Raw genomic sequence first — 57,671 nt, 5'->3', positions numbered from 1 at the left:
GCGCAACCGCGGCCTCGCCACCGCCCGGACCATGAGCTTCTTCCGCCTCGTCGAGGCACGCGCGCACGCGCGCGCCCATGACGCGCAGGCGGCCGGGGCCGCGCTGCGGGCCTCCGAGGGCTGGCTGGAGCGCGCCCGCGACGGCGACCACGACCCGTCGTGGCTCGGCTTCTACTCCTACGACCGGTTCGCCGCCGATGCCGCCGAGTGCTACCGCGACCTGAAGGCCCCCCGCCAGGTCCGGCGCTTCACCGAGCAGGCCCTGTCGCGGCCCACCGAGGAGTTCGTCCGCTCCCACGGCCTGCGGCTCGTCGTCTCCGCCGTCGCCGAGCTGGAGTCCGGGAACCTGGACGCCGCCTGCGAGCAGGGCGTCCGGGCCGTGGAGGTCGCCGGGCGCATCTCCTCCGCCCGCACCACGGAGTACGTGAAGGACCTCCTGCACCGGCTCGAACCCTACGGCGACGAGCCGCGGGTGGTGGAGCTGCGGGAGCGGGCGCGCCCGCTGCTGGTCGCCCCGGCGTGAGCGGGGCCGCGCGGCCCCGCGTCCCGAGTGCTCAGGACCACGTTTACCGGCGTTGTCAGTGGCGCAGGGCACTATCGGGGTGGGAGGTGAGGAGCGATGGGTCGGGGTGCCGTGACGTACGACTGTGACGTGCTCGTCGTCGGGGGCGGGATCGTCGGGCTCTCGGTCGCGCACGCCCTGACCCGTGCCGCGCCCGGGACCCGCGTGACCGTCCTGGAGAAGGAGGCCGGCCCCGCCCGCCACCAGACCGGGCGGAACAGCGGCGTGATCCACAGCGGGATCTACTACCGCCCCGGCTCGCTGAAGGCACGATTCGCCGTGCGCGGCGCCGCCGAGATGGTCAAGTTCTGCGCCGAGTACGACATCCCGCACGAGGTCACGGGCAAGCTCGTCGTCGCCACCGACCGGTCCGAGCTGCCCCGCCTGCACGCCCTCGTCCAGCGCGGCCGGGAGAACGGCATCCCGGTGCGCGAGCTCGGCCGCGCCCAGATAGCGGAGTACGAGCCGGAGGTGCGCGGCCTCGCCGCGATCCACGTCGGCACCACCGGCATCTGCGACTACGGCGCGGTCGCCGAGCAGCTCGCCCGCGCCTCCGGCGCCGAGCTGCGGTACGGCGCGGAGGTGGTCCGCGTCGACCGGCGCCCCGGCCTCGGCGCCGCCGTGCGCACCGCCCGCGGCGACGTGGTGCGCGGCAAGGTCCTCGTGAACTGCGCCGGGCTGCACTGCGACCGCGTGGCCCGCCTGGCCGGTGACGACCCCGGCATGCGGATCGTGCCCTTCCGGGGGGAGTACTTCACCCTCACGCGGCCCGAGCTGGTGCGCGGCCTGGTGTACCCGGTGCCGGACCCGGCCTTTCCCTTCCTCGGCGTCCACCTCACCCGCGGCGTCGACGGCGGCGTCCACGTGGGGCCGAACGCGGTGCCCGCGCTCGCCCGCGAGGGGTACGACTGGGGGGTCGTACGGCCCCGGGAGCTCGCCGGGACGCTCGCCTGGCCGGGCTCCTGGCAGATCGCCCGGCGGCACTGGCGGTACGGGGCCGGGGAGCTGCGGCGCTCGGTGTCCAAGGCGGCGTTCACGGACGCGGTGCGCAGACTCCTTCCTGCCGTCACGGCGGCGGACCTGGTGCCCTCCCCGGCGGGGGTGCGGGCCCAAGCCGTGCTGCGGGACGGGACGCTCGTCGACGACTTCCTGATACGGGAGGGCGACCGGACGGTGCACGTCCTGAACGCGCCCTCCCCCGCGGCGACCGCCTCCCTCCCGATCGGCCGCGAGGTGGCCCGCCGGGTCCTGGCCGCGCTGCGCTGAGCCTGGCGCGGTCGCCGAGCGCGTGCATCGGCCTTCGGCCTCGTCCTCGACCGCCGGACGGGCTGGATTCCCCGCAGCCCCCTGGACCGGTACGAAGCGGGTACGGGGAGCCCCGGCCGGGTGCGGCCGCACTAAAATCGGTGGCACTGTGTCTGAGAACTCCCGCCCGAAGGGCGCCCCCCGCTTTCCCGAAGGTCCCGCCCCCGACCCGTCCGGCGGCCGGTTCGAGCGGCGCATCCGCAGCTTCACGCCGCGCCGCAGCCGCGTCACCACCGCTCAGGGCGACGCCCTGCGGCGGCTGTGGCCGAAGTGGGGCTTCGACATCGACGGACAGCGGGTGCTGGACCTGGCGGAGCTCTTCGGCACCGAGGCGCCCGTCGTCCTGGAGATCGGCTTCGGGATGGGCGAGGCCACCGCCCAGATGGCGGCGGCGGACCCCGGCACCTGCATCCTCGCCGTGGACGTGCACACCCCCGGCCAGGGCAACCTGCTGAACCTCGCGGACCGCGCCGGCCTCACCAACGTCCGGGTCGCCAACGGCGACGCCGTGATCCTGCTGCGCGAGATGCTCGCCCCACAGAGCCTGGACGGCGCCCGGGTGTACTTCCCCGACCCCTGGCCCAAGGCCCGCCACCACAAGCGGCGCCTGATCCAGCCGGACTTCCTGACGCTGCTCGCGCCCCGCCTCAAGCCCGGCGCGGTGCTGCACTGCGCCACGGACTGGGAGCCGTACGCGGAGCACATGCTGGAGGTGCTCACCGCGCACCCCGACTTCGAGAACACCCAGGAGGACGGCGGATACGCGCCGCGCCCCGACTTCCGCCCGCTCACCCGCTTCGAGGGCCAGGGGCTCAGGAAGGGCCACGTCGTCCACGACCTGCTGTTCCGCCGCACCGCCACGCCGAGCGGGGTTCAGGACACCGCCCCGACCCAGGCCTGAGGCACCGTCGCGGGCCGCTCCAACCCTCGTTAGGGTCGAACCGTGGCCACCAGTCCCGCACGCCCGAGCCACCCGACGCCGCCCGGCGGGCCCGCCGGGCCGGCCGTGGCACCCGGGCCCCGGCACCCGCGCTGGTGGCAGCGCGGTGCCATCCGGGCCACCGGCCTGGTCACGCTGCTCGCGCTGTCCGGCCTGGTGATCCTCGCGCTGGTCCGCGAGCAGACCGGCACCGAGGGCTTCCTGGTCGGCCTCGGCCTCGCCACGCTCCCCGTACCGCTGCTGATCGCGGCGTTCCGCTGGCTGGACCGGGTGGCCCCGGGCCCCTGGCGGAACCTGCTGTTCTCCTTCTCCTGGGGGGCGTGCGCGGCCGCGCTCATCGCGATCCTCGCGAACAGCTTCGCCACCCGCTGGATCGCCACGGCCACCGCCGACCCGTCCAGCGCCGACACCCTCGGCGCGACCGTCATAGCGCCCGTCGTCGAGGAGTCCGCGAAGGCCGCGGCGGTGCTGCTCGTCTTCCTGTTCCGCAGAGCCGACTTCACCGGGGTCGTCGACGGGTTCGTGATAGCGGGCGTCACCGCGACCGGCTTCGCGTTCACCGAGAACATCCTCTACCTCGGCAACGCCTTCGGCACCGACCAGCTCAGCGGCGAGAGCGGCCTCGCCTCCGTGACCGCGGCGACCTTCTTCGTCCGGGTTGTCATGTCACCGTTCGCGCATCCGCTGTTCACCGCGCTCACCGGCATCGGCTTCGGCATCGCCGCCGTCACCGCCGAGCACCGCACCGTACGCCGCACCGTGCTGCCGTGCGCCGGGCTGCTGCTCGCCATGGGGCTGCACGCCTTCTGGAACGGCTCGGCGGGCTTCGGCGAGTACGGCTTCTTCGTCGTGTACGCCGCCTTCATGCTGCCGGTGTTCGGGCTGCTGACCTGGCTCGCCGTCTGGCTGCGCCGGCGCGAGCTGCGGATCGTGCGCCAGGAGCTGCCCGTGTACGTGGCCGCGGGCTGGTTCGCGCCGGGCGACCCGTACGCGCTCGGCTCCCTGCGCGCCCGCACCCTCGCGCGCGACTACGCGGCGTACCACCTGGGCCGCCCGGCCGGGCGCACCGTCGTGGAGTACGAGACGCACGCGACGGCCCTCGCCCTCCTGCGGCACCGGGCCCGGCACGGCCGGGTCGGCGCCGACTTCGTCACCCGGGAGCGCGAGCTGCTCGCGGCGCTGCGGGAGCGGCGCCCCGTGGCGGGGCCCGCGCTCGGCTACGCGGCCCGGGCGGCGGCAGCGCCCCCCGTGCCGCCGGGCGCCCCCTCCGGGGCCGTGCACGCGTACGCCCCGGTCTGGCCCCCGTACAACCCCTACCGCACCTGAGGTCAGGCCGAGGCCGCCGTCAGGGCCGCGACCTCGGCGGCGGTCAGCTCCAGGTCGGCCACCGCGAGCAGCGCGGGGAGCTGCTCGACCGTGCGCGCCGAGGCGATCGGCGCCGCCACCGTCGGCTGCGCGGCGAGCCAGGCGAGGGCGACGGTGGCGACCTGCGCGTCGTGGGCCCTGGCCACCTCGTCGAGGGCGGCGAGGACGCGCCGGCCGCGCTCCGTGGCCAGGTACTCGCCGGCCTTCTGCGCCCGGGCGCTGTCGACCTCCGCGCCCGGGCGGTACTTGCCGGTCAGGAAGCCGGAGGCCAGCGCGTAGTAGGGGACGGCGGCGAGCCCGGAGCGCGAGGCGACCTCCTGGAGCGGGCCCTCGTACGTGTCGCGGGAGACGAGGTTGTAGTGCGGCTGGAGCGCCACGTACCGCACGAGGCCCTCGCGGTCGGAGAAGTCGAGGGACTCCTGGAGCCGCTCGGCGGTGATGTTCGAGGCGGCGATCGCCCGCACCTTGCCGGAGCGCACCAGCTCGTCGAGGGCGGTGATGAACTCCTCGACGGGCACGGACGGGTCGTCGTAGTGCGTGTAGTAGAGGTCGATGTAGTCGGTGCCGAGGCGGCGCAGCGACTCCTCGGCGGCGGCCTTGACGGTGCGCGCGGACAGGCCCTTGTACTCGGGGTGCGCGCCGACCTTCGTGGCGATGACGACCTCGGAGCGGTTGCCGCGCGCGGCGAGCCACTGCCCGAGGACGGTCTCGGACTCGCCGCCCTGGTTGCCCGGCACCCAGGACGAGTAGGTGTCGGCGGTGTCGATGAAGTTGCCGCCCGCGGCGGTGTAGGCGTCGAGGACGGCGAAGGACTGCTCGCGGTCGGCGGTCCAGCCGAAGACGTTGCCGCCGAGGGCGAGCGGGAAGACTTCGAGGTCGGACGGGCCCAGAGGGCGAAGAGTGGTCATACGAGGCGTCAACGCCCGTACGGATTTCGGAATTCCGGCGGCGGGCCGAGCCCCCCGGGGGGCCCCGGGAAAAGGCCGACGGCCCTGGCGTCGGGGGGTCGTCGCCAGGGCCGCCGGGGTCGTGGAGCCGCGCGGCACGGCCGTGGGGCGGAAGCCGGGCACCGCGGTGCTCCGCCGTGCCGCGGTTGCGCCGGGGGGTGTTACGGGTTCAGGCCCTTGCCCTGGAGCCACGCCAGGGGGTCGATCGTCGCGCCCGCGGCCGTCTTGACCTCCAGGTGGAGGTGCGGGCCCGTGACGTTGCCGGTGGCGCCGACCCGGCCGATGACCTCGCCCGTGGTGACCTTCTGGCCCGCGCTGACGCTGAGCGAGGACTGGTGGCAGTACCAGATCTCGGTGCCGTCCTCGAGCTCCAGGATCGTGCGGTAGCCGTACGCGCCTGCCCAGCCCGCCTCCTTGACGGTGCCGGTGTGCACGGCCTTGAGCGGGGTGCCGGTGGGGGCGGCGAAGTCCAGGCCGGTGTGGTGGCCGGAGGACCACATGGCGCCGGCGACGCCGTAGTGGGAGGTCAGGGTGTACGAGGAGGTGGGCAGGGCGTAGCGCTTGGCGAGCTTCGCCAGGCGCTCGGCCTCGCGCTTCTCGCGGGCCTCCGCCTCCTTCTTCCGCTTCTCCTCGGCGGCCTTCGCCTTGGCCGCGGCCTCGGCCTTCTCCCGCTTAACCTCGGCGGTCTCGGCGGCCTGCGTGACGGCGGCGGCCTGGGCCCGCGCGCGCTGGGCGTCGTCGGCCTGGTGCCGCTGGTTCTCGGCCTGCTGGAGGATGCGGGCGCGCAGGGCCTCCCCCGCGTCCGTGGTGCCCTGCTCGGCGTCGGCGTGGGTGACGCCGGCGGAGCTGAGCGGGGCGGCGGCCGCGGCGGTGGCGGGCACGGCGTCGGCCTCGTCGTCGCCGAGCAGGGAGCCGACGCCGGGCAGCGACTCGGCCTCCGGCAGCGCGTCGGCGACCGCCGACATGTCGGGCAGGGCGATGGAGACGGGGGGCTTGCCGCCCTGCGCGGTGGCGATGCCGCCCGCGCCGACGGCGGCGATGACGCCGACGCCGAGGACGGTGGAGCTGCGGGCGAGGCCGCCGCCGCCCTTCTTGTGGATGCGGTGCCGGCCGCGGACGGGGCGGACGCTCTCCGCGGTGGGGTTCCACTCCTCCCAGGAGCCCTCGGGCCGCTGGGCGGCGTACGGGGAGGGGTCGAAGGACTCGTACGGGGACGAGGCGGGGGAGGAATCGAACGACTCGTACGGGGAAGAGTCTGGAGAGGGCTCGAAGAAGTCGAAGGGACCGGAGTGGCCGGAGTGACCTGCGGGACCCGCGGGGTCGTCACCCCCGGCGGCTCGGTCGGCGGTGTCGCCGTGCGGTATGAGCGCTTCTGGGGCAGGCCGGTTGGACGCCACGGGGGCGCACTCCTTTCCTTCCTTCTCGCCTACCGGGTTAGCTGACGGGTTCGGAGCAGGAAGGTCTCCTACGGCCGTACCTCACGCGCGGGACGTACCCCGTGACCACGTCACGGCGTTACGACGTCTCGCACGCGAAGGGCGTCCGATTCACCCCAAGATGGTGGTTCCCCGGCTCCCTTGCGGGATTAGGCGCGTGCGCGCGGAGCCATCGGGTGTGACGGCTGGGACGACCGCGCTGCGTTATCGAACGTTAATAGACAGCGGCTCCGTATTCCAAGCCGTTCCGACTGATCGTTAACGCTTACGCCACGAACACAACGGGACATCTAGGCGCCGACCCGGGCGAGTTGACCGGACGTCATGACGCTGCGCAGCCGGACGGATCTTCACATGTCGACGATGGTGCGCCAGTTGGGCTGCGCTGGGGGGCCGTTCAGTCACGAGCCGTGACGGGTCGGCGTACGGCGAGGAGCGCCATGTCGTCGGTGGCCCCGTCGGCGGTGTGGTCGAGGACCTCGGCGACGAGGGTGGACACGAGCGCGTCGGGGGCGTCCGCACCGGAGAAGATCCGGCCGCCGAGCCGCAGCGCGGGATCGTAGAAGGCGCCGTGCTCGTCCCGGGCCTCGCTGACCCCGTCGGTGTAGAGCAGCAGCGTGGAGCCGGGCGGGAAGTCGGTCTCGTCCGCGCGGTCGGGCCAGCTCCCCAGCTCGCCCATGCCGAGCGGAAGCGCGGGTTCCGTGGGCGAGAGCACGCACAGCCGCCCGTCGGCGCGCAGCAGCAGCGGTTCGGGGTGGCCCCGGTTCACGAGCCGTACGGTCCCCCGGCCGGGCGGGATCTCCGCGAGGACCGCGGTGGTGAACCCCTCGAACGCGTCGAGCCCGTCGCGCCGGGTGCCCTCGCGCGCGAGCGCCCGCTCCAGGCGCTGCGCCACGGCCTCCAGGGTGGCCTCCTGCTCGGCCGCCTCCCGGAAGGCGCCGATGACGACGGCGACGGCGGCCACCGCGCCCATGCCCTTGCCCCGTACGTCCCCGACGACGAGCCGGACGCCGTGCGGGGTGTCCTGCACCGCGTACAGGTCGCCGCCGATGAAGGCGTCGGCCTGCGCGGCCTCGTAGCGCGCGGCGACGTCGAGGCCCCCCACGCGCGGCCCCGGCTGCGGCAGGACGGCGCGCTGGGCGGCCTCGGCGATGGAGCGGGCGGAGGCGAGGCGGGCGTCGCCGCGCCGGACGACGCGGTTGATGACGACGGCGAGGGCGCCGACGGTCAGCATGGTGACGAACTCCGTGACCACCTCGACGTACGCGTCCGAGTGGTTCACCGTGCGCAGCGCCAGGACGGTGGCGCAGGCCACGGCGGCGGTCGCCGCGGTGGTGCGGAGCGAGAAGAACGGCGCGGCGATCAGCGGGGCCGCCGCGAAGATCGGGGACGCGGTGAACGCGGGTGGCGTGAGCACGTCGAAGAGGATCCCGGCGACGATGAGGAACGGGGGCAGGGCCCGGGTCAGGGCCCGCTCCCCGGGGAGCCGCCTGCGGCCCTTACCGCCCATGGCGCCCCTCCGGCCCGGCACCGGCGCACCGGCCCCCACCACCCGAAGCAACCACCGTTCCACTCCCACCGCTGACCCGCCGCATCGGCCCAAGGCTTCCCGTCCGGCGGCCCGGGAGCGACTCGGCGTGCGCCAAGTGGGTGAACCGGGGGCGGGGTACGGGGCGCGCGGCGCGGCGGGCGCGAGAGGCGCGCGGAGCGGGCGCCGGGCGTACGGGCCCTCGGGGCGGGCGCGGTGAGGCCCTTGGGGCGGGCGCGGTGTACGGGCTCTCGGGGCGGGCGCGGTGGCGGCGGACCGAAGGCCCTGGACCTCCCTCGGGTACGCACGAGCCCCGGTGTACGCCGAAGGCCCGGGATCCGTGGGATCCCGGGCCTTCGGTTTCAGTAGCGGGGACAGGATTTGAACCTGCGACCTCTGGGTTATGAGCCCAGCGAGCTACCGAGCTGCTCCACCCCGCGTCGGTGAACCCAACAGTACGCCATCAGGGGCCGCGAACGCGAACTGATGGCCGGAGGGCCGTCCCGGAACCCGCCGTGAGCACCCCGTCAGGGCCCCGCCGCCCCGCGCCCGGGCCCGATGTCGCCACGAAGGCCCTGGTCAGGCGTGTTCCCAGCCCCTGGCAACGGTGTGACCGGCGTCACCGGGATCTTTCGCTCCCCATGTCATCCGGATACGGGTCGGGGGGCGTATGCACGGTGAGACCGAAGAGATCCAGGAGCAAGCTGTTGACCGTCGAGGAGTTCGAGGAGTTCTATGCGCAGGCGGCCGGGCGGCTGACCGGCCAGCTCTACGTGATGCTCGGCGATCTGCACGAGGCGCAGGACGTCGTCCAGGAGGCCTTCGTCAAGGGCTGGAGCCGCCGGGGGCGGCTGGACCGCGAGGGCAGTCCCGAGGCGTGGATCCGCACCGTCGCGTGGCGGCTCGCGGTGAGCCGCTGGCGCGGCCTGCGCCGCTCGGCCTCGGCCTGGCAGCGCAGCGGCGCCCCGCCGCACGCCGAGGGGCCGGGCCCCGACTCCGTCACGCTGGTCGAGGCGCTGCGCGCACTGCCGCCGCAGCAGCGCCGGACGCTCGCCCTGCACTACATGTGCGACCTCACCGTCGAGCAGATCGCCGGGGAGACCGGGCTGGCCGCCGGCACGGTCAAGACCCACCTGTCCCGTGGCCGGGCCGCGCTCGCCCTCCGCCTCACGGACCTGCGGACCGAGGAGGTCCACGGTGCGTGAACTCTCCACCGCCCTCGGCGCCGCGCGGCTCGCGGCGGCGCGAACTGGTGTGTCCGTACGCCGTCCGTCGGGCGGGGGCGTGTGCCGCCCGGCGGCTCGGCCGGCCGGGGAGGTCGCTCCGCGCGCCGGAGTCTCCCCGCGCGCCGGGGACGCCGCACAGGAGCGTGGGCGGGCCCGGGGAGCGGGGCTGCCTGGTTCTCCACGCGAATCACTCCGATCACTCCGACCACTCCGACCACTCCGACCACTCCGACCACTCCGACCACTCAGATCATCCACACACCGGACGTCACCGGGATCACTTCCGCACTCAGCACCCCCGACAGCCCCACCCGCCGCGGACACCCCGGTGTCCGCGCTCCGCACCGCGGCCCAGCCCGCACCCCCCGTACGCCACCCCCTGCCGGACCCGCGCACCGAGGAGGCCCCCGGTGTCTGACCCCCAGCACGCATCCCAGCTCGATCCCCAGCGCGACCCGTTGCGCGCGCTGTTCCAGGAGGCCGCGGCCACGGGCCGGGCGCGTGCCGACGTGCCACCGGTGGCGGTGGTGGTCCGGCGCGGCCGCCGGGCGCACCGGGTCTTCGTGACCGCGGTCGCCGTCACCGCCACCCTCGTCGTCGCCGGCGTGGGCGCGACGGCGCTGATGCGGGAATCCGGGCCCGCGACGCCGCCCGCGTCCGTCCCCTCGAAGCCGACGCCGTCGCCCTCCCCGTCGCCGCCCCTGTCCCCCTCGCCGTCGGCGCCCACGACCTCGCCGCCGCCGTCGGCCCTCGCCACGACGGCGTCCACGCCGCCCGCCACGTCCCCGGCCGGACCGCCCACGCCACCCCCGCGCACCAGCCCGCCGCTGCGCGCACCACGCACCACGTCTCCGCCGACCTCGGCGGACGCGCCACCGTCGCGGACCGAGGAGGCGTCCCGGGCGCCGGTCAGGAGCACGGCACCGGTCACGTACGCGCCGGAGGACTGAGCCCGGCCCCCACTCCCCCCAGCCCCTCGCGGCACCCGCCCACCGCCGCGAGGCGGCCCCGCACACCCGAAACCGCCCCCGGAGGCCTCGCCATGCCCGTTTCGTCCCCGCCCCGGCCCCGGGAGGCGACGCGCCCCGCCGCCGGGAACGCGCGCTCCCCCGGCCCGGCCACGTACCGGAACCGCGTACGCGCCACCGCCTACCGCCTGTCGCGCCGGGTGTCCCGCGAGGACGTCGACGTCCTCGCCCTCTACGCCCTGACCCGCGTGGGCCTGTGGACGACGGCGTACTGCGCCGCCTGGCTGTTCCCCGCCGACTCCCGCACGCGGTACGCCGCCTCACCCCTGTCCGCCTGGCAGCAGTGGGACTGGTGGCACTACCTCCGCATAGCGCAGGACGGCTACTTCCCCGGGGGCGCGGGTCCGGGGACGGCGGACTGGGACAACCGGGAGGCGTTCTTCCCCGGCTTCCCGTTCGCGCTGCGGGCCGTCCACGCCGTCGTACCCGACTGGACGGCGGCCGGGCTGCTGATCTCCCTCGTCTCGGGCGCGGTGGCGGTCCTCGCGCTCACCCGCGTCGCACGCCGGTACGTGCCCCACCCGGACGCGGGGCGCCGCACGGTCCTGTTCTTCCTGCTCTCCCCCTGCGCCGTGTTCCTCGCGGCCGGCTACACCGAGGCGCTGTTCCTCGCCCTGGCCCTGCCCGCGTGGCTGGCCGCGCAGCGCCGGGCCTGGCCGCTCGCCGCGACCCTGGCGGCCCTGGCGACCACCGTGCGCGTCAGCGGCCTCTTCCTGGCCGCCGCGATCGCCGTGCTCTTCCTGACGACCGTCCGCGCGCACCGCGACGGGCGCGCACTGCCCTGGCTGCTGCTGCCCGCGCTGCCGCCCCTCGCGTACAGCGCGTACCTCTGGTCACACACCGGCGACTGGATGGCGTGGAAGCACGCGGAGGAGCGCGGCTGGTACCGCGACTTCCACCCGCCCTGGGAGGCTTGGCGCAACACCTGGGAGGCGGCCTTCCACCACACCGTCCCCACCGGTTACGCCGTCGAGTTCCAGGCCGAGCTCCTCACGATGGCCGTGGGCCTGCTGCTCACCGGCTTCCTGCTGTACCGGCGCCGCTGGCCCGAGGCGACGTACACCGCCCTCACGCTCGCCGCGCTCGGCACCTCGTACTGGTACATGTCCCTGCCCCGCGCCACCCTCCTGTGGTGGCCGCTGTGGGTGGGCCTCGCCGCCTGGAGCCTGCGCGCCCCGCGCGTGCGCACCGCGTACGTGTGCCTGGTGGCGCCCCTCATGACCATCTGCGCCCTCACGTTCCTGTCGGGCCGGTGGGCGGGCTGACGCGGCCTGAGGAACAAGCGCGACGAGAACGCGACGAGAACCGGGGCGCGGAGCTGTGGGTCCCCCGCAGGACCACCGGTGTGGGGCGGCTACGGGGTCCGGCGGTCGAGTGCGTACCGATCGGCGAGCCGGGCCATGGCCAGGCAGTACAGCGGGGTGAAGACCAGCTCCAGGACGAGGGCCTGCCAAGGGGCGTCGGCCGCGGTGCCGTCATCGGCGAGCTCGCCGAAGGCCGCGGCCAGGCCCATGGCCACAGCGTTGTTGGCGGTGTGCAGGGCGATCACGGCCTCCAGTCCGCCGGTCCGGATGACCAGCCAGCCCCACCACATCGCGGAGTAGAACAGCAGGGCGAACCCGGAGGGCTCCCCGATGCCGTGGGCCAGGGCGAAGAGCAACGACGCGAGTGCGATACCGGGCCACGGCGATCTGGTGATCCGCCCCGTGAGCTGGACGAGCCAACCGCGGAACACGTACTCCTCGGCGGCGGCCTGGAACGGAATCAACGCCCACAGCACCACGAGGCTGAGCACCAGCATTGGCCAGCCGGGAAAGCCCTCCCCGGAGGGCGGGGAACCGTCCGCGTCCCAGGTCCACGCCAGCAGCAGCCCCACCTGCGCGGCCATCACGGGAAACGCCACCACGGCGCAGCGGACGAGCCAGCGCAACCGCAGGCCGCCGGTGACGGAGGAGACGGTGCCCGCCGGGCGGCGCCCGCATCGGCGCACGCCCACCAGGACAGCGGGGACGGCGGCTCCCAGCGCGGCCAGTTGCAGGGCCATGTCGGCGAGTGGGGACGAGAAGACCCGGTCACTGTCGGGTGCGGTCGGACCGGCATGCAGTGCCTCCGCGAGGACGAAGCCGGCCACGTAGACGCCGAGGACGGCCACCACGACCAAGCCCGTGACGAGCAGCAGCTCCCCCCACCCGTCACGTGCGGTGACCCGGCCGTTCCGGCCCTGCTCGTGGTACGGCGAACCGGACGGGGCCGAGGCAGGACCGGGCGTCGGCGTCGGCGGCCAGTTCTGCCACGGCGGACTGTGGGGATGAGGAGGCCGCTCGTGCGGCGCGGAGTCTTCGTAGGGCATCTGGTCTCAGCGGGTCTGGGCGTAGCGGGCGCATCGATCTAAGGCGAGACCGTTCCCGCAGGTCAAACGCGCATCACCAGACGTACGCCGACGAGCCCGAGACAGAACAGCGCCCGACCCCACCGAAGTGGACCCGGGCGCTGCGCGGCAGATGAGAGGGAGCCTCCCGCTCTCCGTAGACCGTGTGGGACTCGAACCCACAACCAATGGATTAAAAGTCCACTGCTCTGCCAATTGAGCTAACGGTCCTCGTCGGCACGGCGCCGACGCACCCATGAGCATAGCCGCAGAGCTTCCGGTATCCGATGGGGTATCGGATACCGCCCGGCCGCGTCGCCCGGCGGGGGGCTCGTGCCCCCGCCGGGGGAGGTGAGGAAGGCCCCCATGGCCGTTGAGCCATGGGGGCCTTCCTCGTCACTGCGAGCGCGCGGTCGGACGGTGCCGGCCGGGCGGACGTCAGCCGTTGCGCTTCCAGCGCGGCTTGTCGTCGCGGCGGCCGAAGGAGCCGCCGGAGCGGTGGTCGTCACGACGGTTGTACGACGGACGGTCGTGGCCACCGGAGCGGTAGCCGCCGCCGGAGGGGCGGTCGTCGCGGCGGTCACGGTTGAACGGGCGGTCGCTGCCGCGGTGGCCGGACGGACGGTCGTCCCGGCGGAAGCCGCCGCGGTCGTCGCGGCGCTCGAAGGGACGGCCACCGCGGTCGTCACGACGGTCACGGTCACGGCCGAAGCCGCCACGGTCGTCACGACGGTTGTCACGGCTGTCGCGGTTGTCACGGCTGTCGCGGTTGAAGCCACCGCGGTCGTCGCGGCGCTCGAAGGAACGGCCACCGCGGTCGTCACGACGGTCACGGTCACGGGTGAAACCGCCCCGGTCGTCGCGACGGTCACGGCTGAAGCCGCCACGGTCGTCACGACGGTTCTCGCGGCTGTCGCGGTTGTCGCGGTTGAAGCCACCGCGGTCGTCGCGGCGCTCGAACGAACGGCCACCGCGGTCGTCACGACGGTCACGGTCACGGGTGAAACCGCCCCGGTCGTCACGGCGGTCACGGCTGAAGCCGCCACGGTCGTCACGACGGTTCTCGCGGCTGTCACGGCTGTCGCGGCTGAAGCCACCGCGGTCACCGCGGTCACCCCGGTCGAAGCGCTCGGTGCGCTCGGCGCGCGGCTGCTCCGCCTGCTCCGGGACGGAGACGGCGGCCTCGGCCTCGGTCTCGTCCGTGTCGGCGGCGGCCTCCACGGCGGCGGAGGCGGCGAGCGCCTCGGCCGGGTCCTCGCCCCGCTCGCGCGCGGCCCGGGCGGTGAGGCGGTCGGCCTCCTCGCGCAGCTCCGCGGCGCGGCGCTGGGCCCGCTCCAGCTCCTTGGTGAGCTGGCGCACCTCGCGCTCGGCCTGGCCCGCGGCGTTGCCCGCGGACTCGGCCTGCACCTCGGTCATGGACCGGGCGCCGGTGATCTCGGCGACCTCCGGGTCGAAGGCGCCGCCGCCGTTGATGATGTGGCGCGAGGCGTCGACGCCCGCGTCCTCCATGAGGCGGAAGATCTGGCGGCGCTGGTGCGGCAGGGACAGGGAGACGACCGTGCCCGTCCGCCCGGCACGCGCCGTACGGCCCGCGCGGTGCAGGTAGTCCTTGTGGTCGCCCGCCGGGTCCACGTTCAGGACGAGGTCGATGCCGTCGACGTGGATGCCGCGCGCGGCGACGTCCGTGGCGACGAGGACGTTCACGTACCCGTCCTTGAAGTCCGCGAGGGTGCGGGTGCGCGCGCCCTGCGTCATACCGCCGTGCAGCGCGTCGGCCTTCACGCCGGCGTCGCGGAGCTGCTCGGCGACGCGGTCGGCGCCGAGCTGGGTGCGGACGAAGATGATCGTGCGGCCCTTGCGGGAGGCGATCGCGGAGGTGACCGGCGCCTTGTCGCGGGGCTTCACGATCAGGATGTGGTGCGTCATGGTCGTGACGGCGCCCTGGGCGGCGTCGACCTCGTGCGAGACCGGGTCGTTCAGGTACCGGTCGACGAGGGTCTTGATCTCGTTCTCCATGGTCGCGGAGAACAGCATGCGCTGGCCGCCCGCCGGGACCTGGTCGAGCAGCTCGGTGACCTCGGGCAGGAAGCCCAGGTCGGACATCTGGTCGGCCTCGTCGAGCACGGCGATCTGCACGTTCTCGAGGGAGCAGGCGCCGCGGTTGATCAGGTCGCGCAGCCGGCCCGGGGTGGCGACCAGGATGTCGACGCCCTTCTCCAGGGCGTAGATCTGGTTGCCCATGGACGTACCGCCGCAGACGACCTTCATCTTCAGGCCGACGACGTCGCCGTACGGCTGGAGGGCGTCGGCGACCTGCATGGCGAGCTCGCGGGTCGGCGTCAGGATGATGGCGCGCGGCCGCTTCTTCTCCGTGTGGCCGCCCGCGAGGGTGGCCAGGGTCGGCAGGCCGAAGGAGAGGGTCTTGCCGGAGCCGGTGCGGCCACGGCCGAGGATGTCCTTGCCGAGCAGGGCGTCCGGGATGGTCGCGGCCTGGATCGGGAAGGGCGTGGTGACGCCGTTGCGGGCGAGCTTGCGGACGACGGCCTCGGGGAGACCGAGGTCGGCGAAGGTCACGCCGGGCTCGTCGGCCTCGTCGGCCGCGTCGGCCTCATCGGCCTCGGGGGTGTCGGACGCCTCGGCGGCGTCGGTGTCGGTGTCGGCCACGGCGGGCTCGGCGGCGTCAGCGGCCTCGGTCACCGAGGGGGCCTCGGCGGGCGCCTCAGCGGGCACCTCGGCGAGGGTCGCGAGCTCGGCCTCGTCCTGGACCTGGACCTGGACAGCGTCGACGTCAAAACTGGAAATGGACATGCGAAATGCGAAACCTTCCGGAGTCTCGGCACGCGCCCACAACTCCGTGATTTCGCAATGGACCGCCTCAATGCGGTCAGCCACGGCAAGGGAGAGTACGCGCCACACGGCGCTCTCTTTTACGGCGCCGGGCAAATGGGATCAAACGATCTACCACCATACGCACCTCCCACCCCCATTGGCAAACCCCCACCAGCAGAGCCCTCCCCGGCAGGGCCGCCGCACGCCCGCCCGCCGCCGGTGCTCCGCCCCCGGAAAACCCGCCGTACGCTGCGAGAACAGTCCCGGAGAGCGGCCCGTCCGGCGCTTGACGACGAATCCGCGAGCCGGATCGCTCCCGGTCCCCGCGCCCCGCCGATCGCCTCCAGCTCCGCCGATCGCCTCAGCCGCCCCGCTCGATCGCCCCCGACCTCTTCGGCCTACGTCGGCCTACGCCGGCCCCGCCGCCGGCGACGGCTCCCCCTGCTCCTTCACCGGCCCCTCCACCTCCCCGTGCGCCGACGACGACGGCTCGGGCGTCGTGGGGTCCGGCGTCGGGGAGGGCGGTTCGGGCGTCGGGTCCGGCGTGGGGGTGGTGCGCGTCGGCCGGGGCCCCGGCTTCGTGCGGCTGGGCGTGGGGCGTCCGTTCCTCGTCGGCTCGACCGACGCCGCGGCCGTGCCCGACCCGGCGCGCGAGGGCTTGGTCCCGGGCTTGTCGTCGCGGGGGTCGGCGGCCTTGCGGTCCTCGCCGCGCCTGCCCCGCTCCTTCCCGCCCCGGCCCTTGTCGCCCTTGTCGTCGTCGCCGCGGCGGCCACCGCCCCGCCCCTCTTCGCGCTCGGCGCCGGGCAGCACCGTCCCGCCGTCGGGCGCGGCGGCGCCCCCGCGCTCCCGGCCGGACTTCCCCGGGGCGGGCGCGCCGCTCCCGTCGTCGCCGATGCTCATACAGCCCGCGGTCGCCGCGACGGCCATCGCGGCCGCCGCCCACCGGACGGAAACGTACAACTGGCGCACGGCCGAGCACCTCCGAGGCGCAGGGAAGAGGGACGCCCTGCCCAACTCCCGCGCACGGCAAGAGGACACGCGCCCCGGCGCCCCGGACACCCCCCGCACCCGCGCCGGACAAGGCCCGCGCCCGCCGCACCGCGGCCGTACCACCGAGCCCCACCGCGCGGACGTACCGCTGAGCCGCACCACGCGGCCGCACCGCTCAGCCGTACCCGAGCGCGTGCAGCCGCTCGTCGTCGATCCCGAAGTGGTGCGCCACCTCGTGCACGACGGTGATCTCCGTCTCGGCCACGACGTCCTCGCGCGACTCGCACATCCGCAGCGTCGGCCCCCGGTAGATCGTGATCCGGTCGGGCAGCACCCCGGCGTACCACTCGCCGCGGTCGGTCAGCGGCGTGCCCTCGTAGAGTCCGAGCAGCTCGGGGTCGTCACGGGGCGGCTCGTCCTCGACGAACACCGCCACGTTGTCCATGAGCCGTGTCAGCTCGGGCGGGATCCGGTCGAGCGCCTCGGCCACCAGTTCCTCGAACTCCTCGCGCGTCATCTCCAGCACGGGCCCATTGTCGACCGTCGATCACCGCCAGGCATAGCCACGTCCCGACATGGGCATACGCGCCCAATGGGGCGCGACGTCATGGTCGTTCTGCGGCACCTGCGCAGCCTGCGCGGTGCCCCCGCCGCTCTCCGCGACCGCCTCCGCACGCACCGGAGCGGCCCCGGCGACACCCACGAAAGCCCAGCTCAGGGCAGCTCCTCGGGCGCGGAGCAGCACCCTCGCCCACGCGCCCCCCGAAGCCTCCAGAGCCTCCGCCGCCTCCGCGCACCCCACGGCCCCACGGGCTCCCGCAAGCGCTCCCCGCGCCCCCTGCCCGGCCTCGCGCCCACCCCGCACCCCGTCGCCCGGGCCCTCGGTCTGATCGCCGTCGTGCTGCTCGGCGCCTGGCTCGGGCTGCTGGTCGTCGGCAGCGTCCATACGTCCGTGGGGCCCATGGAGACCCGGATGGCGCTGCGGCCCTCCCTCACCGGCGGCACGAAGATCGACGTGTCGCCGCTCGGCGCCCTGGAGCTGCGCTCGCACGTCGCGCCCATCCGGCTGGACGTCGACGTGGACCGCCTCGACCCGGTGCGCTCGGAAGCCCTGGTCAACCACCCCGAGCGGATCTCCGGGCTCCAGGAGGAGGTCGCGAGCGACGTCGTGAACGGCACGCTGAACCTGGCCGTCCGCTCCTGCGCGGCGGTCGTCGCCGGGGCCACCGCCCTCGGCCTCGCCGTCTACCGCCGCCCGCGCCGCGCGCTCGCCGCGGGCGGCCTCGCGCTCGCCCTGCTGGCCGCCTCCGGCACGGCCGCGTACGCCACCTGGAACCCCAAGTCGGTCCTGGAGCCCAAGTTCTCCGGCCTGCTCTCCAGCGCGCCCTCCGTCGTCGGCAACGCCCGCAGCATCGTCAGCGAATTCGACGTCTACCAGCGCGAACTGGCCCGCCTGGTCACCAACGTCACCAAGCTGTACGACGTCACGTCCACGCTGCCCGCGTACGAGCCGGACCCGTCCACGATCCGCCTCCTGCACGTCTCCGACATCCACCTGAACCCGGCGAGCTGGAAGATCGTCAGCTCGCTGGTCGAGCAGTACGAGATCGACGTCATCGTCGACTCCGGCGACACCATGGACCACGGCACCGCCGCCGAGAACGCCTTCCTGGACCCCATCGAGGACCTCGGCGCGCCCTACGTCTGGGTCCGCGGCAACCACGACTCCCGCACCACGCAGCGCTACCTCGCGAAGCTCAAGAACACCCACGTCCTGGACGACGGCAAGCCCGTCGACGTCGCGGGCGTGCGCTTCGCGGGCATCGGCGACCCCCAGTTCACCCCCGACCGGTCCACGAAGGCGGAGGGCAACCCGGCGGAGGAGGTGGCGGGCATCACGCTCGCCTCGTCGCTGCGCGCCCAGGCCGCGGCGGGCACCCCCGTCGACATCGCCGTGGCCCACAACCCGGTGGCCGCGCGGCAGACCGACGGCACCGTGCCGCTCGTCCTCGCCGGGCACCTGCACCACCAGGAGATGGACGTCCTGGACAAGGGCACCCGGCTGCGCATCGAGGGCTCCACCGGCGGCAGCGGGCTGCGCGCGGTCGAGGGCGAGCACCCCGACCCGGTCGAGGCCTCCGTGCTGTACCTGGACCGCGCCACTCAGCGGCTCCAGGCCTGGGACGAGATCAAGCTCGGCGGGCTCGGCCTGACGAAAGCCGAGGTCAGCCGCCATCTGCCCAAGGAGAACCAGCCCGGGGCGACCCCGCCCACACCGTCGCCGGACCCCCGCTCGTAAACCGTTTTGGCGATAGCTCCCCGTATCCCATATGCTTCTCACGTCCCCGACGCGCTGAGAAGCGCCCAGGCGGGTCGATAGCCCTCATCGTCTAGCGGCCTAGGACGCCGCCCTTTCAAGGCGGTAGCACGGGTTCGAATCCCGTTGGGGGCACGCAACACCGTGTGCGAGACTGGTGCTCGCGCAACAGCTTGGTCCTGTGGAGCAGTTTGGAGTGCTCGCCACCCTGTCAAGGTGGAGGCCGCGGGTTCAAATCCCGTCAGGACCGCTGCAACCGCAAGGTTGCGTGGCTGGGTAGCTCAGTTGGTACGAGCGTCCGCCTGAAAAGCGGAAGGTCGCCGGTTCGACCCCGGCCCCAGCCACAACGGAAGCCCCCGTCCCCGGACGGGGGCTTCGTCGTTCCCCCACCACACGCCCGCACGCTCGGGCAGCTCAGTTGGTACGAGCGTCCGCCTGACCCCCTCCACAAGCGGCTCCGCCGCGGCCGGAAGGTCGCCGGTTCGACCCCGGCCCCAGCCACAACGGAAGCCCCCGTCCCCAGACGGGGGCTTCGTCATGTCCGCAGGGCTTGGTCGTGTCGTGGAGAGCTTGCCTTCAGGTCCCGCTTTCAGAGGGGGTGTTTCACGTGAAACACCCTCGGCGTAAGCCGAGTTGCGTCGCCTGCCGGGCACAGGGCGCACCGCTGCAAAGCCTGGGCGGGCAGGCCGGGAGACGGATGGCGGTGTGCCTCCGGCTCCCGGCCCGAGGTCACTCGGCGGGCGGTGTCGCGCCGGGCTCCGCGCGGCGTCGGTGCAGGGCTGCCGCCCCCGCTGCCAGGGCGGCCAGGACGACGGCGCCCACCAGCACCGCCCAGTCCGGCACCGCCTCCCCCAGACGGCCGGCCCGTTCCTGTACCGCGTACGAGTCGTCCACGTCGAGGAGGCCGGGGAGCGCGGCGGCCCCGTCGTAGGCGAGGAACAGGGCGCCGAGCAGGACGAAGAAGAGGCCCGACAGGAGCGACGTCGTGTGCAGCTCCAGGCGGCCGACGCGGAGCGTCCGCCCCCGCAGCCACCGCCGCCGCCCCAGGTCGAACCGCTCCCACAGGGCGGCGAGCACGAACAGCGGTACCGCCATGCCCAGCGCGTACACGGCGAGCAGCGCGCCCCCGTACACCGGGCTGCCGCTCACCGCGGCGACGGTGAGGACGCTGCCGAGGATCGGGCCCGCGCAGAACCCGGCGAGCCCGTACACCGCTCCGAGCGCGTACACCGACACCGCCGTGGTGGGCCGGATGCGCCCCGAGAGCTCGGCCAGGCGGCGCGAGGCGAAGCCGAACCCCACGATCTGCGCGACCCCGAGCACGATGATCAGCCAGCCCGCGCAGAACACCAGCTCCTCCCGGTGCCCGAAGAAGAACCGCCCGACCGTGGACCCGGCCGCGCCCAGCGGCACCAGCGTCGTGGCGAGCCCGGCGTAGAAGATCCCGGTCCGGGCCAGCAGCCGCGACGTGGAGTCGATCGAGTACGCGAAGAACGCCGGGAGCAGCAGCGCGCTGCACGGGCTGACCAGGGCGAGCAGTCCGGCGAGGAAGGCGGCGAAGTATCCGACGTCGGCCGTCACTCGCCGGCCCCTTCCTTGCCGCCCTGCCCCTCTCGGCCACCCGCACCACTGCGGCTGCCGCCCTCACCGCTCCGGCCGCCGTCCTTGCCGCTCGGGCCGCCGTTCTCACCGTTCCGGCCGCCGTCCTTGCCGCTCCGGCCGCCCCCGGCCCGGTCCCCCGCCGCCGCCTCGATCGCCTGCTCGAAGACGGACTCGGGCTGTGCGCCCGCGATGGGGCGCCCGTTGATCAGGAACGACGGCGTGGACGTGGCGCCGAGCTTGTAGCCCTCCTCCTGGTCCTTCCTCACCGCCGCCTTCGCCGCGTCGCTGCCGGCGTCGCGCGTGAAGCGCGCCACGTCCTTGACCCCGGCCGTGCGCGCCAGCTCCTCCAGCCGGTCCTCGCCGAAGCCCTTCTCCTTGGCGCCCTCGGCGTACGCGGCCTCGTGGAACTGCCAGAACCGGCCCTGCCGGCCCGCCGCCCAGGCGCCCCGCGCCGCCCGCTCCGAGTCCTCGCCGAAGATCGGGAAATTCCGCCACTCGATGCGCAGCGTGCCGTCCTCCACGTACTTCCGCACCAGGTCGGGCTCGGTGTCCCGGGCGAACTTCCCGCAGTAGCCGCACTTGAAGTCGGCGAACTCGATCATGACGACGGGGGCGTCCGCGCGGCCCTGGGCGAGCGGGTCCTTCGCGTCCCGGCGGGCGAGCGCCTCCAGCTCCGGGTAGACGCCCTCGCGCTCCCCGGCGGCGGAGCCCTTCTCGCCGGAGGCGACCGAGGCCGACGGCTCGTCCGGCTTGGTGGCGGAGTACGAGGCGAGACCGAGCGCCCCGGCGGCGACGGCCACGGCCGCCACGACGGCGATGTGCTTCTTCTTGCGGGCGGTGGACATGGTGATGCGCTTCTCCTGTTGCGTGCGTGATGGCGGGACCCCTGGGGACAGGGGTCTCCTACACGCGCAGGACGGAGAGGCCGACCGGTGAGGGCGGCGCGACCGGCGGCGGCGCCCGCAGCACCCGCGCGGCGGCGAGCAGGGCCTGCTCCGCGCCCCAGGCGCCCCAGTCACCCGAGACGGCGCGGACGTCGTAGGGCGCGGGCAGCAGCTCGTACGAGGGACCCGGTCGCGGCGCCAGGGGCCGCTGGCCGAGGTCCTGCACGTCCCGCTGCCCGCAGCCGGGCGGTGCCTGCCGCCCGGCGGAGTCACGAGCGAGCGCCTGCGGGAAGGGCCCGGCGGACACCCCGGACGCGTCCACACCGGCGGAGTCGGCGGGCACGGCGGCAGCATCAGCGGCAACGGGCTCAGCGGCGGCGGGCCCGGAGGCAGGAGCAGCGGCGGGCACGGCCCGTACCGGCGCGGCGGGCCGCTCGGCCGCCGCCGCGGGCCCGCAGAACGTCCCGAGCACCACGAGCAGCAGCGCCACCAAGGGGCACCACGGCGAACGCGCACGGGACGACATGCCCGGAATGGTACGTGCCGGGCCCGGCGCCCCGGGCGGCCCGGCACACGCCCCGCGAAATCGGTTGGCCACCTGTCCGCGCCGGGTGAGATCCTTGACGGCGTATGTCTACGCAGCCCGCCCTCACCCTCGACGCCCTCGCCTCCCGCCTGTCGGAGCTGTCGCTGCGCGACGAGCACCGCATCGGCCGGCGGCTCGAAGGTGCGCGCCGGATCCGCAAGCCCGAGGCCCGGGCCGCCGTCCTCGACGAGATCGCGACGGACATCGACCGGGCCGCCGCCAGGACGGCGGGCCGCGCCACGGGCGTCCCCGCGATCACGTACCCGGAGCAGCTCCCGGTCAGCCAGAAGAAGGACGCGATCCTGGAGGCGATCCGCGACCACCAGGTGGTGATCGTCGCGGGTGAGACGGGCTCCGGCAAGACCACCCAGATCCCGAAGATCTGCCTGGAGCTCGGCCGCGGCGTCCGCGGCCTCATCGGCCACACGCAGCCGCGCCGCATCGCCGCCCGCACGGTCGCCGAGCGCGTCGCCGACGAGCTGGACACGCCGCTCGGCGAGGCCGTCGGCTGGAAGGTCCGCTTCACGGACCAGGTCGGCGACGGCACGTACGTGAAGCTGATGACGGACGGCATCCTGCTGGCCGAGATCCAGACGGACCGCGAGCTGCGCGCGTACGACACGATCATCATCGACGAGGCCCACGAGCGCAGCCTCAACATCGACTTCCTGCTCGGGTACCTGGCGCAGCTCCTGCCGAAGCGCCCGGACCTGAAGGTCGTGATCACCTCCGCGACCATCGACCCCGAGCGGTTCTCCCGGCACTTCGGGGATGCCCCGATCGTCGAGGTCAGCGGCCGTACGTACCCCGTGGAGGTGCGCTACCGCCCGCTCCTGGAGGAGGACGGCGACGACCCGGACCGCGACCAGATCACCGCGATCACGGACGCCGTCGAGGAGCTGATGGCCGAGGGCAAGGGCGACATCCTGGTCTTCCTGTCCGGCGAGCGCGAGATCCGGGACACGGCGGACGCGCTGGAGAAGAAGAAATACCGGTTCACCGAGGTGCTGCCGCTGTACGCGCGGCTCTCGCACGCCGAGCAGCACCGCGTCTTCCAGCCGCACACGGGCAGACGGATCGTCCTCGCGACCAACGTCGCCGAGACCTCCCTGACCGTCCCGGGCATCAAGTACGTCATCGACCCGGGCACGGCCCGCATCTCCCGCTACAGCCACCGTACGAAGGTGCAGCGGCTGCCCATCGAGCCGATCAGCCAGGCAAGCGCCAACCAGCGCAAGGGCCGCTGCGGCCGCACCAGCGACGGCATCTGCATCCGGCTGTACTCCGAGGACGACTTCGCCGCCCGCCCGGAGTTCACGGACGCGGAGATCCTGCGCACGAACCTGGCCTCCGTCATCCTGCAGATGACCGCCGCCGGCCTCGGCGACATCGAGAAGTTCCCCTTCATCGACCCGCCGGACCACCGCAACATCCGCGACGGCGTGCAGCTCCTCCAGGAGCTCGGCGCCCTCGACCCCGCGCAGAAGGACCCGCGCAAGCGCCTCACGGAGGCGGGCCGCAAGCTCGCCCAGCTCCCCGTGGACCCGCGCCTGGCCCGGATGGTCCTGGAGGCCGACAAGAACGGCTGTGTCCGCGAGGTCATGGTCATCGCCGCCGCCCTGTCCATCCAGGACCCGCGCGAGCGCCCCGCCGACAAGCAGACGCAGGCCGACCAGCAGCACGCCCGCTTCAAGGACGAGACGTCCGACTTCCTCGCGTACCTGAACCTGTGGCGGTACGTGCGCGAGCAGCAGAAGGAGCTGGGCTCGTCCGCGTTCCGCCGCATGTGCAAGCGGGAGTTCCTGAACTTCCTGCGCATCCGCGAGTGGCAGGACATCTACAGCCAGCTCCGGACCGTCGCCAAGCAGATGGGCATCCATCCGAACGACAGCGACGCCCCCGAGAAGCAGGTGCACGTCTCGCTGCTCGCCGGTCTGCTCAGCCACATCGGCATGAAGGACGTGAAGGACGCCGGCGGAGAGGGCGGCAGGGGCACGGCGAAGAACGAGTACCTGGGCGCGCGGAACGCCAAGTTCGCGATCTTCCCGGGCTCCGCGCTGTTCAAGAAGCCGCCGCGCTTCGTGATGTCCGCCGAGCTGGTCGAAACGTCACGCCTGTGGGCCCGCGTCAACGCGCGCATCGAGCCGGAGTGGGTCGAGCCGCTCGCCCAGCACCTGCTCAAGCGCACCTACAGCGAGCCGCACTGGGAGAAGGACCAGGCGGCCGTCATGGCGTACGAGAAGGTGACGCTGTACGGCGTCCCGCTCGTCACCGACCGCAAGGTGAACTACGGGCGCATCGACCCCGAGGTCTCCCGCGAGCTCTTCATCCGCAACGCGCTCGTCGAGGGCGACTGGCGCACGCACCACAAGTTCTTCGCCGCCAACCGCAAGCTGCTCACCGAGGTCGAGGAGCTGGAGCACCGCGCGCGGCGCCGTGACATCCTCGTCGACGACGAGACGCTCTTCGACTTCTACGACCAGCGCGTGCCCGAGGACGTCGTGTCCGGCGCGCACTTCGACTCCTGGTGGAAGAAGAAGCGCCATGAGGAGCCTGAGCTGCTCGACTTCGAGCGCTCCATGCTCATCAACGAGCGGGCCGGGGACGTCTCGAAGGACGACTACCCGGACACCTGGCGGCAGGGCCCGCTGAAGTTCCGGGTGACGTACCAGTTCGAGCCCGGTGCGGACGCGGACGGCGTGACGGTCCACATCCCCCTCCAGGTGCTCAACCAGGTCTCGCCGGAGGGTTTCGACTGGCAGATCCCGGGCCTGCGCGAAGAGGTCGTCACGGAGCTCATCCGCTCCCTGCCGAAGCCGATCCGCCGCAACTACGTCCCGGCGCCCAACTACGCCAAGGAGTTCCTGAAGCGGGCCGTGCCCCTCCAGGAGCCGCTGCACGTCACGCTGGCGCGCGAGCTGCAGAAGATGGTCGGCGTGCCGGTGGGCGCCGACGACTTCGACCTGTCCCGCGTACCCGACCACCTGAAGATCACCTTCCGGATCGTCGACGAGCGGCGCCGCAAGCTCGCCGAGGACAAGGACCTGGAGGCCCTCAAGCTCCGCCTCAAGCCGAAGGCGCGCAAGGCCCTCTCGCAGGCCGCCGCCGCCACGGCCGAGCGCACGGGCGGCGCGGCCATCGAGCGCACCGGCCTCACGGACTGGACCATCGGCACCCTCACCCGCGTCTTCGAGACCCGCAGGGCGGGCCAGCCCGTCAAGGCCTACCCGGCCCTCGTGGACGACGGCGACACAGTCTCCGTACGCCTCTTCGACACCGAGGCGGAGCAGGCCCAGGCCATGTGGAAGGGCACCCGCCGCCTGATCCTGCGCAACATCCCGGTCAATCCCGCCAAGTTCGCCCAGGACAAGCTGACCAACCAGCAGAAGCTCGCCCTGTCCGCGAACCCGCACGGCTCCATGCCCGCGCTGTTCGCCGACTGCGCGACGGCCGCCGCGGACAAGCTGATCGCGGACTTCGGCGGGCCCGTGTGGGACGAGGAGTCGTACCGCAAGCTCTACGACAAGGTGCGCGCCGAGATCGTCGACACGACGGTCCGCACGGTCGCCCAGGTCCAGCAGGTGCTGGCCGCCTGGCAGGCCTGTGAGCGGCGCCTGAAGTCCACGCGGAGCCCGGCGCTGCTCGCGAACCTCCAGGACGTGCGCGAGCAGCTCGACGCCCTCATCAGGCCGGGCTTCGTCACGGAGACGGGCATCCGCAGGCTGCCGGACCTGATGCGCTACATGGTCGCCGCCGACCGCCGCCTCCAGCAGATGCCGGCGAACGCCCAGCGGGACACCACGCGCATGGAGAAGGTCCGCGAGATGCGCGACGAGTACGCGTGGCTCCTGGAGCAACTGCCGCAGGGCCGCCCCGTACCGCAGGAGGTCCTGGACATCCGCTGGATGATCGAGGAGCTGCGGGTCAGCTACTTCGCCCACGCGCTCGGCACGGCCCACCCCGTGTCGGACAAGCGCATCGTGAAGGCCATCGACGCGGCGGTCCCGTAGCCGGGGCGGTCGTGACCGGACGGCCACGCAGGGTGAGTTCGACCACTGGCCTGCGCTGCTGTACAGTCTCTTCTCGCAGCACAACGCGCGAGTAAGTGCCGCGAAACCTGGTCCTGTGGAGCAGTTTGGAGTGCTCGCCACCCTGTCAAGGTGGAGGCCGCGGGTTCAAATCCCGTCAGGACCGCAGTGCGAAGCGGGCCGCATCCGTAAGGGTGCGGCCCGCTTCCGTTTGCCCGCGGTCCGTTCGAGTCGGCGACCGTACGAGTGCCGAGCGCGCCGGCGCCACCGTGCGGGCCGCTTCCGTACGAGCCGCTTCGGTACGAGCCGCTTTCGCGGGCCGTTCCCCGGGGGCCACCGGCCCACGTGCCGCCCCCGCCGAGGGATCGCCCTCACAAGGGGGCCGCCGCACGCCCCCGCGGAGCGACCGCGGCGGCGGCGCACCGCCCCGCCCGCCACGGCCCGTTCCCGTGCTCCCTCCTTGACGCCGTCACATTCCCCCGGTACCTCAACAGCAGGGCCGGAGAGACCGCGGAAGACCTCGCCCCCGGCCTCAGGAGGTGACGCATGACGCCAGTCCCCGCATCCGCCCGGCACGAGACCCGCGCCCTGCTGCGCGCGCATCTCGCCGCGGCGTCGCGCTACCGCCACGTGACGCGGCACTGCCCCATCTGCCATCGCCTGCTCCGGCTCGCCATGGAGCCCTCCGACGACGCCCACGAGGCCGTACAGGGGCCCGAACGGCGCGCCGGGCAATGCGAGGACGAAAGTCCTCCCAAGGCATGACCAAAGCCGACGCGGAGGGCGCCCCGGCGGTGCGAAGCTGAGGGCGCGGGGACGGGAGACGCCCGGACGCCCGGAGGACCCTGGGAACCCGGAAACGACAGCGTCGGCCGCCTCCGTCAATGCTCAACGCCCCATTAGCGCAAGGGTGGTGAGGGCAACAAGGCACGGGCCGTGTGACGGTAGTCACCGAATGAGTTTCGAAAACCCTGGAACTTACACCCGCCCTACACCACGTCAATCTAATATGTGCAATTGCACCACACTCCGGACCTGTCCGTTGAGCAGTGTTGAGCGGCCCTGTGAGCCGCCTTGTTGAACCCTGGGAGGGCGTGTAGGGCGGACGCCCCGGCGCGCGAGCGGGCCGGCGGCCGCGCGCGCCGGAGCGCGGCGGGGGCGCGCGAACCTACGGCGAGCCCACGGCGGACCGACGGGCAGCCCGACGCGGACCGCACAAAAAAAGATCGCGCTGGACCCGGCGGAGTCCAGCGCGATCGACGACGCACCCAAGTGGCTCAGGCGGGGGACCCGTTGGGGCGGGGCCCGTGTCGTATGGAGCTATGTGTGGAGCTGAGTGCCGGGCGGTACGGCCGGGTTGGGGGACCCGGCAGCAGTGGCGCTCTTCGCCCGAAGTGTGCTTTTTCCTGCGATAACGCCCTGCGTCAGGCCTCGCTGCGCTGCTGCGGGATACCCGCGAGAAGCGCGCGGACCTCGGCCTCGCGGTAGCGGCGGTGCCCGCCGAGCGTGCGAATCGACGTGAGCTTGCCAGCCTTGGCCCAGCGCGTGACCGTCTTGGGGTCGACGCGGAACATCGTGGCGACCTCAGCCGGGGTCAGCAGCGGCTCGGCATCAGGGGTGCGAGCGGTCATGAGCGGCCTCCTCGGGAGAACCGAACCTTCTCGGTTCATTCCTCTAAATTCTGCACCTTGACCCGCGTTGCCCGAAATGGCGGACGCGAGTCGAGTCGGTTATAGGACGAACGGCTTGTCCTCGGCACTACAACTACACCATCCGTCCAGCCGCGTCGGCCAAACCGATGGAATTGCCCTCCCAGGTGTCCATCAGCGACGGAAGCCGATGGACCATGCCATAGCGGACAGTCACGCCACAGTGACGATCAGTCACAGAGCGATCAGGAGTCAACAGACCCCCCATAGCGTGCAATGCTGAGCAATCCGCCCATAGTTGGACGGAAGGAGCCCTGTCCGGACTCCTTGTCCTATTTTGGCATGAGGAATGCGGATCGGCGCAAGAGCCAGTTAAGTGCGGTCCGTCACGCTTGCGGGCAAAGGCCCGGATCGGGACCTACGTCCCGGCGCCGGGACAGCGAAAGCCCAGGATGCACTACGCCGGGCCGAAGATCCCCGGCCCAGGGTCACAGGTGAGCCACAGAACGCGACGTCAGTTCGAGAACTGCCGCTCCCGGACCGCGCGCCACCGCTCGACGAGGCGCGCGTACGCCTCCCCGGCGCTCGCCCCGTCGCCGTCGCGCAGGGCCTCGATGCCCTCGGCCACGTCCGCCGCCGAGTGGTCCTCGTCGAGCATCTCCTCGGGCAGCGTGTGCACCAGGCCGCCGTAGTCGAGCTCCACGAGCGAGCGCGGGTGGAACTCCTCCAGCCACCGGCCCACGTCCACCAGGCCGTCGATGAGCGGCCCCTCGTCCATCGCGTCGCGCAGCGCCTTCAGGCCCCGGGCCACGCGGCGCCGCGCCTGCACCATCGGCGTGCGGTACCGCAGCACCGGCGCCCCCGCCCCGGACGCCCCGCCCTCGCCGGCGCCGTCGCAGTCCCCGTCGGCCTTCTCCCCGTACCCCTTGTCGTACCCCTTGTCGTCTCCCCTGTCGTAGAAGCGCTCCTCGTCCGCGACGAGGACGAACCAGTTCAGCGGCACGTGCCAGGTGGCCGTCCGGATCCAGGGGCGCGCGTCGGGGTTGCGGGCCAGCCACGCCTCGTAGTCCGCGGCGGCCTGGCGGCGCACCACCGGCGGGATGACCGCGTCCAGGACCGGCGCGGGCAGCGACCCCGTCAGCTCGCCCAGGGCCTGCCAGCCGCGCAGCCGGGTGCGCCAGGGGCACACGCACACCACGCCGTCGGCCTCGACCACGAACGCGTCCCGGCTCTCGTGCACCGGCACCGGGATCGGCGGCGTGGGCACCAAATCAGCCAGCGAGGCGCGCAGTTCGTCCTGGTAGGAGGGGCGCTCGGGGCGGCGCGCGTAGCGCGCCCAGTGGGTGCGCTCGGGCTCGGGGAAGGCGGCGAGGGGCTCGTACACACGCAGGTACGACGCGTACGGGACGACCACCGAGGACACCTTGGGCACGGCTCCTCCCCTCCCCCGCCCACCGGCCGGAAAACACGGCGCTTCACGCCATGGCCGAACACCGCCGTACCGCGCCGCACAGCCGGTGCGACTGATCCCGCGGACGGAGGGACAGGGTGAAGCCGAACACCGTGCGGTGCCCAGGTCCTGCCAGGCTCTAGTCTCATGCCACGGCTCAGGCTCTACTCTCGTGCCACAACCGGGACCCGCCACCCGCACGGGCATCCCGACCAACCGCCGCTACGTAACCGGGAGTCACCACCGTGACCGATGTAACCGACGGCGTCCTGCACACCCTCTTCCAGTCGGAGCAGGGGGGTCATGAGCAGGTCGTGCTCTGCCAGGACCGCGCCAGCGGACTCAAGGCCGTCATCGCCATCCACTCCACCGCCCTGGGCCCCGCCCTCGGCGGTACGCGCTTCTACCCGTACGCCACCGAAGAGGCGGCCGTCGCCGACGCGTTGAACCTCGCGCGCGGCATGTCGTACAAGAACGCCATGGCCGGGCTCGACCACGGCGGGGGCAAGGCCGTCATCATCGGCGACCCGGAGAAGATCAAGAGCGAGGAGCTGCTGCTCGCCTACGGCCGCTTCGTGGCCTCGCTCGGCGGCCGCTACGTGACGGCCTGCGACGTCGGCACGTACGTGGCGGACATGGACGTGGTGGCCCGCGAGAACCGCTGGACCACCGGCCGCTCCCCCGAGAACGGCGGCGCGGGCGACTCCTCCGTGCTCACCGCCTTCGGCGTCTTCCAGGGCATGCGCGCCTCCGCCCAGCACCTGTGGGGCGCGCCCACGCTGCGCGGCCGCACGGTGGGCGTCGCGGGCGTCGGCAAGGTGGGCCACATCCTCGTCGAGCACCTCCTGGAGGACGGCGCCCAGGTCGTGATCACGGACGTGCGTGAGGACTCCGTGCGCCGCATCACCGACAAGCACCCGGAGATCACCGCGGTCGCCGACACCGAGACCCTGATCCGCCTGCCGGAGCTCGACGTGTACGCGCCCTGCGCCCTCGGCGGCGCGCTGAACGACGGCACGGTGCCCGTGGTCACCGCCAAGGTGGTGTGCGGCGCGGCCAACAACCAGCTCGCCCACCCCGGCGTCGAGAAGGACCTCGCCGACCGCGGCATCCTCTACGCCCCCGACTACGTGGTGAACGCGGGCGGCGTGATCCAGGTCGCCGACGAGCTGCACGGCTTCGACTTCGACCGCTGCAAGGCCAAGGCCGCGAAGATCTACGACACCACGCTGGCCATCTTCGCTCGCGCCAAGACGGACGGCATACCGCCCGCCGCGGCCGCCGACCGGATCGCCGAGCAGCGCATCGCGGAGGCCCGCGGCGCACTCTGACGCCACTCCGCGAAGAATGGCCGAAAGATACCCCTGGATTCCCGGCCGCCGTCGACCCGCGGCGGGGAATCCGGGGGGAACACGGCTGACACGGCCGGCCCGTCGCGATCACGGCGGCGGAAAACGCGGCGTGACGAGACGAGACTCACGCCTGTCGGCGGGTCGTCCGCCAAGAAGAGGTTAAAATCGCTGCTGACCAGCGAGGAAAGGGCGCCTTGCCAGTCGTGCGCCTAGGCGCGTCCTGCGGGCGACGTACCGTATGGCCGCAGGAACAGGTACCGTGGAAGCCCTACGGACCGGTCTCTCCACGGAGAGCCGGTTCCGGACCATGAACGCGTGTCAAGACTCTGGGGCCGTGAGCCCCGATACCGAGGGGGTCGAGCCATGGGGCGCGGCCGGGCCAAGGCCAAGCAGACGAAGGTCGCCCGCCAGCTGAAGTACAACAGCGGTGGGACCGACCTCGCACGCCTGGCCAACGAGCTGGGCGCTTCGACTTCGCAGCAGCCGCCGAACGGCGAGCCGTTCGAGGACGAGGACGAAGAAGACCCGTACGCGCGGTACGCGGAGCTGTACAACAGCGACGACGACGATGACGAGGGCGCGGACGAGTCCGGCCCGTCGCGGCAGCGCCGCGGCGCCTGAATCTCGTAGTCCGGCACGTCTCGCCGGTACGTCCGGGCGTCTCACCGACAGCGGCACATCGCACTTCACCCGGTCCGGGGCAGCATGCCGGACCGGGTTTCGTGCTGTCCGGAGGTACGGAGCAGAGCGGTGCGGCGGGGCGCCGGACACAGCGCAGCGCAACGGAGCGGGCCGGTCCGGGGTGTCCGGAGCGGCCCGCCCGTCGGTTGGTCGTCGGCGGTTCGGTTCTGCCGGTGACTACTTCGCGTAGTCGCCGGTCAGCTCGGCCCCCGTGGCGCGGTCGCCGCGGGCGGTGATCTCGCCGGCCACCCAGGCGTCGAGGCCGCGGTCGGCCAAGGTCGTCAGGGCCACGTCCACCGAGTCCGCGGGGACGACGGCGATCATGCCCACGCCCATGTTGAGGGTCTTCTCCAGCTCCAGGCGCTCGACCTCGCCCGCGGTGCCGACCAGGTCGAAGACGGCGCCCGGCGTCCAGGTGGAGCGGTCGACGGTGGCGTGCAGGCCGTCGGGGATGACGCGGGCCAGGTTCGCCGCGAGGCCGCCGCCGGTGACGTGGCTGAAGGCGTGCACCTCGGTGGTGCGGAGGAGCGCGAGGCAGTCCAGGGAGTAGATCCGGGTGGGCTCCAGGAGCTCCTCGCCGAGGGTGCGGCCGAACTCCTCCACCCGCTGGTCGAGGGTCATCCCGGCGCGGTCGAAGAGCACGTGCCGGACCAGGGAGTACCCGTTGGAGTGAAGCCCGGAGGAGGCCATCGCGATGACCGCGTCGCCCTCGCGGACGCGGTCCGCGCCGAGCACCCGGTCGGCCTCCACGACGCCGGTGCCCGCGCCCGCGACGTCGAAGTCGTCGGGGCCGAGCAGCCCGGGGTGCTCGGCGGTCTCGCCGCCGACCAGGGAGCAGCCGGCGAGGACGCAGCCCTCGGCGATGCCCTTGACGATCGCGGCGACGCGCTCGGGGTGGACCTTGCCGACGCAGATGTAGTCGGTCATGAACAGCGGCTCGGCGCCGCACACGACGATGTCGTCCATGACCATCGCGACCAGGTCGTGGCCGATGGTGTCGTACACGCCGAGCCGGCGGGCGAGGTCGACCTTGGTGCCGACGCCGTCCGTGGCGGAGGCCAGCAGCGGCCGGTCGAAGCGCTTGAGGGCGGAGGCGTCGAAGAGCCCGGCGAAGCCGCCGAGGCCGCCGAGGCCCGCCACCTCCGGGCGCCGGGTCTTCCCGACCCACTCCTTCATCAGCTCGACCGCGCGGTCGCCCGCTTCGATGTCGACGCCCGCCGCCGCGTAGGAGGCACCAGTACCAGCAGTTGTCTCAGACATGCCCGGGATCTTTCGGATTGGACGACGGGGCTCAGGGGCGACGGATCGCGTCGGCGGCGGCCGTGGACGCCGGGCCCGCGGCCAGCTCCGTCTCCAGGAGCTGCTTGCCGAGGAGCTCGGGGTCGGGCAGGTCCATCGGGTACTCGCCGTCGAAGCAGGCGCGGCAGAGGTTCGGCTTGTCGATGGTGGTGGCCTCGATCATGCCGTCGATGGAGATGTACGCCAGGGAGTCGGCGCCGAGCGAGGTGCCGATCTCGTCGATCGTCATGCCGTTGGCGATGAGCTCGGCACGGGTCGCGAAGTCGATGCCGAAGAAGCACGGCCACTTGACGGGCGGCGAGGAGATGCGCACGTGCACCTCGGCGGCACCGGCCTCGCGGAGCATCTTGACCAGGGCGCGCTGGGTGTTGCCGCGGACGATCGAGTCGTCCACGACCACCAGGCGCTTGCCCCTGATGACTTCCTTGAGGGGGTTGAGCTTGAGGCGGATGCCGAGCTGGCGGATGGTCTGGGAGGGCTGGATGAAGGTCCGCCCGACGTAGGCGTTCTTGACCAGGCCCGCGCCGAAGGGGATGCCGGAGGCCTCCGCGTAGCCGATCGCGGCGGGCGTGCCGGACTCGGGGGTGGCTATCACCAGGTCGGCGTCGGCCGGGGCCTCCTTGGCCAGTTTCCGCCCCATCTCGACGCGCGAGAGGTAGACGTTGCGGCCCGCGATGTCGGTGTCGGGGCGGGCCAGGTAGACGTACTCGAAGACACAGCCCTTGGGCTTCGCCTCCGCGAACCGGGAGGTGCGCAGGCCGTTCTCGTCGATGGCGACGAACTCGCCGGGCTCGATCTCGCGGACGTAGCTGGCGCCGCAGATGTCGAGGGCGGCGGACTCCGAGGCGACGACCCAGCCGCGCTCCAGGCGGCCGAGGACGAGGGGGCGGATGCCCTGCGGGTCGCGGGCCGCGTACAGCGTGTGCTCGTTCATGAAGACGAGGCTGAACGCGCCCTGGACCTGCGGCAGCACCCGCGTGGCCGCCTCCTCGACGGTCAGGGGCTTGCCGTCGTCGTCGGTCTGGCCCGCGAGCAGCGCGGTGACCAGGTCCGTGTCGTTGGTCGCGGCGACCTGGGTGGCGCGGCCGTTCTCCTTGGGCAGGGCGGCGACCAGCTCGGCGAGGTGGGCCGTGTTGACCAGGTTGCCGTTGTGGCCGAGGGCGATGGAGCCGTGGGCCGTGGCGCGGAAGGTGGGCTGGGCGTTCTCCCAGACGGAGGCTCCGGTGGTGGAGTAGCGGGCGTGTCCGACCGCGATGTGTCCTTGGAGGGAGCCGAGGGAGGTCTCGTCGAAGACCTGGGACACGAGGCCCATGTCCTTGAAGACGAGGATCTGGGAGCCGTTGCTGACCGCGATTCCCGCGGATTCCTGGCCCCGATGCTGGAGGGCGTAGAGCCCGAAGTACGTGAGCTTTGCGACCTCTTCGCCCGGAGCCCAGACACCGAAGACGCCGCATGCGTCCTGGGGGCCTTTCTCGCCGGGGAGCAGATCGTGATTGAGTCGACCGTCACCACGTGGCACGCCACCGAGTGTAGGCGAGATCGACCACTGGTCCGAATTGGCGACGGGGGCCCCGCGGGCGGCGTGGAGCGTGGACTTGACGGGGTGCCGCGGGGGTGCGGCCGGGTATGGAGGTTCCACCAAATCGGTGAGCGGGGGTGACGCCCGCCGGGGCCGTGCGCGCCCCTCGGTCACCGGAGTGCTTCCGCCGTACGAAGGGCGTGTGAACAGGCACGACAGTGCGTTGACAGGGGTCGGCGGCCTCCGTGAGGCTCCTGGTTCATGCAGCCCTCCGGTGTCCCGTCGGCGGTCCGGCTCGTGTGGCGCCGCCACGTCGATCTGGCCCGCGTGGCGAGCGCGATCTGTCGTCGCGCCGCCTGAGACCGGCTTTCATTACGCCCTGGTTCGTGGCGTTTTGACCCTCCCGCGCATGGGACGTTTGTCACGCTGAAACGTTCCCTCAGGGGCCGCCACAGGGTCGTCCGCCGCCGGTCGACGGTCTTCCGCCGCACTTCCGCCGCCCCCGCCCGGGGCGGTTTCCCCCGTCCCCGCGAGCGGCGCCGCGCCGCTTTCGCACGGGGATGTCCCCGCGCCCCGCCCAGGGGCCTCTCCCCGCCCTGGAGTCCTTTGTGTCTTCGTACGAGATCCCGCTGTCCCGGCGTGCCTTCACCGGGGGTGTGGCGGGTGCCGCCGCTGCCGTCGGCATCGGTGCCGGCGAGGCCTCCGCCGCGCCCGCCGAGGGACCCTCCGCCGGGCCCGCGGAGCGGCCATTCACCGTCCGTGAGGACCGCGGCGGCAGACCCGCCCGGCGGCCCAACATCCTGTTCATCCTCGGCGACGACCTCGGCTGGGCCGACCTGTCGTCGTACGGGTCGCCGCACATCAGGACCCCGCACCTGGACCGCCTCGCCCGCCAGGGCGTGCGCTTCACCCACGCCTACTCCGGCTCGGCGACCTGCTCACCGACCCGCTTCAGCCTGTACACGGGGCGCTTCCCCGGGCGGACGAAGGGCGGGCTCGCCGAGCCCATCGCGGACCGGTCCGCGGGCCTCGACCCGACGCACCCGACCCTCGCCTCGCTGCTGCGCGACGCCGGGTACGCGACCGCCCTGATCGGCAAGTGGCACTGCGGCTACCTGCCGGACCACTCGCCCACCAAGTCCGGCTGGGACGAGTTCTTCGGGAACTTCGGCGGCGCCCTGGAGTACTACTCCAAGCTCGGCCTCGGCGGCGAGTACGACCTGTACGAGGGCGACGCGACGTACAAGGACCTGCGCTACTACACGCGCGTCCTGACCGAGCGGGCCGGTGACTACGTCCGGCGCGACCACGACCGGCCCTGGCTGCTGAACCTGAACTTCACCACGCCGCACTGGCCGTGGATCGCGGACGGCGACACCGAGGACAGCGCGGAGATCGTCCGGCGCATCAAGGCCGGGGACCGGGGCGCCCTGCAGCACCGGGACGGCGGGTCCATCGCCAAGTACACCGCGATGGTGCAGGACCTGGACCGGTCGATCGGGCACGTGCTGCACGCCCTGAAGACGTCCGGGCAGGAGCGCGACACCCTCGTCTTCTTCGCCTCCGACAACGGCGGCGAGCGCTTCTCCTACACCTGGCCGCTGAGCGGGAACAAGGGCTCCCTGCGGGAGGGCGGCATCCGGGTGCCGACCATCGTGCGCTGGCCCGCCCGGCTGGACGGCGGCCAGGTCAGCGACCTGCCCGTGTACACCCCGGACTGGACGGCGACGCTCCTCGAACTCGCCGGGGCGCGGCCCCACCCGTCCTACCCGCTCGACGGCACGAGCCTCGCCGGCTACCTGCTGCGCGGCCGGGAGCCGGGCGAGCGGGACCTGTTCTGGCGGGTGCGGGGCGAGCGGGCGCTGCGGCGCGGGCCGTGGAAGTACTACCGCGGCAAGGGCGGGGCGGACCAGCTCTTCCACCTGGGCCGGGACCAGCGGGAGCAGGCCGACCTGGCGGGCCGGGAGCCCGGCCTGCTCGCCGACCTGCGGGCCGCGTGGGAGCGGACGGACGCGGAGCTGCTGCCCTACCCGGCGGGGTGAGGGGGCGCGGGTCGCTGCCGCGCGGTGCGGGGGGGCGGGCGGTCGCGGGTGAGGTGGCGAGCCGGGCCGCTGCCGCGCGGGGCGGTGGCCAGCCGGGGCGCTGTGGGCGGGGCGGCCACGGGTGAGGTGGCCGTGGAGGGGCCGCGGGGAGGGGCCGTGGGCGGGGGGGCTAGCGGTCCTGCTGCGCCGCGCCGGCGGTGACGACCGTGCCGTCCTGCGCGGTGAGCGTGAGGCTGTCGTCCTTGACCTCGTACCGCGCCGTGCCGTCGAAGAGCTTCAGGAGGTCGCGCTCGGTCTTCGCCTTGGCTCCCTGACACAGCATCCGGGTCGTCTTCGGCGTCCCGAAGACGATCTTCCCGTCGCGCGGCTCGGCCTTGGCGGTGACGTCGTTGCAGCCGAGGTTGCCGCGCACCGTGCCGTCCTTGCCGAAGACCAGGCGGGCCTTGCCCGCGACCTGCTTGGGCAGGGGGCGCGCGGTGTCGTCGCGGCCCACGGAGTCCACGGTCCAGGTGGTGCCCTGGAGCGGGGGCTCGGGGATCGCCGGGCCGGAGGTGAGGGCGATCGTGTCGCCCTGGGCGTTGGTGAGGGTGAGCCGGTCGTCGGCCACGTCGGCCTTGAGCTTGCCGTCCAGGGTGCGGGCGAGGCTCTGCTCGAAGTCGAGGTCGTCGCAGGCCATCTGCGTGTGGACGCCGGGCTTGAAGCGGACGGTGTCGCCCCGCACGGAGACGTCGGCGCCGTAGCCGTTGCAGCCGAAGTGGCCGCCGGCGCCGCCCTTGCCGCCGAGCCGGACGTAGGTGCCGCTCGGGGCCTGCTGTTTCTTGCCGTCGACGGTGAGGCTCTCGATGTTCCAGCGCACACCGGTGAGGCGTGCGCCGGAGCCGTCGGATCCGGAGTCCCGCCGGGAACCGTCGGCCGCGCCGGAGCCGGACTCCGAACCGCAGGCGGCGAGCAGACCGGCGGCGGCGAGGACGGTGAGGGTCTGGGTCACGCGCTGCTTGTACATGCCATTGTGACGGGGCGCCCCGCGGTCCGGTTCCCTCGCCCGAGCCGGTCCGGTCGGCCTCGCACGAGCCGGTCCGGTCGGCCTCGCACGAGCCGGTCCGGTCGGCCTCGCACGAGCCGGTCCGGTCGGCCTCGCCCGAGCCGGTCCGGTCGGCCTCGCGCGTGCCGCCCTGACGCCCGCACGCGTGCCGGTCCTGTTCCCTCGCGCGTGCCGGTCCTGTTCTCTCGTACGAGCCGGACCCGTTGGCCTCACGCGAGCCGGTCCGGGACCTCCGGTCGTGCCGGTCCGGAACCTCCGCGGTCGTGCCGGTCCGGGACCTCCGCGGTCGTGCCGGTCGCGGGCGCCCGCCCGGCTCCGCCCCGCTCAGGACATGAGCGGCAGCAGCCCCTCCAGGTCCGCCCGTTCGCCGCTCGCGGTGACCCGGGCCGCGGCCAGCTCCGCGCGCCACGTCGTGCGGCCCGTCGCGAGCCGGATCCAGGTCAGCGGGTCGGTCTCGACGACGTTCGGCGGGGTGCCGCGGGTGTGCCGGGGCCCCTCCACGCACTGCACCACGGCGTACGGCGGAACGCGGACCTCCACCGCGCCGCCGGGGGCCTTGAGGGCCAGCGTGTCGGCGAGCAGCCGGGTGCACGCGGCCAGGGCCTGGCGGTCGTGGGGGACGTCGAGGCCGGGCACGGCGTCGTTCAGGTCGTCGGTGTGCACGACGAGCTCGACGGTGCGCGTGACCAGGAAGTCGGCGAGGGTCATGCCGCCGAAGCGCATCCGGACGAGGCGGGTGGGGGGCACGCCGGGCAGCGCCTGCCCGAGCCGGTCGGCGGCCTGCCCGAACAGCGCGTCGAGGTCCGCGCCCCCGGCCACGATGGTGCGTACGTCCTCGTCGACCTGGTCCGCGGCCGCCGACGTCCGGAACGCCCAGTTCTGCAGGGTGACATCGGCCTCCGCGGGCTCGGGCGCGTCCAGCGCGCGGGCGACCGCGCCGAGCGACATCGTCAGGTGCGCGGCCAGCTCGCGCACGGTCCAGTCACCGAGCCGGGTCGGGCGCCCGAGCTGCTCGTCCGAGAGGCCCGCTACGGCTTCCCGCACGGTCGTGAACTGCGTGAGGACGGCGGTGCGGATCTTCGTCGGATCGTAGGCGCGCACGCGCTTCTTGGCCGGTGGCATGGGGGGAGCCTAAGCCTTGACCGCGTAGTCGCTGAGGCCTTTTTCCAGCAGGTCGAAGGCGGCGCGGGCGAGCCGGTCGGCGTCCGCGGCGATCCGCTCCGTCGGCTCGCCCGCCGTGCGGCGGCGCATGACGTCCGCGCAGACGGCGTTGCGTACGCCGATGAGCTGGGCGGCGGCGACCTGGGCGAGCACCTGTTCACCGGTCTCCTCGGCGAGCACGTCGGCGAGCAGGCTCTGGCCGCGCACCTGGAGGTCGTGCGCGCGCTTGATCAGGACGGGCGTCTCCAGGACGAGGCGCAGGGTCTCCAGCGCCCGCCGGTCGTCGCTGAGGCCGACGGCCGGGGAGCGCTCGGCGATCAGGCCGAGCAGGTCGCGGCGCAGGGCGTCGACGGCGGACTCGCCGGGGGCGCGGTCCCGCACCGCTCGGGCGGCGTCGGCGAGGTGCTCCTCCATCGGCCGCAGGACCAGGTCCTCCTTGGTGCCGAAGTAGTTGAAGACGGTCATCTTCGACACGTCGGCGGCCGCGGCGATCTCGGCGACGGACACCTTGTCGAAGCCGCGCTCGACGAAGAGGTCCACCGCGGCCTGCCAGATCCGCTGGGTGGTCTGCCGCTTCTTTCGCTCGCGCAGTCCCGGCCGGCGGGCCTGGGGGCCCTCAGCGGCGGCCATGCGTGTCTCTCCGAGCTGCCATGCCCGCATTGTACGAGGATGAATTTTAATCCCGGCTGAAAGTTGTACCAGGACCACCTTTGGTCGGGGCGGTCTGCTCGCGCCCGTCCGCGGGACTCTCGCCCGCGACCGTGAACTCCTCCTTGTTCGCGGGCACCCCCACGCCGCGCCACCGGAACGGAACCCCGCGCGCCGCCTCCAGGTCGGGACCGTCCATGAGCTGGAAGTGCAGGTGCGGCTCGGAGGAGTTGCCGGAGTTGCCGCAGCGGCCGATGACCTGGCCCGCGCGCACCCGGTCGCCGGGGCGCACGGTGAGTGACCCGCGCTGGAGGTGCGCGTACGCGGCGTACGTACCGCCCCCGAGGTCGAGGATCACGTGGTTGCCGAAGACCCGGTGCGCCCCGGCGAGGCCGCGCACGTCCCCCTCGACGAACATCAGGTACAGCACCCCCACCAGGGAGCTGCGGCTGAGGTGGTCGCGCTGGCCGTCCTCGGCGTGCACGACGGTGGCGTCGGCGACGGCCAGGAGGTCCGCGCCGAAGGCCGGGTAGCGGTCGCTGCGGCGGGCGAGCGGCCACAGCCAGGAGAACCCCGGACGGGGGCGCTCCTCGTCCTCGGCCGTGATGTCGATGGCGTACGTCTGGCCGTAGCCGTGGGTGCCGTGGCTCGGGACGCGGTCGGCCGGGCTGTTCAGGGCCGACCAGCGGCCCGTGACCGGCGGCAGCACCTCGACGGGCTCGCGCGGGTCGGCGCCGATGTCATGGCGCGCGGAGCGGCCGGCCGTGATCCCCGCGACCCACGAGAGCACCAGCGGCGTGAAGATCAGCCACCACGCGAAGGGGTAGTCGACGAAGAGGCAGCCGACGACGAGCCCGAAGAAGACGAGGACCAGCAGACGCCGCAGGACCGCGCACAGCTTGCGTATCACCATGGGGTTCTCCTCGGTCGAAAGTCGAACGTGACGGTCAGGACACGCGGTGCCCGGCGGCCCGGCGGGACCCGTGCCGGTCAGGGCGTCGCCGCCGACAGCGCCACCAGGAGCGGCACCACCCGGCCCCCCGGCACCTCGTGGCGCCCGCGCCCGGTGGTGTGCAGCCAGCCCGCGGCGGTCAGTTGGCGCAGGTGGTGGTAGATCTGCCCGGTCGTGCCGACGTCGTCGAGCGCGGCGAGCTCGGCGGCGGTGCGACGGCCGCCGAGGATCTCGCGGAGCAGCCGGAGCCGCACCGGGTGCCCGAGGGCCGCGAACGACTCGGCCGCGGTCGCCAGGTCCGTCGCGAGCACGTCCTCGGTCACCTGGCCGTACTGCCAGTCGTACCGCTGCCCGGTCGAGAGCCGTACCGCGCCGGTGAACAGCACGCCTCCGTCGGCCGCGCGGATGTCCGCGAGCTGCGCCTTCCAGCCGTCGAGCGCCCAGAAGTCCCCCTCGCCGACGGCGGGTCCCGGCCGGTCCGCGCCTTCGAGTGCGGCGACGCGGCGCTCCAGTTCGGCGACGCGCTCCTCAAGATCCATGACTACAACTTACGTAATTACGTAATCACGCGTCAAGGAGCGCCCTCGTCCGGGAACGGCAGAGGCCCCGTCCGCGTACGGACGGGGCCTCTGTCTGCTCGCCCGCGGAACGCCGCGGGCGTGGCCGGAGCGGGGTCAGCCGAAGAGCGCCGGGATGGTCTCCGTGTGCGCGGCCCGCAGCTCGTCGAGGCCCAGGGAGAACTGGCCCTGCACCTCCACGGCGTCCCCGTCCACGACACCGATGCGCGTGGCGGGCAGGCCCCGCGCCGCGCACATGTCGGTGAACCGCAGCTCCTCGCTGCGCGGCACGGCCACGACCGCCCGGCCCGCCGACTCGGAGAACAGGAACGTGAACGCGTCACCCGTGGCGGAGCCGTCGGTGGCGAGCGCCTCGGGCACGACGAGCCGCGCGCCGGTCCCGCCACGCAGGCAGGACTCCACGACCGCCTGGATCAGGCCGCCGTCGGACAAGTCGTGCGCGGCGTCGATCATGCCGTCGCGCGAGGCCGAGATGAGGATCTCGGCGAGCAGCCGCTCCCGCTCCAGGTCCACCTTCGGCGGGAGCCCGCCGAGGTGGTCGTGGACGACCTGCGCCCAGGCCGAGCCGCCGAACTCCTCCCGCGTGTCGCCGAGCAAGTAGAGGAGCTGGCCCTCCTCCGTGAAGGCGATCGGCGTACGGCGCGTGACATCGTCGATGACGCCGAGCACGGCCACCACCGGCGTGGGGTGGATCGCCGTCTCGCCGGTCTGGTTGTACAGCGAGACGTTGCCGCCGGTCACCGGGGTGCCCAGCGCCAGGCAGCCGTCCGCGAGGCCGCGGGTGGCCTCGGCGAACTGCCACATCACCGCCGGGTCCTCGGGCGAGCCGAAGTTCAGGCAGTTGGAGATGGCCAGCGGCTTGGCGCCGGAGGCCGCGACGTTGCGGTACGACTCGGCGAGCGCGAGCTGCGCGCCCGCGTACGGGTCGAGCTTCGCGTACCGGCCGTTGCCGTCCGTGGCCATCGCGACGCCGAGGTTCGTCTCCTCGTCGACGCGGACCATGCCGGCGTCCTCGGGCTGCGCGAGCACCGTGTTGCCCTGTACGAAGCGGTCGTACTGGTCGGTGATCCACGCCTTGGAGGCCTGGTTCGGGGACGCCACGACCTGCAGGACCTGGTCCCGCAGCGCCTCGGCGGTGGCGGGCCGGGGCAGCGCGCCCGCGTCGTCGGCCTGGAGGGCGTCCTGCCAGGACGGGCGCTCGTACGGCCGGTGGTAGACGGGGCCCTCGTGGGCGACGGTGCGCGGCGGCACGTCGACGATCTGCTCGCCGTGCCAGAAGATCTCCAGGCGCTCGCCGTCCGTCACCTCGCCGATGACGGTCGCGATGACGTCCCACTTCTCGCAGATCTCCAGGAACCGGCCGACCTTGTCCGGCTCGACGATCGCGCACATGCGCTCCTGCGACTCGCTCATGAGGATCTCCTCGGGCGAGAGCGAGGAGTCGCGCAGCGGGACGGTGTCCAGCTCCACGCGCATGCCGCCGGAACCGGCCGAGGCCAGCTCGCTGGTGGCGCAGGACAGGCCCGCGCCGCCGAGGTCCTGGATGCCCGCGACCAGGTTCTCCCGGAAGATCTCCAGGGTGCACTCGATGAGGAGCTTCTCCTGGAAGGGGTCGCCGACCTGGACGGCGGGGCGGCGCGAGGGGCCGGTGGAGTCGAAGGTCTCCGACGCGAGGACGGAGACGCCGCCGATGCCGTCGCCGCCGGTGCGGGCGCCGTACAGGATGACCTTGTTGCCCGGTCCCGACGCCTTCGCGAGGTGGATGTCCTCGTGCTTCATGACGCCGATGCAGCCGGCGTTGACCAGCGGGTTGCCCTGGTAGCAGGGGTCGAAGACGACCTCGCCGCCGATGTTGGGCAGGCCCAGGCAGTTGCCGTAGCCGCCGATGCCCGCGACCACGCCCGGCAGGACGCGCTTGGTGTCGGGGTGGTCGGCCGCGCCGAAGCGCAGCGGGTCCACGACCGCGACCGGGCGCGCGCCCATGGCGAGGATGTCGCGCACGATGCCGCCGACGCCGGTCGCTGCGCCCTGGTACGGCTCGATGTACGACGGGTGGTTGTGCGACTCGACCTTGAAGGTGACGGCGTAGCCCTGGCCGACGTCGACGACGCCCGCGTTCTCCCCGATGCCGACGAGCATGGCGTCGTTTTCGGGGACCTTCTCGCCGAACTGCTTCAGATGCACCTTGCTGCTCTTGTACGAGCAGTGCTCGGACCACATGACGGAGTACATGGCGAGCTCGGCGCCGGTCGGGCGGCGGCCGAGGATCTCGCGGATGCGGGCGTACTCGTCCTCCTTGAGGCCGAGTTCCTTCCAGGGCTGCGCGGCCTCGGGGGTCTCCGTCGCGTGCTTGACGGTGTCGAGGGTCATCGGGCGTCCACCAGCTTCTTCAGGATCGAGGTGAAGAATCCCAGGCCGTCCGTGCGGCCGGTCCCGACCAGCGGCTCCACCGCGTGCTCCGGGTGCGGCATGAGGCCGACGACGTTGCCCGCCTCGTTCGTGATGCCCGCGATGTCGCGCAGCGAGCCGTTCGGGTTCATGTCCAGGTAGCGGAAGACGACGCGGCCCTCGGCCTCCAGCATGTCGAGGGTGCGCTCGTCGGCGACGTAGCGGCCGTCGATGTTCTTCAGCGGGATGGAGATCTCCTGGCCCACCGCGTAGTCGGCCGTCCAGGCGGTCCTGTCCGTCTCGACCCGCAGCTTCTGGTCCCGGCAGATGAAGTGCAGGTGGTTGTTGCGCAGCATCGCGCCGGGCAGCAGGTGCGCCTCGGTCAGGAGCTGGAAGCCGTTGCAGATCCCGAGGACCGGCATGCCCGCCCCGGCCTGGTCGATGACCGACTCCATGACCGGCGAGAACCGGGAGATGGCCCCGGCCCGCAGATAGTCGCCGTAGGAGAAACCGCCGGGCAGCACCACGGCGTCGACCTGCTTGAGGTCCTTGTCGCGGTGCCACAGCTCCACCGGCTCGGCACCCGCCAGGCGCACCGCGCGCTGCGTGTCGCGGTCGTCGAGGGTCCCCGGAAAAGTGACGACTCCGATCCGAATGTTCCCGCGGCCCGAAGGGCCTCCGTCCAGGGTGGTGGCGGGAGACGGGAGGGCCGTCACTTCTGCGCCCCCACCGTGCTGTCCTCCACCTTTACGACGAAGTCCTCGATCACCGTGTTGGCGAGGAAGGTTTCCGCCATCTCGTGGATACGGGCGAGCGCGGCGTCGTCCACCGGCCCGTCCACTTCGAGTTCGAAGCGCTTTCCCTGACGTACATCGGAGATGCCCTGGAATCCGAGGCGCGGCAGTGCACGCTGCACCGCCTGTCCCTGGGGGTCGAGGATCTCCGGCTTGAGCATGACGTCGACTACGACGCGTGCCACTGGCACTCCCGGTGTGTGGTGCTTGCGTGTGCTGCTTGCGTGTGCTGAGCAGGTTCCTTCAGACTACCTGTACAAAATTTCTACTCGCGTAGATATGGAGAAACATACGTGACGGCAGTCACGTCGTTCCGGGGATGTGCTGGTCACCGGGGTGCCGCCCCGGGGACGTCCGCGAAAAATCCTGGAAAAGATCACAGCGCACCATTGCGCCGGGCGCCCCGCCCCGGTCACTCTGCTGACAAGCGGGCCGGGCCGTTTTACCCTCGGCCGGCCGCCGGAACACGCGGTGGGTTTTCGCCGACTTCCCCCTGCAATGCCGAGCACTGTACAAAGGAATTGGCTATAGCCGATACTTTGTCCAAAACTGCCGGACAGTCGGCATCACCCCATGTCATATGCGGTGGCGTCGCACGAAAGGACCGATATTCGTGGCGCAGCGTGTCGTGGTCACTCTCTATGACGACATCGACGGCTCAGAAGCGGCGGAAACGGTCGTCTTCGGTCTCGACGGGAAGTCGTACGAGATCGACCTCAACGAAACCAATGCCGAGGAACTCCGCAAGGCCCTGGACCCGTACCTCCAGGCGGCCCGCAAGAAGTCGAAGTCCGGCAAGGTCTACCGGCACACGGCGGTGACGCCGGACCCGGCGGCCGTACGCGCCTGGGCCCGCTCCCGCCGCCTGGACGTGCCGCCCCGGGGGCGCATCCCGAAGAGCGTGTACGAGGCCTTCGAGGCGGCGAACTGACGGCCGCGGGCCCGTGGGCCGACGGCCGCGAGGCCGCGAACTGACGGGCTCCGCAGGGGTGCTGTGCAGCCGACTTGCGCAGCACCCCCGCTGATCAGCTAAAGTCTGGAGCACGCCGAGGGGCGAGGCCGAAAGGCCGAACCCCACAGCAGCGTGCGGGTGTAGTTCAGTAGTAGAACATCCCCCTTCCAGGGGGAAGGCGCAGTGTGCGATCCCTGTCACCCGCTCCACACCAGAGGACCGGTCACCCATTCGGGTACGGTAAGCTGGTGCTCGCACCGATCGGTGGAAGCCGGTCGGGGGCAATGCGAACGTAGCTCAGTTGGTAGAGCGCAACCTTGCCAAGGTTGAGGTCGCGAGTTCGAACCTCGTCGTTCGCTCCATGAAGAAGCCCGGTGCCACAGGCGCCGGGCTTCTCGCTGTTCCGGGGCGGGGGTCCGGGGGCGGGACGCGTCTGACATTTGTCATGGGTGCCGATGACAGGCCGCACTGCCGGGGCGGCCCCGCCCGTACGACGCTGGAACCATGACTGAGCAAGTGATCGACGTCGACGGCCTGCGGCGCACTTACGCGGGCGGCTTCGAAGCGGTCCGGGGGATCTCGTTCACCGTCGCCCGGGGCGAGCTGTTCGCCCTCCTGGGGACGAACGGCGCGGGCAAGACCTCCACCGTCGAGGTCCTCGAAGGCCTGACCGCCCCCGCCGCCGGGCACGTCCGCGTCCTCGGCCACGACCCGTACCGCGAACGGAACGAGGTGCGGCCGCGCATCGGCATGATGCTCCAGGAAGGCGGCTTCCCGTCCGAGCTGACCGTCACCGAGACGGCGCGCATGTGGGCCGGGTGCACCAGCGGGGCGCGGCCCGTCGGCGACGCGCTGGAGGCCGTCGGCCTCGGCAGGCGCGGCGGCACCCGCGTGAAGCAGCTCTCCGGCGGCGAGAAGCGGCGGCTCGACCTCGCGATGGCGCTCATCGGCGACCCCGAGGTGCTCTTCCTCGACGAACCCACCACCGGTCTCGACGCCGAAGGCCGCCGCGAGACCTGGGAGTTGGTGCGCGCCCTGCGGGAGCGGGGCACGACCGTGCTCCTCACCACGCACTACCTGGAGGAGGCCGAGCAGCTCGCCGACCGCCTCGCCATCCTGCACGAGGGCCGGATCGCCGCCGCCGGGACCGTCGCCGACGTCGTCGCCACACAGCCCTCGCGGATCTCCTTCGAACTCCCCGACGGCTACTTCCTCGGCGACCTGCCGCCGCTCGCCGCCCTCGGCGTCACCGGCCACGAACTGACGGGCCGTACGGTACGGCTGCGGACCGACACCCTCCAGCGCTCCGCGACCGAACTGCTGCTCTGGGCCCGGCGGAACGGGGTCGAACTGCGCGGGCTCGACATCCGCGCGGCGACGCTGGAGGAGGCGTTCCTGCGGATCGCGCGGGAGATGGCGGGGACGGAGGGCACGTCCGGTGGCCACGGGGCCTCGGGTGCGCACAGGGCCTCCGGCACCGGCGAGGTTCTCGAGAAGGAGACGGCATGAGCACCATGACCTCGGCCCCGGCCGCGGCGCGGCAGGCCCCGCGCACCACCCCCGCCCAGCGGATGCTGGCCCTCGCGCGGGCCGAGCTGACCCTGCTCGGCCGCAGCAAGGGCACGCTGGTGATGGCGCTGTTCGTGCCGCTCGTGATGCCGTTCAGCGTGCGGGCCGGCGCCTCGGAGATGGACCTGGAGGGCACCGGCCTGTCCGTCGGCTCGGTCGTGCTGCCCGGCGCGATCGGCTTCTCTCTGCTCTTCGCCGTGTACTCGGCGCTGGTGAACGTGTACGCGGCCCGGCGCGAGGAGCTCGTCCTCAAGCGGCTGCGCACCGGCGAACTGCGGGACGCGGAGATCCTCGCCGGTGCCGCGCTGCCGTCCGTGGCCGTCGGCCTCCTCCAGTCCGTCCTCCTCGCCGCGGGCTGCGTGGCGCTGCTCGACGTCGGCGCCCCGGAAGCGCCGCACTACGCCGTGCTCGGGCTCCTGCTCGGCCTCGCCCTGTGGCCCGTCCTCGCGGCCGCGACGGCGAGCTTCAGCCGCAGCGTGGAGAACGCGCAGGTCGCGGCCATGCCACTGCTGCTCCTTTCGTTCTTCGGATCCGGCACGATGGTCCCGCTGGAAGTCATGCCGGACCGGGTCGCCGCCGTCTGCGAGCTGCTGCCGCTGACCCCCGTCGTCGAGCTGATACGCGGTGGCTGGACCGGTGACCTGTCGGCCGCCGACGCACTGGGCGCGCTCGCCGTCACGGTGGCCTGGATCGGCGTCGGCGTGTTTGCTGTACGACGGTGGTTCCGCTGGGAACCGCGGCGCTGAGGAGGGACGACGTGGTGGTCGGGGTGGTGGGCCGGATGCGTGCCGTGCAGCGCCGCTGGCACGGGCGGAGCAAGATCGAGCGGGTCGAGTTCCAGTCCGTGGTGATGTGGCACGCCCTGCCCTGGATGCTCTACCTGAGCTGGGGCACGCTGCCGCTCGGTCTGAACCTGCGGCCCGACCTGCCGGCGCAGGTGCTCGGCTGGGCGATGATCGTGACCGCCGCCGCGCAGTGCGTCCACGTGAACCGCGGCGTGCGCCGGGCGCTCGACCACTACCTGGGGCGCGGCCCGTACCCCGCGCGCGACGTGAGTGTGTCCCGCGCCCTCCTGGTGGTCATGTTCGCCCTCGCCTTCGCGCTCCAGGCCGTCGACGGCGTCAAGGACGACATGATCGGCTTCGCCGTGGCCTTCATGGTCGTACCGCACTGCGTGGCGCTCGGCTTCCTGGTGCCGCTGCGCGGCTTCGCCGCCCGCTTCCTGCTCATCGAGGCGGTGACCCTGGCCGGTTTCGCCGCCGCCGGCGTGCACGACGGGCGGCTGCTCGTGCTCGCCGCGCTCGTCGCGTTCGGCGCCGGTGTCGCCCTGCTCAGTACGCGGTGCAGTGCCTGGACGCTCTCGGTGATGTGGGAGGCCGACCGGGCCCGCGAGGTGGAGGCCCGCCTCGCCGTCGCCGAGGAGCGCCTGCGCTTCGGCCGCGACCTGCACGACGTGATGGGGCGCAACCTCGCCGTCATCGCCCTCAAGAGCGAGCTGGCCGCGCAGTTGGCCCGGCGCGGGCGGCCCGAGGCGGTGGACCAGATGGTCGAGGTGCAGCGCATCGCCCAGCAGTCGCAGCGGGAGATCCGGGAGGTCGTCCGCGGCTACCGCGAGGCCGAGCTCGGAGTCGAACTCGCCGGGGCCCACGGCGTCCTGGAGGCCGCCGGCATCACCTGCCGGGTCACCGGGGAGCCCACCGGACTGCCGCCCGCGGCACAGTCGGCCCTCGGCTGGGTGGTGCGGGAGGGCACCACGAACGTGCTGCGCCACGGCGACGCCCAGCACTGCGCCATCACCGTGTCCCTCACCGCCGGGCAGGCGACGCTGACCATAGAGAACGACGGGGTGCCGGAGGGCCGCGCGACCACCCGCGGCACCGGCCTCGCCGGACTGCGCGAGCGCCTGGCCGCCGTGGGCGGCACGCTGGAGCACTCCGCCGCCGACGGCCGGTTCCGCGTCACCGCGCGCGTCCCGGTACCGGGGCCCGGCGAGGCGCGCCCGGCCGAGGAGGACACCTCGGCGGAGGCGGCGCCCCCGCCCGGGGCCGGGAAGGCGTACCGCTCCCGCGCGGGGCGCGCGTCCGCGGCCGTACGGGGCCGTACGGCCGGTGCGGGACCGCGGTGGCGCCGCGGGAGGCCCCTCGAAACCCTGGAAGCCGTCGAGCCTGGGGAAACCATCGAGCCTGTGGAGAACGTCGACTTCGTGGAAGCCGTGGACGCCGTGGAAGCCGTGGAGCCCTCCGAGGTGAAGGCCTCGTGACCGTGCGTGTGCTGCTCGCCGACGACGAGCACCTGATCCGCGGCGCCCTCGCCGCCCTGCTCCGGCTGGAGGACGACCTCACCGTCGTCGCCGAGGCCGCGTCCGGCCCCGAGGCGCTCGCCATGGCGCGCGCCCACCGGCCCGACGTGGCGGTGCTCGACCTCCAGATGCCGGGGGCCGACGGTGTGAGTGTGGCCACATCGCTGCGGCGGGAACTCCCCGACTGCCAGGTGATGATCGTGACCAGCCACGGCCGCCCCGGGCACCTCAAGCGGGCCCTCGCGGTCGGCGTGCGCGGCTTCGTGCCGAAGACGGTCAGCGCCCAGCAGCTCGCCGAGATCATCCGGACCGTGCACGGCGGACGGCGCTACGTGGACCAGGAGTTGGCGGCCGACGCGATCTCCGCGGGCGACTCCCCGCTGACCGCCCGCGAGGCGGAGGTGCTCGAACTCGCCGCCGACGGCGCGCCGATCGCGGAGATCGCGGAGCGCGCCTCGCTGTCCCAGGGAACGGTCCGCAACTACCTCTCCTCGGCGGTCACCAAGACCGGGGCGGAGAACCGGCACGCGGCGGTGCGTCTCGCACGCGAGCGAGGTTGGGTATAGTAGCTATCGCGCTTCGGCGCAGCGCGGACGTAGCTCAGTTGGTAGAGCGCAACCTTGCCAAGGTTGAGGTCGCCAGTTCGAACCTGGTCGTCCGCTCCATCGAAGAAGCCCCCCGGTTCCCGGAACCGGGGGGCTTCTCCGTGCTCCGGCCGCCCGCTACCAGGCGGTCCCGGTGAGCCGCTCGTACGCCTCGACGTACTTGGCGCGTGTGGCGTCCACCACGTCCCGCGGCAGCGGCGGTGGCGGCTGCTCGCTCGCGCGGTCCCAGCCGGAGGCGGGCGAGGTGAGCCAGTCGCGGACGTACTGCTTGTCGAAGGACGGCTGGGCGTGGCCCGGCTCCCAGACGTCGGCGGGCCAGAAGCGGGACGAGTCCGGGGTGAGCACCTCGTCGGCGAGGACCAGGCCCGCCTCCCCGCCGCCGTCGGCGGTCAGGCCGAACTCGAACTTCGTGTCCGCGAGGATCAGCCCCCGCTCCCGCGCGATGTCCCGGGCCCTGCTGTACACGGCCAGCGTCGTCTGCCGGAGCTGGGCCGCCGTCTCGGCGCCGACCTGGCGGGCCACCTCCTCGTACGACACGTTCTCGTCGTGCTCGCCGACCTCCGCCTTCGTGGCGGGCGTGAAGATCGGGGCGGGCAGCTCGGAGCCGTCCACGAGGCCCTCGGGGAGGGCGAGCCCGCAGACGGTACGGGTCTCCTGGTACTCGGCGAGGCCGGAGCCCGTCAGATAGCCGCGCGCGACGCACTCGACCGGGACCATCTCCAGGCGCCGGCAGACGAGGGTGCGGCCCTCCCAGTCGGCGGGGGCGCCGGGCGGCAGCTCCGTGGAGAGCACGTGGTTCGGTGCCAGGTCGGCGAGCTGGTCGAACCACCACAGGGAGAGCTGCGTGAGTACGCGGCCCTTGTCGGGGATCTCCGTGGGCAGCACCCAGTCGTAGGCGGAGATGCGGTCGCTCGCCACCATGACGAGGTCGCCCGCCTCGTTCTGGTACAGCTCGCGCACCTTGCCGGTGTGCAGATGCACCAAACCCGGAACCTGGATCGGTTCAGGCTTTTCGACGAATCCGGACACGGTTCCTCCCCGTGGTTCTGTCTGAGTGCTCCGATTCTCCCGTATGCGGAGGATGGTCTTGGCCAAGGGTCGGCCGGAGCGCCCGGGGTGGGCCCCCATCGGCTCAGTCGCGCTTGCAGATGCGGTCCAGGAGGTTGGCCGTGGCGCGCTGCACGCGGGCGTCGACGTGGCCGGGCCGGTCGAGCGCCGGGGACCAGGCGAAGGTGCCCGAGGCGAAGACGAGCGCCCCGGACGGGGCCCGGTACAGCGACGTCTCCTGGTGCCGGACGGTGCCCTCGCCGTCCTCGTACGGCGAGTGGGCGAGCAGGATGCGGTCCTGGTGCTCGGGCAGCGCCGTGCGCGGGAAGTAGCGGTCGGCCTCGCCCGCGACCAGGCCCGGGATCCCGTCGCCCTCGTGCGCGCCGGTCGCCTCCCACAGCCAGTGGTCGGCGTTGCGGACGATCAGCGGGTGCGGCTCGGGCACGCGGCCCGCGTACTGGATGCCCATGAGCTGCTGCTCCGGTACGTCGACCTCGCGCCACAGCGCGGCCTTGCCGGGCCCCCGGCGTTTTCGGCAGGTCAGCAGCCGGTCCGGGACGCCCGAGGGGGACGGGCCCAACTCCACCTGCCAGTACATGGTGTTGGCCGACAGGAAGACCAGGGACGTGCCGCTCTCCCGGGCCAGCTCGGTGGTGCGGCGCATCGCCGGGGACCAGTACTCGTCGTGGCCGGGGAAGACCAGGCCCCGGTAGCGGGTGGAGTCGATGCGGCCCGCGTGCAGGTCGCGGGCGTCGGCGTAGGCGAGGTCGTAGCCGTACCGCTCGGCCCAGCGGATGAAGTCGTAGGCGTGGCCGACGTGCAGCGGCAGTCCCGCGCCCGCGTACGGCCGGTCGAAGGAGACCGTGACCGCGGCCTCGCTCTCGCCGAGGAGTCTGCCGTGCTCGTCCCAGGCGTGGTACAGGCTCGCGCCGGTGCGGCCGTCCTCCGGGTAGAGGTTGTACGCCTGCCAGGTGATGTCCGGCAGCACCACGAGCAGGTCGGCGGAGGGGGCGTGGCCCAACTCGCCCTGGACCAGGCTGTCGCGCACGGTGAACGGCACGTGCGAGCGGTAGCCGTCGACGGTGGTGAGGACGGCGACGTACGCGCCGATGTTCCAGTACGAGGGGATCTGGAGCCGCCAGGACAGCCACCAGTGGTGACACGAGACGGTGCGGTCGGCGGTGAGCGGCGAGGGCTGCACGATGCCGGACAGGCGCGGGCTCGTGGTGATCTTCGCCGCGCCGTCGCCGCCGTAGTGGCCGATGCGGTAGATGTCCACGCTGAACTGCTGCGGCGGGTCGACGGTGATGTGGAAGTCGATCGCCTCGCCCGGAGCGGCGGCGCCGGTGCCCGTGAACCCTTTGATCTGCCGGCGCACGTCGTCGGCGGTCCGCGGGCCGCCGCCGGTACGCGCCGCGGGGACGTGCCCCGGCCGGGTGGCGCCGGGCGCCGGGGCGTGGTCCACGTACCAGGGGACGACCTGGCCCGTGTCGTCGAAGTAGTGCTCCGCGCCCCGGAGCCAGGGCAGCGGGCCCTGGCCGAAGGGGTCGGTCACGGCGTGGGCGAGGGCGCCCGACTCCCAGCGGCGGATCGGCTCCGGTCCCATGCGTAGATCCCCTCCCTCGCTCCCCCGAGCCTGTTCTCCGCCGCTGCGTGGTCGTTGGCCCGGTGCCGGTGCGGAGGCGGAGCCCCCGCGGTGCCGCGGCGGTCTTTCCCTTTCCCGGTCCCAGCACATCACATTACGCACGCGGCCCGTTACCGTTCGTCGTGAATTCGCAAGACCGGAACGCCGCCCTTCCGGTACGGCCCGGGGGCCGGTGGGCGCACTGGGGGGTGGGGCCTCACACGAGGCGCAGGGGTTTCTCCGGGCGGACACCCTGCTCCGCGAGCCAGGCGCGGAGGGGCCCGGGGTCGCCCTCCTCGACCAGGGTCAGGACCCGGGGCGTGAGGTCGGCCGCGCGCTCACCCCCTATGAGCAGGGACGGACCGTCCAGCCAGTCGAGGCCCGGCACCGCGCCTGCCGTGTCTATGGCCGCGCAGCACACCAGCGCCGAGACGTGGTCGGCGAGCAGCTCCCGGCCGGTGCGGGGCGGCTGGAGCGGGAAGAGGGGCAGCGCCCCGTCGTCCCAGAGCGCACCGTCCGGCGAGGGCCCGGTGGCCACGGGCCGGGCGGGGGCGGCGGCCTCCTCGCGGGCCAGCTCGGCACTGAGGCCTGCGGCGAGCAGACTGCCGGGGCCTTCGGGGTGGTCGTCTTCGGTGTCTTCGGCGTCCTCGGTGGCTTCGGTGGTTTCGGCGTCCTCGACGGCTTCGGGGTCTTGGGCGTGTTGGGCGTGTCGGGCGTACCCACCGTCCGCGTCGTGCGCGCCGTATGCGCCGCTGCCTCCGCCGACCGTGCCGTGCACGCTGTCCGCGCCGCCGTGCACGCTGTCCGGACCGCATACGCCGTCCGCACCGTCCCCGTCCAGGCCGTATGCGCCGTCCGGACCGTCAACGCCGTCAACGCCGCGCATGCTTGCCCTGCTGTCCGCGTTGACCGGGTTGACCGTCTTGACCGGGCTGCCTGTGTTGACGGCGTCGGGCGCGTTGACCGCGCTCCCGCTCCCACCGTGGACGTCGTAGGCGCCGGACGCCACCTCGTCGTAGGGGGCGGCTCCCGCGCCGTGGGGGTCGGGCTCGCGCTCGGCCGCAGTCTCCGGGACGGTCACCGCCGCCGCCGGGTCGGTCAGGTGGTCGAGGACGCGGCCGAGGGTCGGGCCCTCGGGGTCGGGTGCCTCGGGGTCAAAGGAGCGGCTGACGCCGAGCGAGTCGAGCACGCGGTGCAGCCGGGCGGCGTCCATGCGCCACTTGCGGTCGACGACCTCGTCCGGGTACTCCTGCCAGGCCACCGGGGCCCAGCCCGGACCGGCCTCGGCGGGGCCTCCGTGGAACAGCCGGGCGGCGAGCAGCGAGGCCGCCTCGTCCACCGCGCCGGGCTCCTCAAGGAGGTCGCAGGCGGGCCGCTCGCCGAGGCGCGAGGCGAACCCGTCGGCCAGGCGGTCCCTGCGGGAGAGCTCGGTGAGCGCGGAGACCACGCCCGCGTCGAGCCGCGAGGGCCAGCGGCCCATGCGCCAGGCGGGCAGCGCCACCCGGGTCAGGAGCCGGTCCCAGCCCGCGTACGCCAGACCCACCTGCTCCTGGGCCACGATCCGGGCGCCGTAGTCCACCGTCTGGGCGCGCTCGGCGGCGGCCGCGGCGACGCCGCGCTCCATCTCCGCCGCGTGCGTACGGCAGCTCCGCAGCAGCAGCCGCGCCACCCGGCCGACCCCGCCGAGGACGGTGCGCGCCACGGGCCCGCGGCCGGGCACCACGGCGACCGCGACGGCCGCGTCCAGACCGCGTACGAAGCGGCGGGCGGCCGCTATGTCCGGGTGGGCCGAGGGGCCCGTGCCCGCCACCACCGGGGCGAGGACCGCCCGCAGCTCGCCGACCCGCATCCACCACAGGAAGGGCGAGCCGATGACGAGCACCGGGGCCGCGGGGGCCGCGCGCCGGGCGCCGCGTCCGCCGCGTATCCGCCCGGGGTCCGGGTCGCCGAGGGCCTCGGCGGCTGTCGGCGACGCGGACGACCGCGCCGACCCCGGCCCGGAGGACCCGGACGGTTCGGCCGACGCCGCGGAGGTCGCGTTGCCCGCCGACCTCGACGCCGACCCCGACGCCGACCCCGACGACCCCTTCGACCCCGACGACCGGCGGCGCCGGCACGCGTCGTGGCCCGGGTGCGTGCGGTCCTCCAGCCAACTGTCGCAGTCCGGGGTGAGCGCTATGGCGGAGGGCGCGGGCACGTCCAGGCGGTCGGCGAGGTCCCGCACCAGGCGGTACAGGTCCGGCGCCGCGGCCTCCGTGATCGGGACCGTCGGGCTCAGGGCGGGTCTGGCGCGGGCCACCACCAGGGCGACGACCGCGGCGGCGCCGAGGACGACCACCGCGAGGACCGTGACGGCCCAGCGGACGGCGGCCCAGCCGGCGCCCTGCACATGGCCCGTCGCCGTGGCGGCCAGCAGCACGACGGCGACGGCCGCGGGCAGCAGGGCGACGGCCAGCGCCCTGCCGCGAATACGCAGCACCGCCAGAGCCCGGGAGCGCGCGGCCCGCGCGCCCGCCTCCTCACCCATTCCTGACACGACCGAAGACACCCCCTTGCTGCCTACAGCCCGGCCGTCGGCCGGAGCCGGCGGCGGCGCACGTCGTTGGCGTTGCTCACTCCCCCACTGTGGCACCCGCCACTGACATCGCAATGCCGGTGGGCTGTTTGGCTGCCGGGTGCCTGAACCCCTGCGCCGCACCCTAGTTGGGACGTGGGGCACCGTCAGCCGGATGGCCGAGCGGTCACTCGATGGAATGGCTTTGGGTAAAGGTGACCGTCAGGTTCCGGCCGCGAGGAAGCGCCGGAGCGAGGCCGTCAGGTTCTCCGCGAAGGCCTGCTGTTCCGGGGCGTCCAGGGCCTCCAGGGACAGGTACGGGTTGAGGTCCTCCAGCTCGACCAGAAGCAGCCGCCCGTCCGGCGCCCGGCAGGCGTCGACCCGCTGAATGCCATGGGAAAGGGTGTTCCAGGCGATGAAGCGCCGCGCGAAGTCCAGGTCCTCGGCCGTCGGGGCGTAGGGCTCCAGGTGCCAGCGCCGCTCCGGCCGGGGCGCGTAGAGCGCGTACTGGAAGGCGTCGTCGACGAAGTAGAAGGACACCTCGTGGCGGAAGTCGATCCGGGGCTGCGCGAGGAGCCCGCCGTGCTCGCGGAAGTCCAGGCGTGCCAGGTCCGCGCGGCTGACGATCCGCAGCCCGATGGAGTCCGCGCCGAACTCCGGCTTGATCACGTAGGCCGCGGCCTCGGGCAGCCGGCCGAGGTCCTCCGGGCGGTCGACGGTCGGGATGACCGGCAGGCCCGCGGCCGTCAGCTCGACGAGGTAGCGCTTGCCCGCCATGTCGGCGCGGCCGGTGAGCGGGTTGTAGACGCGTACGCCGTCGCGCAGCGCGCGGCTGCGGAAGGCGTCGTACGCCTCCTGGTAGTGGATGACGGGCCCGCTGTTGCGTACGACGACCAGGTCGAAGCCGTCCATCAGCGCGGCCGCGTCCAGCGGGTGGCACAGCGCGACGTCGAAGTCCTCGCGCAGCCGCGCGGACAGGTGGATGTCCTCGTCGCAGTAGCGCCGGCCGCGGGCCTCGTAGACGAGGTCGGTGACGTACAGCAGACGGGGACGGCCGGGGCGGCTGTGACTCAGAGGACGGCTGGGATGTGTGGGACCGCTGGGATGCATGGGACCACTGGGACGACTGGAGGCCATGACGTCACGTTACGTGAGGTCATGGCCTCGGAAGCCGGGGGAACGACGCACAGGGGCGCCGAGCAGCGGTCGTGGGCGACGGTCGTGGGCGACGGTCGTGGACGGCGCGGTCGTGGGCGGCGGCCCCGGGCAGCGAGGCCCGCGCTCAGAGCCCGCGGGCCGCCTTCTCGGCGATGTCCGTCCGGTGCTGGGAGCCGTCGAGGCGGATGCGGGCCACGGCCGCGTACGCGCGCTCACGGGCCTCGGCCAGGTCGGACCCGGTGGCCGTCACGGACAGCACGCGGCCGCCCGCGCTGACGACCGCGTCGCCCTCGCGCCTGGTCCCCGCGTGCAGGACGTACGCGTGCGGGGCGTCCCGGTCCGCCACCTCGTCGAGCCCCTCGACGGGGTCGCCGGTGCGCGGGGTGCCGGGGTAGTTGTGCGAGGCGACGACGACGGTGACGGCCGCGTCGTCGCTCCAGCGCAGCGGCGGCAGGTCGGCGAGCGTGCCGTTGGCGGCGGCGAGCAGGGCGCCCGCGAGCGGGGTCTTGAGCCGGGCCAGGACGACCTGCGTCTCGGGGTCGCCGAAGCGGGCGTTGAACTCGATGACGCGGACGCCCCTGCTGGTGATCGCAAGACCCGCGTACAGCAGGCCGGAGAACGGCGTTCCGCGGCGGCGCAGTTCGTCGACGGTCGGCTGGAGGACCGTCTCCAGGACCTCGTCGACGAGCTTGGGGTCGGCCCACGGCAGCGGCGAGTAGGCGCCCATGCCGCCGGTGTTGGGGCCCTCGTCGCCGTCGAGCGCGCGCTTGAAGTCCTGGGCGGGGCGCAGCGGGACGACGGTCTCGCCGTCGGTGACGGCGAACAGCGACACCTCCGGGCCGTCGAGGAACTCCTCGATGACGACGCGGCCGCAGGCGCGGGCGTGCGCCCTGGCCTCCTCGACGTCGCCCGTGACGACGACGCCCTTGCCCGCGGCGAGGCCGTCGTCCTTGACGACGTACGGCGCGCCGAAGGCGTCGAGGGCCTCGTCGATCTCCTCGTCCGTCGTGCAGACGTACGAACGCGCGGTGGGGACCCCGGCGCCCGCCATCACGTCCTTGGCGAACGCCTTGGAGCCCTCCAGGCGCGCGGCCTCCCGGGACGGCCCGAAGCACGGGATGCCCGCCTCCCGCACGGCGTCGGCGACACCGGCGACGAGGGGCGCCTCCGGCCCCACGACGACGAGGTCCGCCGCCAGCGCGCGGGCGAGGCCCGTCACGGCGGCACCGTCGAGGGCGTCGACCTGGTGCAGCTCGGCGACCTCCGCGATGCCGGCGTTGCCGGGCGCGCAGTGCAGGGCGGTGACCGCGGGGTCGAGGGACAGGGAGCGGCACAGGGCGTGTTCGCGGGCACCGCTGCCGATGACGAGGACCTTCACGGGGGTCAGCCTAGCCCGGCCGGGCGGGGGGCTTTGGTCGGGTGTCCGAGGTGGGGGGTGGGCGGGGTTTGTACGTTCGTACGGGCTCCTGCGGGGCGGGCCTGCGCGGGGCGCCCCACTGTGCCCATCAGCGCGCTCCGCGCCTCGTCCTCAAACGCCGGACGGGCTCAAACTCTCCAGCGCCGCCCGGCGAAGAATTCAGCCCGTCCGGCGTTTGAGGACGAGCGCGCCAGCGCGATCTCGGGGGTCCAGGGGGCGGAGCCCCCTGGTTACGGGAAAGGGGCGGGTCTGGGGCGCCCCCCCGCGAGGGCTAGTCGTTCGGGTACTCCTCGACCACCGTCGCCCCCAGCTCCCGCACGATCAGCTCATGCCCGGACAGGGCCGAGTCGACCAGGTCCGGGTCGTCGTCCTCGGGGATGTCGTCCTCGGGCGCGATGTGCTCAGGAGCACGGTGCTGCGGCACCGGCGCCGGGGCGGCGGCAGGCTGCGGGGCGGGCCGGGCAGCGGCCTGTGGCGCCGGGGGTGCCTGGGGGGCGGGCCGAGCCGGGGCCGGGGCGCCGTACCCGCCGCCGGCGGAGCCGCCGAAGCCGCCACCCGCACCGCCACTCGCACCACCGCCGCCGAACCCGCTCGCCGCGGGCGGAGGCGCGGACCCCCCGGACGGGTCGATGATCGCCTCGATCTTCCACTGCACACCGAACTGCTCGGACAGCGCCTGGCGCAGCACGTCCTCGCTGCCGCTGCCGGAGAAGTTGTCCCGGGCCCCCGCGTTGACGAAGCCGAGCTGGAGCGTGGTGCCGTCGAACCCCGCCACCTGGGCGTTCTGGCTGAGCAGGATCCAGGTGAAGCGGCGGCGGTTCTTGACGGCCTCGAGGATGTTCGGCCAGAGGGCGCGCGGGTCCAGCCCACCGGCGGGGGCGGGCGCGGCGATCTGCGGGGCCGGGGCGGCCTGGGCCTGGGGCGCCGGCCGGCTCGCGGCAGGCGCGGGC

Annotated in this window: 46 protein-coding genes, 10 tRNA genes, 1 pseudogene and 1 riboswitch (1 of these 58 running past the window's edge); of the genes and pseudogenes, 27 read left to right on the top strand and 30 right to left on the bottom strand. The window is 73.2% G+C overall.

The annotated features are described in order from the left end of the window. The 4 genes from IE330_RS10920 to IE330_RS10905 all read left to right on the top strand — a co-directional run. Positions 1–523, top strand: the end of a protein-coding gene (locus IE330_RS10920) for an NsdA family TPR-like regulatory protein (protein ID WP_190135712.1). The gene continues 926 nt to the left of window position 1, outside the view; only the last 523 of its 1,449 coding nucleotides appear in the window; its start codon lies beyond the left edge, outside the window; the stop codon is at positions 521–523. A gap of 96 nt (positions 524–619) precedes the next feature. Further along, complete coding sequence (gene lhgD, locus IE330_RS10915; protein ID WP_190135711.1) at positions 620–1,828, top strand: L-2-hydroxyglutarate dehydrogenase; 1,209 nt, start codon at positions 620–622, stop codon at positions 1,826–1,828. A 148-nt stretch (positions 1,829–1,976) separates the two neighbouring features. Continuing rightward, positions 1,977–2,768, top strand: coding sequence for a tRNA (guanosine(46)-N7)-methyltransferase TrmB (trmB, locus tag IE330_RS10910; protein ID WP_190135710.1), 792 nt, complete (start codon positions 1,977–1,979; stop codon positions 2,766–2,768). A gap of 42 nt (positions 2,769–2,810) precedes the next feature. Beyond that, a complete protein-coding gene (locus IE330_RS10905; RefSeq protein WP_190135709.1) occupies positions 2,811–4,133 on the top strand; it encodes a PrsW family intramembrane metalloprotease in 1,323 nt (440 codons plus the stop codon). Positions 4,134–4,135: 2 nt separating this feature from the next. Here the strand turns inward: IE330_RS10905 and IE330_RS10900 are convergent, their stop codons facing one another. The 4 genes from IE330_RS10900 to IE330_RS10885 all read right to left on the bottom strand — a co-directional run bounded on the left by IE330_RS10900 (position 4,136) and on the right by IE330_RS10885 (position 8,523). Next, entirely contained in the window at positions 4,136–5,080 is a 945-nt protein-coding gene (locus IE330_RS10900; protein ID WP_190135708.1) for an aldo/keto reductase, read from the bottom strand. Between the two features lie 200 nt (positions 5,081–5,280). After that, positions 5,281–6,516 (bottom strand): M23 family metallopeptidase, encoded by a 1,236-nt coding sequence (locus IE330_RS10895; RefSeq protein ID WP_229925549.1) that lies wholly within the window; start codon positions 6,514–6,516, stop codon positions 5,281–5,283. A gap of 12 nt (positions 6,517–6,528) precedes the next feature. Next, a riboswitch (cyclic di-AMP (ydaO/yuaA leader) is annotated at positions 6,529–6,721 on the bottom strand. A gap of 231 nt (positions 6,722–6,952) precedes the next feature. Continuing rightward, positions 6,953–8,158, bottom strand: coding sequence for a PP2C family protein-serine/threonine phosphatase (locus tag IE330_RS10890; protein WP_373314619.1), 1,206 nt, complete (start codon positions 8,156–8,158; stop codon positions 6,953–6,955). 291 nt (positions 8,159–8,449) lie between these two features. Continuing rightward, positions 8,450–8,523 (bottom strand) — tRNA-Met (locus IE330_RS10885). Between the two features lie 267 nt (positions 8,524–8,790). On the opposite strand from IE330_RS10885, the gene IE330_RS10880 reads away from it, so the two are divergent. The 3 genes from IE330_RS10880 to IE330_RS10870 all read left to right on the top strand — a co-directional run bounded on the left by IE330_RS10880 (position 8,791) and on the right by IE330_RS10870 (position 11,602). Beyond that, the gene (locus IE330_RS10880) at positions 8,791–9,288 is read left to right on the top strand and encodes a SigE family RNA polymerase sigma factor (RefSeq protein ID WP_190135706.1); all 498 of its coding nucleotides are present in this window, start codon (positions 8,791–8,793) and stop codon (positions 9,286–9,288) included. 431 nt (positions 9,289–9,719) lie between these two features. Further along, positions 9,720–10,259, top strand: coding sequence for a hypothetical protein (locus IE330_RS10875; protein ID WP_190135705.1), 540 nt, complete (start codon positions 9,720–9,722; stop codon positions 10,257–10,259). Positions 10,260–10,351: 92 nt separating this feature from the next. Continuing rightward, on the top strand, positions 10,352–11,602 hold the full coding sequence (locus tag IE330_RS10870) for a mannosyltransferase family protein (protein WP_190135704.1): 1,251 nt from the start codon (positions 10,352–10,354) through the stop codon (positions 11,600–11,602). Between the two features lie 89 nt (positions 11,603–11,691). Here the strand turns inward: IE330_RS10870 and IE330_RS10865 are convergent, their stop codons facing one another. The 5 genes from IE330_RS10865 to IE330_RS10845 form a co-directional block, all read right to left on the bottom strand. Continuing rightward, positions 11,692–12,687, bottom strand: coding sequence for a CPBP family intramembrane glutamic endopeptidase (locus tag IE330_RS10865; RefSeq protein WP_190135703.1), 996 nt, complete (start codon positions 12,685–12,687; stop codon positions 11,692–11,694). Between the two features lie 176 nt (positions 12,688–12,863). After that, positions 12,864–12,936 (bottom strand) — tRNA-Lys (locus tag IE330_RS10860). A 207-nt stretch (positions 12,937–13,143) separates the two neighbouring features. Further along, positions 13,144–15,513: a DEAD/DEAH box helicase gene (locus tag IE330_RS10855; RefSeq protein ID WP_190135702.1), complete on the bottom strand. Its 2,370-nt coding sequence runs from the start codon at positions 15,511–15,513 to the stop codon at positions 13,144–13,146. A 429-nt stretch (positions 15,514–15,942) separates the two neighbouring features. Further along, positions 15,943–16,503, bottom strand: coding sequence for a hypothetical protein (locus tag IE330_RS10850; protein ID WP_190135701.1), 561 nt, complete (start codon positions 16,501–16,503; stop codon positions 15,943–15,945). A 196-nt stretch (positions 16,504–16,699) separates the two neighbouring features. Then, positions 16,700–17,050 (bottom strand): metallopeptidase family protein, encoded by a 351-nt coding sequence (locus tag IE330_RS10845; protein WP_016643405.1) that lies wholly within the window; start codon positions 17,048–17,050, stop codon positions 16,700–16,702. 66 nt (positions 17,051–17,116) lie between these two features. Between IE330_RS10845 and IE330_RS10840 the strand changes: the two genes are divergently transcribed. From IE330_RS10840 to IE330_RS10820, 5 genes are all read left to right on the top strand, one after another. Continuing rightward, positions 17,117–18,823, top strand: coding sequence for a metallophosphoesterase family protein (locus IE330_RS10840; RefSeq protein ID WP_229925548.1), 1,707 nt, complete (start codon positions 17,117–17,119; stop codon positions 18,821–18,823). An 80-nt stretch (positions 18,824–18,903) separates the two neighbouring features. Then, a tRNA-Glu gene (locus tag IE330_RS10835) sits at positions 18,904–18,976 on the top strand. A gap of 40 nt (positions 18,977–19,016) precedes the next feature. Further along, positions 19,017–19,091, top strand: a tRNA-Asp gene (locus IE330_RS10830). Between the two features lie 20 nt (positions 19,092–19,111). After that, positions 19,112–19,185, top strand: a tRNA-Phe gene (locus IE330_RS10825). Between the two features lie 64 nt (positions 19,186–19,249). Next, positions 19,250–19,342: transfer RNA gene (locus IE330_RS10820), tRNA-OTHER, on the top strand. A gap of 228 nt (positions 19,343–19,570) precedes the next feature. On the opposite strand, the gene IE330_RS10815 is transcribed toward IE330_RS10820, so the two are convergent. From IE330_RS10815 to IE330_RS10805, 3 genes are read right to left on the bottom strand one after another with little or no spacing between them, the layout of a single operon-like run. Next, positions 19,571–20,422 carry a cytochrome c biogenesis CcdA family protein gene (locus tag IE330_RS10815; RefSeq protein ID WP_229925547.1) on the bottom strand — a complete coding sequence of 284 codons (852 nt, stop codon included), beginning with the start codon at positions 20,420–20,422 and terminating at the stop codon, positions 19,571–19,573. Continuing rightward, a complete protein-coding gene (locus IE330_RS10810; protein WP_190135700.1) occupies positions 20,419–21,288 on the bottom strand; it encodes a DsbA family protein in 870 nt (289 codons plus the stop codon). Before IE330_RS10810 ends, IE330_RS10815 begins: the two co-directional genes overlap by 4 nt. Before the next feature lie 58 nt (positions 21,289–21,346). Continuing rightward, a complete protein-coding gene (locus tag IE330_RS10805; RefSeq protein ID WP_190135699.1) occupies positions 21,347–21,853 on the bottom strand; it encodes a hypothetical protein in 507 nt (168 codons plus the stop codon). Positions 21,854–21,957: 104 nt separating this feature from the next. Here IE330_RS10805 and hrpA point away from each other — a divergent pair, with 104 nt between their 5' ends. The 3 genes from hrpA (at position 21,958) to IE330_RS10790 (ending at position 26,706) form a co-directional block, all read left to right on the top strand. After that, positions 21,958–25,923 (top strand): ATP-dependent RNA helicase HrpA, encoded by a 3,966-nt coding sequence (hrpA, locus tag IE330_RS10800; RefSeq protein ID WP_190135698.1) that lies wholly within the window; start codon positions 21,958–21,960, stop codon positions 25,921–25,923. 109 nt (positions 25,924–26,032) lie between these two features. Beyond that, positions 26,033–26,107, top strand: a tRNA-Asp gene (locus IE330_RS10795). Positions 26,108–26,487: 380 nt separating this feature from the next. Continuing rightward, complete coding sequence (locus IE330_RS10790) at positions 26,488–26,706, top strand: DUF6274 family protein (protein ID WP_190135697.1); 219 nt, start codon at positions 26,488–26,490, stop codon at positions 26,704–26,706. Positions 26,707–27,365: 659 nt separating this feature from the next. Here IE330_RS10790 and bldC read toward each other — a convergent pair. After that, complete coding sequence (bldC, locus tag IE330_RS10785; protein WP_003949541.1) at positions 27,366–27,572, bottom strand: developmental transcriptional regulator BldC; 207 nt, start codon at positions 27,570–27,572, stop codon at positions 27,366–27,368. A 532-nt stretch (positions 27,573–28,104) separates the two neighbouring features. Then, positions 28,105–29,022, bottom strand: a complete 918-nt coding sequence (locus IE330_RS10780; RefSeq protein ID WP_190135696.1) for a DUF8083 family protein — start codon at positions 29,020–29,022, stop codon at positions 28,105–28,107. Positions 29,023–29,285: 263 nt separating this feature from the next. Between IE330_RS10780 and IE330_RS10775 the strand changes: the two genes are divergently transcribed. Both IE330_RS10775 and IE330_RS10770 read left to right on the top strand, forming a co-directional pair. Further along, positions 29,286–30,371, top strand: a complete 1,086-nt coding sequence (locus IE330_RS10775; RefSeq protein WP_190135695.1) for a Leu/Phe/Val dehydrogenase — start codon at positions 29,286–29,288, stop codon at positions 30,369–30,371. Between the two features lie 384 nt (positions 30,372–30,755). Next, positions 30,756–31,013 carry a DUF3073 domain-containing protein gene (locus tag IE330_RS10770; RefSeq protein WP_190135694.1) on the top strand — a complete coding sequence of 86 codons (258 nt, stop codon included), beginning with the start codon at positions 30,756–30,758 and terminating at the stop codon, positions 31,011–31,013. A gap of 237 nt (positions 31,014–31,250) precedes the next feature. Here IE330_RS10770 and purM read toward each other — a convergent pair whose 3' ends face one another. Together purM and purF are read right to left on the bottom strand one after the other, a co-directional pair. Beyond that, entirely contained in the window at positions 31,251–32,333 is a 1,083-nt protein-coding gene (purM, locus tag IE330_RS10765) for a phosphoribosylformylglycinamidine cyclo-ligase (RefSeq protein WP_190135693.1), read from the bottom strand. A gap of 31 nt (positions 32,334–32,364) precedes the next feature. Further along, positions 32,365–33,891: an amidophosphoribosyltransferase gene (gene purF, locus IE330_RS10760; RefSeq protein ID WP_190135692.1), complete on the bottom strand. Its 1,527-nt coding sequence runs from the start codon at positions 33,889–33,891 to the stop codon at positions 32,365–32,367. Between the two features lie 261 nt (positions 33,892–34,152). Here purF and IE330_RS40015 point away from each other — a divergent pair, with 261 nt between their 5' ends. Together IE330_RS40015 and IE330_RS10755 are read left to right on the top strand one after the other, a co-directional pair. Beyond that, positions 34,153–34,251, top strand: coding sequence for a putative leader peptide (locus tag IE330_RS40015; RefSeq protein ID WP_349239295.1), 99 nt, complete (start codon positions 34,153–34,155; stop codon positions 34,249–34,251). Between the two features lie 200 nt (positions 34,252–34,451). Continuing rightward, complete coding sequence (locus tag IE330_RS10755) at positions 34,452–35,933, top strand: sulfatase family protein (protein WP_190135691.1); 1,482 nt, start codon at positions 34,452–34,454, stop codon at positions 35,931–35,933. A 169-nt stretch (positions 35,934–36,102) separates the two neighbouring features. Here IE330_RS10755 and IE330_RS10750 read toward each other — a convergent pair whose 3' ends face one another. From IE330_RS10750 to purS, 8 genes are all read right to left on the bottom strand, one after another. After that, positions 36,103–36,921, bottom strand: coding sequence for an META domain-containing protein (locus IE330_RS10750; protein WP_229925545.1), 819 nt, complete (start codon positions 36,919–36,921; stop codon positions 36,103–36,105). A gap of 378 nt (positions 36,922–37,299) precedes the next feature. Further along, entirely contained in the window at positions 37,300–38,097 is a 798-nt protein-coding gene (locus tag IE330_RS10745) for a maleylpyruvate isomerase family mycothiol-dependent enzyme (RefSeq protein WP_190135689.1), read from the bottom strand. Positions 38,098–38,106: 9 nt separating this feature from the next. Next, positions 38,107–38,766: a TetR/AcrR family transcriptional regulator gene (locus IE330_RS10740; RefSeq protein ID WP_190135688.1), complete on the bottom strand. Its 660-nt coding sequence runs from the start codon at positions 38,764–38,766 to the stop codon at positions 38,107–38,109. A 46-nt stretch (positions 38,767–38,812) separates the two neighbouring features. After that, complete coding sequence (locus IE330_RS10735) at positions 38,813–39,697, bottom strand: M23 family metallopeptidase (protein WP_190135687.1); 885 nt, start codon at positions 39,695–39,697, stop codon at positions 38,813–38,815. A gap of 77 nt (positions 39,698–39,774) precedes the next feature. Further along, the gene (locus tag IE330_RS10730; protein WP_190135686.1) at positions 39,775–40,275 is read right to left on the bottom strand and encodes an ArsR/SmtB family transcription factor; all 501 of its coding nucleotides are present in this window, start codon (positions 40,273–40,275) and stop codon (positions 39,775–39,777) included. 135 nt (positions 40,276–40,410) lie between these two features. Further along, positions 40,411–42,684, bottom strand: a complete 2,274-nt coding sequence (gene purL, locus IE330_RS10725) for a phosphoribosylformylglycinamidine synthase subunit PurL (RefSeq protein ID WP_190135685.1) — start codon at positions 42,682–42,684, stop codon at positions 40,411–40,413. Continuing rightward, positions 42,681–43,388 (bottom strand): phosphoribosylformylglycinamidine synthase subunit PurQ, encoded by a 708-nt coding sequence (gene purQ / locus IE330_RS10720; RefSeq protein ID WP_308438996.1) that lies wholly within the window; start codon positions 43,386–43,388, stop codon positions 42,681–42,683. Before purQ ends, purL begins: the two co-directional genes overlap by 4 nt. Positions 43,389–43,414: 26 nt before the next feature. Further along, a complete protein-coding gene (gene purS, locus IE330_RS10715) occupies positions 43,415–43,687 on the bottom strand; it encodes a phosphoribosylformylglycinamidine synthase subunit PurS (RefSeq protein ID WP_190135684.1) in 273 nt (90 codons plus the stop codon). A 422-nt stretch (positions 43,688–44,109) separates the two neighbouring features. On the opposite strand from purS, the gene IE330_RS10710 reads away from it, so the two are divergent. From IE330_RS10710 to IE330_RS10675, 8 genes are all read left to right on the top strand, one after another. After that, a complete protein-coding gene (locus tag IE330_RS10710) occupies positions 44,110–44,427 on the top strand; it encodes a histone-like nucleoid-structuring protein Lsr2 (RefSeq protein WP_190135683.1) in 318 nt (105 codons plus the stop codon). Between the two features lie 155 nt (positions 44,428–44,582). Continuing rightward, positions 44,583–44,657, top strand: a tRNA-Gly gene (locus tag IE330_RS10705). Positions 44,658–44,734: 77 nt separating this feature from the next. After that, positions 44,735–44,810, top strand: a tRNA-Gly gene (locus IE330_RS10700). A gap of 142 nt (positions 44,811–44,952) precedes the next feature. Then, positions 44,953–45,957, top strand: coding sequence for an ABC transporter ATP-binding protein (locus IE330_RS10695; RefSeq protein ID WP_190135682.1), 1,005 nt, complete (start codon positions 44,953–44,955; stop codon positions 45,955–45,957). Beyond that, entirely contained in the window at positions 45,954–46,763 is an 810-nt protein-coding gene (locus IE330_RS10690; protein ID WP_190135681.1) for an ABC transporter permease, read from the top strand. Before IE330_RS10695 ends, IE330_RS10690 begins: the two co-directional genes overlap by 4 nt. An 11-nt stretch (positions 46,764–46,774) precedes the next feature. Then, positions 46,775–48,277 carry a sensor histidine kinase gene (locus tag IE330_RS10685; RefSeq protein WP_308438995.1) on the top strand — a complete coding sequence of 501 codons (1,503 nt, stop codon included), beginning with the start codon at positions 46,775–46,777 and terminating at the stop codon, positions 48,275–48,277. Continuing rightward, positions 48,274–48,882, top strand: a complete 609-nt coding sequence (locus IE330_RS10680) for a response regulator transcription factor (protein WP_190135680.1) — start codon at positions 48,274–48,276, stop codon at positions 48,880–48,882. The genes IE330_RS10685 and IE330_RS10680 overlap by 4 nt, the downstream gene beginning before the upstream one ends. Before the next feature lie 23 nt (positions 48,883–48,905). Beyond that, positions 48,906–48,981: transfer RNA gene (locus tag IE330_RS10675), tRNA-Gly, on the top strand. Between the two features lie 57 nt (positions 48,982–49,038). Here IE330_RS10675 and IE330_RS10670 read toward each other — a convergent pair. The 6 genes and pseudogenes from IE330_RS10670 to IE330_RS10645 form a co-directional block, all read right to left on the bottom strand. Beyond that, positions 49,039–49,950: a phosphoribosylaminoimidazolesuccinocarboxamide synthase gene (locus IE330_RS10670; RefSeq protein ID WP_190135679.1), complete on the bottom strand. Its 912-nt coding sequence runs from the start codon at positions 49,948–49,950 to the stop codon at positions 49,039–49,041. A 103-nt stretch (positions 49,951–50,053) separates the two neighbouring features. Further along, positions 50,054–51,574 (bottom strand): N,N-dimethylformamidase beta subunit family domain-containing protein, encoded by a 1,521-nt coding sequence (locus IE330_RS10665; protein WP_190135678.1) that lies wholly within the window; start codon positions 51,572–51,574, stop codon positions 50,054–50,056. Between the two features lie 235 nt (positions 51,575–51,809). Then, a complete protein-coding gene (locus IE330_RS10660; protein ID WP_190135677.1) occupies positions 51,810–54,128 on the bottom strand; it encodes a hypothetical protein in 2,319 nt (772 codons plus the stop codon). A gap of 240 nt (positions 54,129–54,368) precedes the next feature. Continuing rightward, on the bottom strand, positions 54,369–55,256 hold the full coding sequence (locus tag IE330_RS10655) for an ATP-grasp domain-containing protein (RefSeq protein ID WP_190135676.1): 888 nt from the start codon (positions 55,254–55,256) through the stop codon (positions 54,369–54,371). A 172-nt stretch (positions 55,257–55,428) separates the two neighbouring features. Further along, a complete protein-coding gene (purD, locus tag IE330_RS10650) occupies positions 55,429–56,682 on the bottom strand; it encodes a phosphoribosylamine--glycine ligase (protein WP_190135675.1) in 1,254 nt (417 codons plus the stop codon). A 310-nt stretch (positions 56,683–56,992) separates the two neighbouring features. Further along, positions 56,993–57,671 (bottom strand): annotated as a pseudogene (locus IE330_RS10645) (DNA polymerase III subunit gamma and tau); the annotation flags it as partial.

This window comes from Streptomyces longispororuber (assembly GCF_014656095.1).
Lineage (GTDB): Bacteria > Actinomycetota > Actinomycetes > Streptomycetales > Streptomycetaceae > Streptomyces > Streptomyces longispororuber.
This window is presented reverse-complemented; position numbering and strand designations above follow the sequence as displayed.

Excerpts from the sequence above, each read along its gene's own strand:
- IE330_RS10865 (WP_190135703.1), bottom strand. The coding sequence starts at position 12,687 with ATGCCCTACGAAGACTCCGCGCCGCACGAGCGGCCTCCTCATCCCCAC.
- IE330_RS10655 (WP_190135676.1), bottom strand. The coding sequence starts at position 55,256 with ATGCATCCCAGCGGTCCCACACATCCCAGCCGTCCTCTGAGTCACAGC.
- IE330_RS10870 (WP_190135704.1), top strand. The coding sequence starts at position 10,352 with ATGCCCGTTTCGTCCCCGCCCCGGCCCCGGGAGGCGACGCGCCCCGCC.
- purM (WP_190135693.1), bottom strand. The coding sequence starts at position 32,333 with ATGTCTGAGACAACTGCTGGTACTGGTGCCTCCTACGCGGCGGCGGGC.
- IE330_RS40015 (WP_349239295.1), top strand. The coding sequence starts at position 34,153 with ATGCAGCCCTCCGGTGTCCCGTCGGCGGTCCGGCTCGTGTGGCGCCGC.
- IE330_RS10665 (WP_190135678.1), bottom strand. The coding sequence starts at position 51,574 with ATGGGACCGGAGCCGATCCGCCGCTGGGAGTCGGGCGCCCTCGCCCAC.
- IE330_RS10695 (WP_190135682.1), top strand. The coding sequence starts at position 44,953 with ATGACTGAGCAAGTGATCGACGTCGACGGCCTGCGGCGCACTTACGCG.
- IE330_RS10740 (WP_190135688.1), bottom strand. The coding sequence starts at position 38,766 with ATGGCCGCCGCTGAGGGCCCCCAGGCCCGCCGGCCGGGACTGCGCGAG.
- IE330_RS10790 (WP_190135697.1), top strand. The coding sequence starts at position 26,488 with ATGACGCCAGTCCCCGCATCCGCCCGGCACGAGACCCGCGCCCTGCTG.
- purL (WP_190135685.1), bottom strand. The coding sequence starts at position 42,684 with ATGACCCTCGACACCGTCAAGCACGCGACGGAGACCCCCGAGGCCGCG.
- lhgD (WP_190135711.1), top strand. The coding sequence starts at position 620 with ATGGGTCGGGGTGCCGTGACGTACGACTGTGACGTGCTCGTCGTCGGG.
- IE330_RS10810 (WP_190135700.1), bottom strand. The coding sequence starts at position 21,288 with ATGTCCACCGCCCGCAAGAAGAAGCACATCGCCGTCGTGGCGGCCGTG.
- IE330_RS10690 (WP_190135681.1), top strand. The coding sequence starts at position 45,954 with ATGAGCACCATGACCTCGGCCCCGGCCGCGGCGCGGCAGGCCCCGCGC.
- IE330_RS10730 (WP_190135686.1), bottom strand. The coding sequence starts at position 40,275 with ATGGATCTTGAGGAGCGCGTCGCCGAACTGGAGCGCCGCGTCGCCGCA.
- IE330_RS10770 (WP_190135694.1), top strand. The coding sequence starts at position 30,756 with ATGGGGCGCGGCCGGGCCAAGGCCAAGCAGACGAAGGTCGCCCGCCAG.
- IE330_RS10755 (WP_190135691.1), top strand. The coding sequence starts at position 34,452 with ATGTCCCCGCGCCCCGCCCAGGGGCCTCTCCCCGCCCTGGAGTCCTTT.
- IE330_RS10900 (WP_190135708.1), bottom strand. The coding sequence starts at position 5,080 with ATGACCACTCTTCGCCCTCTGGGCCCGTCCGACCTCGAAGTCTTCCCG.
- IE330_RS10840 (WP_229925548.1), top strand. The coding sequence starts at position 17,117 with ATGGGGCGCGACGTCATGGTCGTTCTGCGGCACCTGCGCAGCCTGCGC.
- IE330_RS10735 (WP_190135687.1), bottom strand. The coding sequence starts at position 39,697 with ATGGTGATACGCAAGCTGTGCGCGGTCCTGCGGCGTCTGCTGGTCCTC.
- hrpA (WP_190135698.1), top strand. The coding sequence starts at position 21,958 with ATGTCTACGCAGCCCGCCCTCACCCTCGACGCCCTCGCCTCCCGCCTG.
- bldC (WP_003949541.1), bottom strand. The coding sequence starts at position 27,572 with ATGACCGCTCGCACCCCTGATGCCGAGCCGCTGCTGACCCCGGCTGAG.
- IE330_RS10805 (WP_190135699.1), bottom strand. The coding sequence starts at position 21,853 with ATGTCGTCCCGTGCGCGTTCGCCGTGGTGCCCCTTGGTGGCGCTGCTG.
- IE330_RS10855 (WP_190135702.1), bottom strand. The coding sequence starts at position 15,513 with ATGTCCATTTCCAGTTTTGACGTCGACGCTGTCCAGGTCCAGGTCCAG.
- IE330_RS10745 (WP_190135689.1), bottom strand. The coding sequence starts at position 38,097 with ATGCCACCGGCCAAGAAGCGCGTGCGCGCCTACGATCCGACGAAGATC.